Below are 56,931 nucleotides of genomic sequence, written 5' to 3'. Positions count from 1 at the left end.
GGAAGCCGCCGAAGACGAGGGCGACGAGGACGGGTATGAGCAGGATGGCGTTGAGCCGGGTGGCCACCCGCCAGTTGCGCAGGGCGAACTTGCTGGTGCTCTGCTCCGGGGAGTCCGCGGACGCGTCAGCGGTCCGCACACGACCGGCCGCTGCGCGCGACGGGGTGAAGTTGCCGCGCTCCTCGGGCGATGGGGGGTCCGGCTTGCTGCGCCTCACTCGACTTAACCTCTCGGCGTCGGCACCTCGGCTCGATGTGCCGCAACTACTGCTGAGTTCAGCGAATTGCAGCACGTCGGGAGGGTGCTTTCCAAACAGTTGACGTCGCGACCGAAAGGCGCGCCGGCAGCCCCACCACGCCCGACAAACCGGTCAGCGGCACCCATTGGCACCAAAAGGCGATGTGCACGTACGCGCAGGGGAGCGGGCCGCTCGCCGCCCGTGGCCGGAGAGCGCCAATTCTCTGTCGAAACGTTATGAACCCCTGTGCGGCGGCTGGCAAGGGTGTGTGGCCAAGCCCACAGCCGTCGCGGCACGCGGACGCGCGCCCGGACCGCGCGGGGTCCGGGCGCGCGGCGTCAGCGCAGCCGGGCCAGCAGGGCGTGCTCGACGAGGGTGATCAGCGCGCTCTTGGCGTCGCCCCGGTGCCGGGCGTCCGTGGTGATGATCGGCGCGTCCGGGCCGATCTGGAGGGCCTCGCGGACCTCGTCGGGGCTGTAGGGCTGGTGGCCGTCGAAGCCGTTGAGCGCGATGACGAACGGCAGGCCGCTGTTCTCGAAGTAGTCCACCGCCGGGAAGCAGTCCGCCAGCCGGCGGGTGTCGACCAGCACCACCGCACCGATCGCACCGCGCACCAGGTCGTCCCACATGAACCAGAACCGGTCCTGCCCCGGCGTCCCGAACAGGTACAGGATCAGGTCGTCGTCGAGGGTGATGCGGCCGAAGTCCATCGCCACCGTCGTGGTGGTCTTGCCGCCCGTGTGGGTGAGGTCGTCGATCCCGGCCGACGCGGACGTCATCACCGCCTCGGTGCGCAGCGGGTTGATCTCCGACACGGCGCCCACGAAGGTCGTCTTGCCCACCCCGAACCCACCGGCCACCACGATCTTCGCGGAGGTGGTGGAGCGGGCGGCACCGCTAGAGCTTGCGAAGTCCACTGAGCACCCTTTCGAGCAGTGTCACGTCTGGCGCACCGCCGGGCTCGCTGTCGCCGCCGGGCTGGTGGATCGCCACCATGCCGGCTTCGGCGAGGTCGGCGACGAGAATCCGGGCCACCCCCAGCGGGATGGCCAGCAGCGCCGAGATCTCGGCCACCGACTTGACCTCGCGGCACAGGTGGCAGATGCGCTGGTGCTCGGGGAGGAGGCCGTGGAGCTGGCCGGGGTCGGCGCTGTTGCTCACCAGCGCCTCGATGGCCAGTTGGTAGCGGGGCCGCGTCCGGCCCCCCGTCATGGCGTACGGGCGTACCAGCGGCTGGTCGCCGTCATCGTCGTCGTACGGCCCGTGGTGATGGCCGTAGGGATCGGACGAGGCGGGCGGCGGGGTCATGGCTCCTCCGAGCGAGGCATGAGGTCATCGAGAAGGACGGTGGTGCTCATGTGGGGGGAGCGATGCGATCAGTTCAGGATGCTGCCTTGCAGCTCGGAGCGGAGCTCCGGGGTCAGTACGGTACCGGCCCGGTCCACGAGCAGGGCCATCTCGTAGCCGACCAGGCCGATGTCGGCGTCGGGGTGGGCGAGCACCGCCAGCGACGAGCCGTCGGAGATCGCCATGATGAACAGGAAGCCCCGCTCCATCTCCACCACGGTCTGGTTCACCGGCCCGCCCTCGAAGATCCGGGACGCGCCCTGGGTCAGCGAGGACAGCCCCGAGGCCACCGCCGCCAACTGGTCGGCACGGTCGCGTGGGAACCCCTCGGACATCGCCAGAAGGAGACCGTCGGCGGAGACCACCACCGTGTGCGACACCCCGGGGGTGTTCTCCACGAAGTTGGTGATCAACCAGTTCAGATTCTGCGCCGCCTGGCTCATCGGACTCAACTAACGCTCCTGCCGGTACGTGGGGCCGGGGCCCCGGTTGGTGCTGCCCGAGGCTCCGCCGGCCTCACGGCCCTGCTGGATGCCCCGGCGGAGGTTGGTCAGCCGGCCCCGCACCGCGTCGGGTGCGCGCGAGACCTGCGGACCGGGACGCGCGGCCTCCTGCTGCTGGGCGGTGCCCGCCACCAGGTTGGCACGCGGGACGCGCCGGGGCAGCCCCGAGGTGGTGATCCCGCCTGCCGCGGGTTCCCTGAGCTGCTCCGCGCGCCGCCAGCGCTCGTCGTTGGGCGACTGGGTCCAGGTGCCCTGAGCGGGCGGGGGCGTCCCGCCGTGCCCGTTGGCGGGACGCTGCGGGGCGGGCCGGGGCCCGCTCCCGGCGTCGGGTTCGCGCGCCGTACCGGCCTGGGCCTGGGGGCCGGGTGCCGGCTGCGCGCCGCGGGAGGAGAACCAGTGGGACTCCATCTCCTCGAAGATCGGCGTCCGGGTGTGGGCCGAGGCCGTCGGCGCGATGGGCAGGTCCAGCTCGGTGGTGTCGTCCCGCCGGGGCGGGGACGGCTGCCGGTAAGCCTGCTGCCGCGCCGGGACGGGCATCGGGTGGCCGCCGGTGGCCTCCGGGTTCTCGTGGCCGCGTGCGGCGTCCGGGCCCTGGTCGCGCTGGCCGGGTATGCCGACGTCTTCCCGCGCCCAGCTCGGCCGCTGGCCGGCGGGCTGCCCGGTGGGGTGCGGCGGACCGGCCGGCGCCTGCGGCTCGGGGCGGGCCTGCGGCTCCGGTTCCTGGTGAGCCTGGGGCTGCTGCGGCTGGGGCTGCTGGGGTTGGGGCTGCTGCTGCGGCTCGGGGTGCGGCGGCTGCGGCGCGGTGTGCCGCTGGCCGCGCTGGGGCAGCTCCGCCGGGCGGCCGTCCCGCGGCGCGGGCGGCTCGGGTGAGCGCTCCTGCCGGGGGGCCGGGGCGGGGCGCGGCGGCCGGGGAGCCGGTGGGACGGGCGCGGACGCGCCGGTGCCGAAGTCCACGCCCTGCTGCGGGCGGCCCTCGAAGGCCGGCGTGCCGGACGCGGGCGTGGCGGGTCCGGGGTGGGCGTGGGGGGCCGGGGCGCCGGGAGCGGGGTTTTCGCCGCGGGGCCCGCCCGGGCCGCCCTGTCCACCCGGGCCGCCCTGCCCGCCCGGGCCGCCGAAGCCGCCCTGGCCGCGGGGGCCCTGCGAGGCGCCGGGCAGCGCCGCGCGCGAGGCGCCGCCGGAGACCTGGCCCCGGGTGTGCAGCGCGCCGAGCTTGCTGGTGCCGGGCGTCGGCGGCCCCGAGGGCTGCGGCTCGCGCTTCAGCGACGCGCTGGCCGGGGCGCCGCCGCCGTTCGGGCCGCCGTTCGGCTTGCCGGGGCCGCCCCGGCCGCCCTGGCTGACCTCCACCGGCAGCATGACCAGCGCCGTCGTACCGCCGGTGTCCGACGGGCGGAGCTGGATGCGGATGCCGTGGCGCAACGACAGGCGGCCGACCACGAACAGGCCCATGCGGCGGGAGACGGAGACGTCCACCGTCGGCGGGTTGGCGAGCCGGTCGTTGATCGCGGCCAGGTCCTCGGGCGACAGGCCGATGCCGGTGTCGTGGATCTCGACCAGGACCCGCCCGTCCGGCAGCGCGTGGCCGGTGACCTTCACCTTGGTCTGCGGCGAGGAGAACGACGTGGCGTTCTCCAGCAGCTCGGCCAGCAGGTGCACCAGGTCGTTGACGACGCGTCCGGCGACCTGCGTGGTGGGCACCGCGCTCAGCTCGATGCGCTCGTACTGCTCCACCTCGGAGGCGGCGGCGCGCAGCACGTCCACCAGCGGCACCGGGCGCGTCCAGCGGCGGCCCGGCTCCTCGCCGGCGAGGACCAGCAGGTTCTCGCCGTTGCGGCGCATGCGGGTCGCGAGGTGGTCGAGCTTGAACAGGGAGGAGAGCTGGTCCGGGTCGGCCTCGCGGGACTCCAGCTCGGAGATCAGCGAGAGCTGGCGCTGGATCAGGCCCTGGCTGCGCCGCGAGAGGTTGGTGAACATCGCGTTCACGTTGCCCCGCAGCATCGCCTGGTCACCGGCGAGCCGGACGGCCTCGCGGTGCACGTCGTCGAACGCGGCCGCCACCTGGCCGATCTCGTCCCGACTGTGCACACCGACGGACTCGACGGTGGTGTCGACCTCCTGCGGGTCGGACTCCGAGAGCTGCTTGACCAGCTCGGGCAGGCGGGTGCGGGCGACCTCGGTCGCGGTGTCCTGGAGGCGGCGCAGCGAACGCACCATGGACCGGGCGACGACGAACGCGCCCACGAGCGAGATGCCGAGCACGAGGAAGATGACGGCACCGTTGATGATGGCGTCCTGCTGGGCCTCGGCCCGCAGCTCGCGCGCCTTGTCGTCCATCTCGTCGAGCAGCGTCTGCTCGATGCGGGCCATGGCGTCGATCTTGGTGCGGTCCTGGTCGTACCAGTCCATGTACGAGCGGGCCTCGGCCTTGATGCCGTCCTCGCTCTTGAAGACCCGGGAGGCGTACTCGTTGGCGGAGGTGATGTTGACGTCGCCGCCGTCCAGCGGCCCGGTCAGCTCGGCGGACTCCTCCGAGCCGTAGATGACGCTGAACCGGCTGAGCGCGGCGCGCTCGTTCTCGTTGGCCTTCTTGCCGAAGCGCCGGTCGTTCTCGGAGAGCTGGGGGCCGTCCCCGTGGGCCAGGCCGGCGCTGATGAGCGCGCGCTGCATGGACGCGTACTCCTTGGCCGTGGAGAACGTGGCCAGCGCGCGGGTGCTCTGGATCATCTCCGGGTTGCTGGTGGCCTGCGCCATGTCCTGCGACAAGGCCAGCAGCGACTCGATCAGCGTGTTGTACTCGCCGACCGTGTCGGCGATCGCGTCCGGGTCGTCGTAGGCGCGCTCCCGGATGTTCTTGATGGTGTTGAGCTGGCGGCCGATGTCGATGATCGTCGCCTGGACGCCGGTGAGCTGGTGGTCGCCGTCGACGGTCAGCTGCTCGGTGGCCTCGTTGAACGCCTTCTTGGCCCGGTCGGTCTCCTCGCGGGGCCCGACGACGGTGTCGTCCTTGGCGTTGCCGTGCGAGGTGAGCGGGCCGGCCGAGCGGTCGCGCTCCTCCTGGAGAGCGGCGGCCAGCACGGTGGCCTGCTCGGTCATCTCCGTCAGCAGCCGCATGTTCTCGAGCTGCTCGACCTCGCTCGTCGCCTCGGCGATGCGCAGCCCGCCGAGCACGGTGGCGACGGCCACCGGCAGCGTGAGCAGGGACACCAGGCGGGTGCTGATGCGCCAGTTCTTCAGCGCCAGCCGGGACGCGGGGCCGCTGGGCTCCCGGGGAGCCGCCGACGCGGTACCGCTCGCGGCGTCCGGCTGGACCGCGGACACCGAGGAGCCCCGCTCCTTGCGGCCGCCCTCCACAGCGGCCGGGTTCGCCCCGCTGCCCTGCGCGCGCCGGGGGGAGGAGTCGCGGTCGGTCGCCCCGCGCGGCTCCGGGTCCCCCGCAGCGCTGCCATCCCTCTTGAAACGTCCCTGCACTAGCGTCGCAACCTCTGGACCAGGCGTCCCCCGCTGGGGAGACGGTATTGAGTCGAAGAGGCCCGGGCGGGCCTCGCCGACGGTCGTGAGCGACCGTTGCAGGCCATCAGACCCGCCGCGCGGCGCTGCTGTGCGCCCCGTGCGCGCCGGCTGGAAGTCCTGCGGCGGTCCGTGGAATTCCAGCACAGTGCCCGATCTCCCAACAAGGGCCGGGGTGGAGGCCGTGACGGGTGTGACGCTGCGCGTAGCCCGGCTCACTTCCGGTGAGGCGGGGCGTCCCAGATAACGGACTTTTACCCATGAGGCGGTCACGCGGGCAGCCTGTCCCGCAAGTAACACCCCGCAGGGAAACGCCCTGGTAAGCGAGGTATGCCGGATTGGCACCCCCGGAACGCGTGGGCGTTATGTCTCTTTGGTCCGCAACCGGGTGAGCAAACTCACAAGGTCGGAAGTGACTGTACCGACCATCCGGCGGGCAGATCGTCTTACTCTCATGATTTACATGCGTCCGGAACAGACAAGAGGCATAGTCCCGTGAAGACGACCTTGATCATCCGTACCGTCGCGAACCCCAGGCGGACGACGCTGGCACACCTGGCGAACGCGGAGGAGCTGTCGCCGGAGAGTCGGGAACACGGCGTGGCCCTCCCGGCGGCCACCGCCAACCCGCGGCGCACCACGCTGATCGACGCGCCGCGGGGCTGACCCGCCGGCCGCGCGTCCCGCACGACACGAGCACCGCGCGAGGGCCGGCCCGGCCGACGATCGTCGGCCGGGCCGGCCCTCGCGTGGTGCCGTGGTGCGGACGGCCGCCCGCGCACGGGCGCGGCGCACCACGCGTCAGCTCACATCTGCCAACTGTGGGGCGCGCGGAAGCCGGGGGTGCGCTCCAGGCGCCGCCAGCGGGCCGGGGTGCGGCGCGGCGCGGTCGCCTCCGGGGCCGCGCCCGGGCCGGAGGCCGCCCGGGCGAGCAGCAGGGCGGTGACGGCGGCCAGCTCCTCGTCGCTCGCCCGCCCCCTCTCCACGCGGACCAGGTTGACGGCTTCGGTCGTGCTCACGACGCTCTCCTTCCGGGGGTGGCGCGGATGACGGGGTTGACGCGGCGGACGGGGGCGGTGGCGGGGCGGCGGGTCACTGCGGCGGGTTGCCGTGCTTGCGGGAGGGCAGGTCGGCGTGCTTGGTCCGCAGCATCGCCAGCGAGCGGATCAGCACCTCGCGGGTCTCGGCCGGGTCGATCACGTCGTCCACCAGGCCCCGCTCGGCCGCGTAGTAGGGGTGCATCAGCTCCGCCTTGTACTCCTTGACCATGCGCGCCCGCATCGCCTCCGGGTCGTCGGCCGCGGCGATCTGGCGGCGGAAGATGACGCCCGCGGCGCCCTCCGCGCCCATCACCGCGATCTCGTTGGTGGGCCAGGCGTAGGTCAGGTCGGCGCCGATGGACTGGGAGTCCATGACGATGTAGGCGCCGCCGTAGGCCTTGCGCAGCACCACCGAGACCCGGGGCACCGTGGCGTTGCAGTAGGCGTACAGCAGCTTCGCCCCGTGCCGGATGATCCCGCCGTGCTCCTGGTCCACCCCGGGCAGGAAGCCCGGCACGTCCAGCAGGGTCACGATCGGGATGTTGAACGCGTCGCACATCTGCACGAAGCGGGCGGCCTTCTCCGACGAGTGGATGTCCAGCACCCCCGCCAGCGTCTGGGGCTGGTTGGCGACGATGCCCACCACCTGGCCGTCCATCCGGGTGAGGGCGCAGATGATGTTCTCGGCCCAGCGCTCGTGGACCTCCAGGTACTCGCCGTCGTCGACGAGCTCCTCGATCACCTTGCGCATGTCGTAGGGCCGGTTGCCGTCGGCCGGGACGAGGTCCAGCAGCGCCTCGGCCCGCCGGTCGGCCGGGTCCTCGGTCGCCGCCGGCGGGGGGTTCTCGCGGTTGTTCTGCGGCAGCAGGGAGAGCAGGTAGCGCACTTCCTCCAGGCAGGTCTCCTCGTCGTCGTACGCGAAGTGGGAGACCCCGGAGGTGCCCGCGTGGACGTCGGCGCCGCCCAGGCCGTTCTGGGTGATGTCCTCGCCGGTGACGGCCTTGACCACGTCCGGCCCGGTGATGAACATCTGCGAGGTGTCGCGGACCATGAACACGAAGTCGGTCAGCGCCGGCGAGTACGCCGCGCCGCCCGCGCACGGCCCCAGCATCACCGAGATCTGCGGGATCACCCCCGACGCCCGGGTGTTGCGCTGGAAGATCCCGCCGTACCCCGCGAGCGCCGAGACGCCCTCCTGGATGCGCGCGCCCGCCCCGTCGTTCAGCGACACCAGCGGGGCGCCCGCCGCGATGGCCATGTCCATGATCTTGTGGATCTTCGTCGCGTGGGCCTCGCCCAAGGCGCCCCCGAAGATCCGGAAGTCGTGCGCGTAGACGAAGACGGTGCGGCCGTGCACCGTGCCCCACCCGGTGACCACGCCGTCGGTGTACGGGCGCTTGGCCTCCAGACCGAACCCGGTGGCCCGGTGCCGCCGCAACGGCTCCACCTCGCGGAAGCTGCCCTCGTCCAGCAGCAGCTCGATCCGCTCCCGGGCCGTCAGCTTCCCCTTCGCGTGCTGCGCCTCGGTCGCCCGCTCGCTGGGGCCGGCGCTCACCCGCGCGCGGATGGCGTGCAGTTCCGCCGTCCGGCCACGGGCGTCCGTCACGTTCGGGGCTGCGGTCTCGGTGGGCTGGGACAGATCGGTCATGTATAGACCCTACGAAACTCCCCCGCCGATCACCGTCGTTGGATTCGTACAGTCTCCGCCGGAATTTCCTGGACACGCCAGACAGAACCAGTGGTCGGACCTCCGTTTCCAGCTCCGACACCACAGAGGCCGACGGCCGCACACTGTGGGGGTCCTACAGAGCGGCGCCGCGCACCGGTTACCACGCGTTCACCGGAGACGGGGCGCGCCGTCGCCGGAGCGGCACGCGCCGCCTCCCACGGCCGCCACCCCCGCGCCCCGTCCCCGCCCGCCCCCGTGGGCGCCGGGGCGTGCGGGGTCCGGCCCACCGCCAGCCGGGCCCGCCCGCGCGTCACTCCGTCGGCTCGACGCCCGCCCGGAGCAGGCCGTAGGTGTAGGCGTCGTACAGCGCCTGCCAGGACGCGGCGATGACGTTGTCCGCCACCCCGACCGTCGACCACTCGGTGCCGCCGTCGCTGGTGGAGATCAGCACCCGGGTCGTGGACTCGGTGCCGTGCGTCCCGGCGAGGATGCGCACCTTGTAGTCCACCAGCTCCAGGCGGGCCAGCTCCGGGTAGACGCGCTCCAGCGCCACCCGCAGCGCCCGGTCCAGCGCGTTCACCGGGCCGTTGCCCTCCGCGGCGGCCACCGCCCGCTCCCCCTTGGCCCACAGCTTCACCGTCGCCTCGTTGGCGTGCGTGCCGTCGGGCCGGTCCTCCGCGATGGCCCGCCAGGACTCGGTGCGGAAGAAGCGCGGGGCGCCTCCGCCGGTGCCGTCGCCGTGGGCCGCGCGGTGGACCTCGTCGCGCAGCAGCAGCTCGAAGGAGGCGTCGGCCGCCTCGTAGGTGTAGCCGCGCAGCTCCTGCTCCTTGACCCGGGCGACGATCCGGCCCACCAGGTCGCGGTCGCCGGTGAGGTCGTAGCCCAGCTCCTTGCCCTTCAGCTCCACCGAGGCCCGTCCGGCCATGTCGGAGACGAGCATGCGCATGCGGTTGCCGACGCGGTCGGGGTCGATGTGCTGGTAGAGGTCGGGGTCGACCTTGATCGCCGACGCGTGCAGCCCCGCCTTGTGCGCGAACGCCGAGACCCCGACGTAGGGCTCGTGCGTGGACGGGGTCAGGTTGACGACCTCGGCGATCGCGTGCGAGATGCGCGTCATCTCCGGCAGCGCGTCCGGGGGCACCACGGTGCGGCCGTACTTGAGCTGAAGCGCGGCGACGACGGGGAAGAGGTTGGCGTTGCCCACGCGTTCGCCGTAGCCGTTGGCCGTGCACTGGACGTGGGACGCGCCGCCGTCGACGGCCGCGAGCGTGTTGGCCACCGCGCAGCCGGTGTCGTCCTGGGCGTGGATGCCCAGCCGCGCCCCGGTCTCGTCCAGCACCGTGCGCACCACGGCCTGCACCTGCGCGGGGAGCATGCCGCCGTTGGTGTCGCACAGCACCACGACGTCGGCCCCGGCCCGGTGGGCGGTGCGCACCACCTGCGTGGCGTAGGCCGGGTTGGCCTGGTAGCCGTCGAAGAAGTGCTCGCAGTCCACGAACACCCGGCGGCCCAGACCGCGCAGGTGGGCCACGGTGTCGGCGACCATCGCCAGGTTCTCCTCCAGGGTGGTGCGCAGCGCCAGCTCCACGTGCCGGTCGTGCGACTTGGCCACCAGCGTGACGACGGGGGCCCCGCTGTCCGCCAGCGCCCGCACCTGCGGATCGTCGGCCGCCGCCACCCCGGCCCTGCGCGTCGCGCCGAACGCCACCAGCCGCGCGTGCGTCAGTTCCAGCTCGTCGCGGGCGCGGGCGAAGAACTCGGTGTCGCGCGGGTTCGCTCCCGGCCAGCCCCCCTCGATGAAGCCCACCCCGAAGTCGTCGAGATGGCGGGCGATGGTCAGCTTGTCCGCGACCGTCAGGTTGATGCCCTCCCGCTGGGCACCGTCCCGCAGGGTGGTGTCGAAGACGTGGAACGAGTCGTCGGGGGCTGCCGTGGTCATGCTGGATCGAACTCCTGTGAGGTGAAGAGTGGGACCGGTCGTCGCGGTACTACACAGCTCCACTTGTCCCCATCATCCCGTGCGCCCCGGTTCCCGGCTGTCGGTGGGCCGTGAAAACCAAAAAAACCCCTCGCGGGTGCGAGAGGTCGGCGCGCGGGTCTGGGACACGGTGTCCACTGCCGCCATCGGTCGGGCGGTCAGCGGTCACTGCGGACCGGCGCGCTGCCACCAATAATCATGGCGAACAGAAGCACGCCAGCAGTGAACCACACCACTCCCCCACCCCCCGCCCCCGTCTCACCATGCGGAACTCCTCCGCTCCCCTGAGTACCCGTACTCATGCCCCGTCCACGCTCCGTGCCCACAATGACCCTTTCGGTGACGAACGAAGGGGACGAACCGTGGGGGAAGCACAGCGCTCAGCCCTGTGGGCACTCGTGGACGACGGCGGACGAAGCGGCCACCCGGAAGCAGCCACCTCGCTGGCCTCCGCCGACGCCGGCTGGAAGGAAACCGGCGCCCCCGGCGGGTTGAAGTCCGACACCAGACTGTGGTCCGGGGCCGCGGAAGGCGTGAGTGCCTTGCGCGGCACCGTGAAGAAGGCCATCGACCAGCTCTCGGACGGCCAGAAGGGGCTGGGCGCGGGCGACGAGGCGGTCACCGGGTTGATCACGGGATCCGCTCAAGTGGGCGTCTACCGGTCCTGGGAGCGCTATCTCGACTTGCTGGGCCGCGAGTGCGGGGAGCTGTCCGACAAGCTGCGGAAGGCCGGAAACGACCACTACGGGAACGAGGAGGCAACCCGGGCGGCCTTCCAGCGGCAACTGACGAAGCCGGAGGGAGCCGCAGGTTCCGGCGAGCACCCCACCACGGACGGACGGTGAACCGGTGGTCTCCTTCGCCACCCTGCGCACCGTCAGGCCAGCCGAGTTCGAGGAGGCGGCCGACGGCTACCACGCGGTCAGCAACGCCGCAGGCGACGCCAAGGACCGCCTCACGGACGAGATCCTGGCCAGAGCCCTGCCGGACCCCGGCAGTACGACGACCGACTCCGAAGGGCTGGTCGGCGCGGCCGCCGCAGCCGCACGCCGTCGACTGGAGCGCCTGGCGGAGAGCTGCCACTACACCCAGGTGGAGTGCGGCCTGGTCCGTGCCGCGCTGAACGGCTTCGCCACCGACCTCGACGCCGCGAAGAAGAAGCTCGACGGCGCCCTCGACGACGCCCGCGTCGCGGGCTTCACCGTGGAGTCCGACGGCTCCGTGACCTACCCGGCGGCAGGCGCGAAGGTGGACGGCGACATCCCGGACGGAGGCACGGCGGTCGCCTACGACGATCCCACGGCCGGCGCCGTGGCCGACCAGGCGGCCCGGTTCGACCCGAACCCCCACCGCGCCGCCGCCCAGGACTGCGCCAACCGCATCGCGTCGGCCGTCAAGGAGGCCACGGACGCCGACAGCAGATGGGCGCCGAGGCTGAAGGCCCTCCGGGCCCAGAACGACCTCACCGTCAGCCACGCCGACTGGGCCGATGTCCACCGCGACCAGCGAGCCGTCCAGAAGGTCGCGGGCGAGTATCTCGACAAGGCCGACATCCCCCAGGGCCGGCCCCCCGCCGAGGCCGCCAGGTGGTGGACCACGCTCACCCGCGAGCAGCAGGCCGACTACGCCACCCTCTACCCCGCGTCCATCGGCGCCCTGGACGGCCTGCCGGCCGATGTACGGGACGAAGCGAACCGAGCCGTCCTGGCCCAGACGAAAGGCACTTACGAAACCGAACTGGCAGCCCTGCCCACCCGCCCCGGCCGCCCCGGGTACAACCAACCCGGCCTCTCCGGAGTCGACACCTGGCGCGACCGCCAGGAGCGTGACAACGAGTGGGAAGAAGAACACGGAGCCGAGTACGAACGGCTGAACGACGCCCTCACCGGAATAAGGGCGATCGAGAAGCAGCTCGGCTCCGCCGGGCAGGATGGGCTGCCCGAATCCTACCTCCTCGGCTTCAGCGGGAAAGACGACGGCCGCGCCGTCATCGCCGTCGGAAATCCCGACCACGCGGATCACACGGCGGTCTACGTACCGGGTACCACGGCAAGTCTCGGGAACATCGAAGGCGATATCGACCGCGTCAACAACCTGTGGCGGGATTCCGCCCCCATAGTTCCCGACCAGCAGGTGTCGACCGTGGCGTGGCTCGGCTACGACGCCCCCGACTCTGTCGTGAGAGACGCTCCGTTCAGCCACTACGCCCACGACGGAGCATCTGCCTTCGCGTCATTCGTCGACGGCCTCAAAGAGACGAACTCCGCAGACACAGGTGGGCACCACACCGCTGTCGCGCATTCGTACGGCACCACACTTGTGGGCGCCACGGCTCGACAGCACGACCTGAACGTTGACGACGTCATCCTGGCCGGGAGCCCGGGAGTCGAGGTGGGCAGCGCCGGCGAACTGGACGTGCCCGAAGGCCATGTGTGGAACCAGGAGGCGGAGGGGGACCCGACCCCCGATGTCGGCCGGTGGAGTCACGGGGGAGAGAACTGGGAAGTCGGCGGCGGCGTTCGTCTCGTACCCAGCGACGAAGTCTTCGGCGCCCAGCAGATGACGACTGACACACAAGGGCACAGCGATTACTGGAAGGAGGGCACACAGAGCCTCCGCAACCAATCATTCGTTATCACAGGAAACTACGAAAGAGTGCAGCATGAGGCACCGTAAAAAGTACACGCTGACCTTGTTCGCGCTCTTCTTCGTCATCACCACAGGATGTAGTCTCGAAACATCGGGTGAGTCAATGACTGAACAACGCGCACAGAGTGCGGTGAACAGTGAGATCAAGGGCGTCTCTAGCGGTATTCTCGACATCATCGCGGTCGACGGCGAGGTGTCAGAACCCGGCCCCGGTGTAGGGCGATGCGAAGAAGGGGAGCTGAGGACTCACTTTCTGATGCGGCATACGTGGAGCCTCACCGCCAGGAACTCGGAAGTGCTCGCAGAGTCCATGGAGAGACTCAAGGCAGAACTGCCGAAGCAGGGCTGGGAAATCCTGTCGTACGGCCCCAACAACAGCCCAGCTCGCACCCTGACCCTCATGGCCGACCACCCGGAGAAGAAGTACGGCATCAGTATCGAATACTGGCGTACGAGGGCGAGCGATGATGCACCGATGTTGCTGGTCGGCGTCGTGTCCGCGTGCTACAGGGTTCCGCCGGGGGAGACTGTGGAGCGCTACTGACCGCTGCGTCCTCAGCTCGCGCTCAGGGCGACCGCCCGCGCCACCGCGGCGGAAGGCGAGGCCACGCGTGCGGGCCACGGGCACGCACCCCGGGTGGCCAGCCCCAGGGGTGCGGGGCCGGGCGCCCGTGCGCCCGGCCCCACGCGCACGCCGGGCGTTCAGGAGATGCGGTGCAGCCAGCCGTGGGGGTCGGGGGCGTGGCCGGTCTGGAGGGCGAGGAGGGCTTCGCGCAGGCGCATGGTGACGGGGCCGGGTTCGCCGTCGCCCACGGTCCACTCGGCGGCGGCGGACTTCACGGAGCCGACCGGGGTGATGACGGCGGCCGTGCCGCAGGCGAAGACCTCGGTGATGGAGCCGTCGGCGTTGCCCTCGCGCCAGTCGTCGGTGGAGACGCGGCCCTCCTCGGTGCGGTAGCCGAGGTCCTCCGCGATGGACAGCAGCGAGTCGCGGGTGATGCCGGGCAGCAGCGTGCCGGTGAGCTTGGGCGTGACGATGGTCGCGTCCGCGCCGCTGCCGTGCACGAAGTAGAGGTTCATGCCGCCCATCTCCTCCACCCAGCGGCGCTCGGCGGCGTCCAGCCAGACGACCTGGTCGCAGCCCTGCTCGGCGGCCTGGGCCTGGGCGACGAGGGAGCCGGCGTAGTTGCCGCCGGTCTTGGCCTCGCCCATGCCGCCGGGGGCGGCCCGGACGTACTCGGTGGACAGCCACACGGAGACGGGCTTGACGCCCCGCGGGAAGTACGGGCCCGCCGGGGAGGCGATGACGACGAACAGGTACTCGTTGGCCGGCCGGACGCCGAGGCCGACCTCGGCGGCGAACATGAACGGGCGCAGGTACAGCGACTCCTCGCCGGCCCCCGGGACCCAGGCGGCGTCCTGCCGGATGAGCAGCTCGCACGCCTCGACGAACGCCTCGACGGGCAGCTCGGGCATGGCCAGGCGGCGGGCGGAGCGCTGGAAGCGCTCGGCGTTGGCCTCGGGACGGAACATGGCGATCGAGCCGTCGGCCTGGCGGTACGCCTTGAGGCCCTCGAAGATGGTCTGCGCGTAGTGCAGCGTCATGTTCGCCGGGTCCATCGGGAACGTGGCGTACGGTTCGAGCTGGGCGTCGTGCCAGCCCCGGCCCTCGGTCCACCGGATGGTGACCATGTGGTCGGTGAAGTGGCGGCCGAACCCGGGGTTCGCCAGCACCGCCTCGCGCTCCGCGTCCGGCAGCGGCTGGGCGGAGGGCTTGAGGCCGAATTCGATTCGGGGCGTCGTCATGAGCGCGTCCTTCACTGATCGGTGTGGCGGACCGCGCTGTCGCATGGACGTCCTGGCATCGTCTCGCGTGGCGGCCCCACGTCCGATTATCGCGCGTGGGGGCGCGCGTCAAGGACAGGGGTGAGCGCGGCCCGGGGAAAGAGGGACGCGCCCGGTCACCGCTGCGCACAGCGACCGGGCGCGGAGCCCGGCGCTGTGGCGTCGGGCTCAGCCGGCTACTCGGGCGGCGAGGGCGTCGCCGATCTCGTCGGTGGAGCGGGCGGCGGCGCCGTCGCGGGCGGAGAGGTCCGCGGTGACGGCCTCCTCGATCCGCCGCGCCTCGGCCTCCAGGCCCAGGTGGCGCAGCAGCAGCGCGACCGACAGGATGGTGGCCGTCGGGTCGGCCTTGCCGGTGCCCGCGATGTCCGGCGCCGAGCCGTGCACGGGCTCGAACATCGAGGGGAAGGCGCCGGTCGGGTTGACGTTGCCCGACGCGGCCAGGCCGATCCCGCCGGTGACGGCGGCGGCCAGGTCGGTGATGATGTCGCCGAAGAGGTTGTCGGTGACGATGACGTCGAAGCGCCCGGGGTCGTTCACCAGGAAGATCGTGGCGGCGTCGACGTGCAGGTAGTCCGTGGAGACCTCGGGGTACTTCCGGCCGACGCGCTCGAAGATCCGCGTCCACAGGTGCCCGGCGTGCACGAGCACGTTGTTCTTGTGCACCAGCGTCAGCTTCCGGCGCGGCCGGGCCTTGGCCCGCTCGTAGGCGTCCCGCACGACGCGCTCGACGCCGTAGGCGGTGTTGACGCTGACCTCGGTGGCCACCTCCGCGGGCGTCCCCGTGCGCAGGGTGCCGCCGTTCCCCGTGTAGGGGCCCTCGGTGCCCTCGCGGACGACGACGAAGTCGATGTCCGGCCGGCCGGCCAGCGGCGTGGCGGTGTTCGGCAGGAGCCGCGAGGGACGCAGGTTGACGAAGTGGTCGAAGGCGAACCGCAGTTTCAGCAACAGCCCGCGCTCCAGCACCCCGGACGGGACGCCCGGGTCCCCGACCGCGCCGAGCAGGATCGCGTCGTGCGCGGCGAGCTGCTCCAGCTCCGCGTCGGGCAGCGTCTCCCCGGTGGCGTGCCAGCGGCGCGCGCCCAGGTCGTAGTGCCTGGTCTCCAGCTTGACGTCCTGCGGCAGAACGGCGGTGAGGACCTTCAGGCCCTGCGCCACGACCTCGGGGCCGATGCCGTCGCCGGGGATCACTGCGAGATTGATGTTGCGCGCCATGCCGCGGACCCTACTCCCCGTTCCACCGCTCGACACACCTCCGTCCACGATGCGGGACGCCGGCCGGGCCGTGCCCGGGACGCGGGCGCACGCCCCGGCACACCGCACGCGCGAGGCGACCGGCGTGAGGCGGCCGGCCCCCGCGCGTGCCGATCGCCCGACGCGGCACGGACCGAAGGCCGGACGCGGGTCAGCGCCCTCGAACGCCGGAGGGGACGCGGGCCGGACGCCGCACCCGAGCCGGGACACCGAGCACGCGCCGGGACACCGAGCCCGGGCCCGCCGGGGCGCTCGGGCGCGCCCCGGCGGGTGGTGGTGCGGGCGGACGCGGCTGTCGGCTCAGTGCCCGGTGGCGCCGCCGTTGTCGCGGCGGTCGAGGGCGCGCTGGAGGGCGGCGGCGGCGTTCTTGCGGGAGGCGTCGGCCGTACGGACGGCGCGGCGGGTGCGGCGGCGGGTGGTGTCGTCCATGGTTCAAGGCTCCTTACGCAAGGCAGACCCCGAGGAAATGGGAGTGGAGCGCCGCAAGGGGCGGGGGCGTGCGGTGCCGCAGGGGTCACCTGCCGCGAGGCACCGCGCCTCATCCGCCGTTCGCTGATGGAGCGATACGTTCGGCTCCTTCCACGGTACGAGCGAACGGCCGCGATGTCCCCCCGAATAGTTGGTCTTCCTACTATCTGAGACGGAGACCACGCCGCGCGCCTACACGCGGCGCACCTCGCGCGACGGGTGCGACGGGTGCGGCAGGTGCTCCGGGTGGGACGGACGCGGGACGAGCGAGGCCAGCGCCTCCCGCAGCTCCGCGAGCCCGGTGACGCGCGGGACGCCGTCCGGCCCGGGCCCCCCGAGGCGGTCCAGCCAGATGCCGGTCAGCCCCGCCGCCTGGGCCCCCTGGGCGTCGGTGGCGAGTTGGTCCCCCACGTAGGCCACCTCGGCCGGTTCCAGCCGCAGCGCCTCGCAGGCGGCCCGGAACGCCTCCGGGGCGGGCTTGGCGCACCCGATGCCGTCCGCGCACAGCAGCACCTCGAAGCGGTCGCGGATGCCGAGCCGGCGCAGCTTGCGGTCCTGGTCGGCGGTGGCGGCGTTGGAGAGCACGCCGTGCCGGTAGTCCGCGCGCAGCGCGTCCAGGGCGGGGACCGCGTCGGGGAACAGGCACCAGGCCGCCTCGTAGCGCGCCACGTAGCGGTCGAACCACGCGTCGGCCTCGGCGTCGGTCAGCTCCGTGCCGAGGAAACCGCGGGCCCGTCCGCGCCGGTGCTCGTGGTAGTTGAGCTCCCCCGCCGCGAAGAGCGCGAACTGCTCCTCCATCACCTCCCGCCACCGGGCGAGCGCCGCCGCGGGCGAGGTGTAGCGGTTCAGCACCCCCTCTTCGGCGAGGTGGTGCAGCACACCGGCCTCGTCCGCCCCCGTGTAGTCGAACAGCGTGTCGTCCACGTCCCACAGCACCGCGCGAATGGCCATGGCGCCACCCTACGGAGCCCCGGGCGGCGGGCCCGGGGCCACCCGGGGCGGGCGGGCACGGTGACATGGGCGACATCGGGGGTGCGAAGCGGGCGGAAACATGGTCGGATGCCCGGTTGTGGACTGCGTTGACTACGGCATCACCGACCGGCGTGACCGGCCGGTCACCCTGCATCCGGTGACCGACGACAACTGGCGGGCGGTGGCCGACGTCGCGCCCCGCGACGACCAGCGGGCCTTCGTCGCCGCACTGGGCGCGCGCTACCTGCTGCTGTCGCTGCGCGAGGACGTGTGGCAGTCGCTGGCCGTGTGCGCCGGCGGCCGCGTCGTCGGGCACGTCATGTGGGCCTTCGACCCGGAGGGCGGCGCCCACTGGGTCGGCGGCATGATCGTCGACGCCGACCACCAGGGGCACGGCATCGGCCGCGCCGCCGTCCGCACGCTGGTGCGCTGGCTGGCGACGCACGAGGAGTGCCGCGAGATCCGGCTGTCGTACCACCCGGCGAACACCTCGGCGGCGCGCCTGTACGAGACCTGCGGCTTCCTGCCGACGGGCCAGCAGGAGGACGAGGAGCTGATCGCCGCCCTGCCCGTGGCCCGGTGACGGCGCCCCCGCACGCCGGGTGCGCGACGCCGCGCCGCCCCTCTCCCACCGTCCTCCACCCGAAGCACGCCCGGCGGCCCCGCCGCCTCCGGCCCCCCCCGCCTCCGGTCCCCCTCGCCTCCTGGCCGCTGACGGTGGCGGCGCGGCGTACCGCTCCCGTGGGGCCCGGCTTCCGGTGACGTTGCCGCCGCGGTACGGCGGTGTGCTTCCGGACGCCGTGCGGCGCCGAGCCGGTCCGAATGGCCACGGCTACCGTGCGGGGACGGGCACCCGGCAGCGCACCTGCTTGCCGATCGCGGAGTTGCGCACGTGCCAGCCGGGGGCGAGCACGTCCAGCAGCCCCAGGCCCCGCCCGCGCTCGGCGACCGCGCTGTCCAGTGGCGTCGTCCCCCGCACCGGCAGCACCCCGGGGTCGGGATCGTGCACGTTCACCGCGAGGCCGAAGGAGCTGACGTACACCTCCACGACGAGCGGCACTCGGTCGCCGCAGGCCCGGACCGCGTTCCCGGTCAGCTCGGAGACGACGAGCTGCACGGTGTCCACGGCCTCGGTGTCGAAGCCGTGCCCGTGCAACTCGGTCCGGGTCAGCCGCCGCAGGGCGCGCAACGCGTCGGCGGACGCGCAGAAGTGCGCGACGAACCCGTTGGGCCGCCGCCGCACGTAACACCCGGGGGCGGTCGGGTCGAAAGGGTCGGCCTCCAGTGCGGCCGAACAAGATCGTGAGCGCATGCAGCCTCCTCATGGTGCGGTGCGCCGCCCCAGCGATGTGCGGGCGGTCGAGCCCTCCCGGAACCAGAGTGGCAAGGCGTCATAGAAAACCGCAAGTTTGTCACCTGTATTCGCATTATCAGACTTTGATCCGCACGATGACCAAGACACATCTCGTGGCATGCTGGCCGCATGCCAAACATGCGCCCAGTTCCCACAGTCCGACGCCGACGACTGGGCGAGGCCCTCCGCCGGTACCGGACTGCGGCAGGGCTGAGCCTCGATGCGGCCGCACAGACCATGGGCTGGACGGGTTCGAAGCTCAGTCGAATCGAGACGGCCAACGCGCACGTTCGCCCGGCCGAGGCTTCCGCGTTGCTGAAGACGTACGGCATCGACGACCCGGAAGTGTTCGCAGCCGTGGAAGGTCTCGCCAAAGACGCACGCAAGCAGGGGTGGTGGCAGACCTACAGAGGCGTGGTCGCACCTTCCTACGCGGACTACATCTCGCTGGAATCCGACGCCGAGGGAATCCGGGCGTACGCGCCGCTGGTCGTACCCGGTCTCTTCCAGACCGCCGCGTACGCGCGGGAGACGATCGCCGCCAACGCGACGACACGAACGCCCCAGGAGGTCGCCGCTCTCGCGGAGGTCAGGATGGCTCGCCAAGCCGTTCTGACGAGGCCGAGCGGCCCTCTCAAAATCTGGGCGGTAATCCACGAAGCCGTACTGCACCAGCGGTTCGCGATCCGCCCGCAGACCATGCGGGACCAACTTCGCCGCCTGCTCGATCTCGCGGAGCTGCCCAACGTCACCCTCCAGGTCATGCCGCTGACGGCGACTCCGCATCCGGGCGGCGCCGGAGGCTTCACTCTGACCATGTTCCCCGGGCCCATGCCGGACGTCGTCACGTTGGAGAACCTGATCGGCGCGACCTACGTGGAAGGTGTGGAGGAGGTGCGCGTCTTCGCGGACGCGTTCGATCGCATTGTCGCAGCGGCTCTTTCGATGGACGATACGTTGGCTCTGATCAGTCAACTGGAAGAAAGAAGCCGAGAGTGAGCGATCGAAAGACCAAGCTGTACGAACTTGATCTGCGAGAGCTCGTCTGGCGCAAGTCGAGTGCGAGTGCCGGCGAGCACGAGTGCGTCGAGGTGGCCGAGCTGCCCGGGGGCGGGCGGGCGGTGCGGGACTCCAAGAACCCGGAGCGGGAGCCGCTGCGGTTCACCGCCTCGGAGTGGGCCGCGTTCCGGCAGGGAGTCGTCGCCGGCGAACTGTGACCGGCGACGACCGGGCCGGACGGACGGGCGGCCGCGGCACCGGGCCGCCCGTCCGCTACCGCCCCGGCGCCCCCGGACGACGCACCCGAAGCCCTTGGACGCCGAGCGAACGACGCGCGCGTACGCCGCGCGGAGGCGCCGGTGAAGACCCTTCCCCCGGCCGCTGCCCGCGCCCGGGAGCGCGCCCGGCCCCGGGGTCCGGTCCGCACGGCGGAACCGGGCCCCGGGGCCGGGCCTTCGCGGGTGGGGCGGACGTCAGCCCATGTGCGGGTAGCGGTAGTCGGTCGCGGCCACCGCGGTCTCCTTGATGGCGCGGGGCGACATCCAGCGCAGCAGGTTGAACTTCGAGCCGGCCTTGTCGTTCGTGCCGGAGGCGCGGGCGCCGCCGAAGGGCTGCTGGCCGACGATGGAGCCGGTCGGGCGGTCGTTGAGGTAGAAGTTGCCCGCCGCGAAGCGCAGCTTGTCCGACGCCTTGGCCAGCACGGCGCGGTCCTTGGCGATGACGGCGCCGGTCAGGGCGTAGCCGGAGGCGGACTCCATCTGGTCGAGCATGGCCTCCCAGTCGGCGTCCTCGTAGACGTGGACGGCGATGATCGGGGCGAAGTACTCGGTCTTGAAGAGCTCGTCCTCCGGGTCGGTGCACGTGATGACCGTCGGCCGCACGAAGTAGCCGACCGAGTCGTCGTAGCCGCCGCCCGCGACGATCTCGCAGTTCGGGTCCGCCTTGGCCCGGTCGATGGCGGCCTTGGCCTTGGCGAAGGCGCGCTCGTCGATGACGGCGCCGATGAAGTTGGTGAGGTCGCTGACGTCGCCCATGGCGATGCCCTCGGTCTCGGCGGCCAGGTCCTCGCGGAAGCCGCTGTCCCACAGGGAGCGCGGGATGTAGGCGCGCGAGGCGGCCGAGCACTTCTGGCCCTGGTACTCGAAGGCGCCGCGGGTGACGGCGGTCTTCAGGACGGCGGGGTCGGCGGTCGGGTGGGCGACGATGAAGTCCTTGCCGCCGGTCTCGCCGACGATGCGCGGGTAGGCGCGGTACTTCTCGATGTTGTTGCCCACCTCGCGCCACAGGTACTGGAAGGTGCGGGTGGAGCCGGTGAAGTGGATGCCGGCCAGGTCGGGGTGGGGCAGGGCGACCTCGGAGACGTCCTTGCCGTCACCGGTGACCAGGTTGATGACGCCCGGCGGCATGCCCGCCTCCTCCAGCAGCTCCATGAGCAGCACGGCGGCGTGGGTCTGCGTCGGCGAGGGCTTCCAGACGACGACGTTGCCCATGAGCGCCGGGGCGGTGGGCAGGTTGCCGGCGATGGCGGTGAAGTTGAACGGCGTGATCGCGTAGACGAAGCCCTCCAGCGGGCGGTGGTCCATCCGGTTCCACACGCCGTTGGGCTGCACCAGCGGCTGCTCGGTCAGCAGCTCGCGGGCGAAGTGCACGTTGAAGCGCCAGAAGTCGACCAGCTCGCAGGGCGCGTCGATCTCGGCCTGCTGGGCGGTCTTGGACTGCCCGAGCATCGTGGAGGCGGCGATCGTCTCGCGCCACGGGCCCGCCAGCAGCTCGGCGGCCTTGAGGATGATCGCCGCGCGGTCGTCGAAGGACAGCGCGCGCCAGGCGGGGGCCGCGGCGAGGGCGGCGTCGATGGCGTCCTGCGCGTCCTGCCGGGTGGCGTTGGCGTAGGTGCCCAGACGCTTGGCGTGCGCGTGCGGCTGGACGACGTCGAAGCGCTCGCCGCCGCCCATGCGCTTCTCCCCGTTGATGGTCATGGGGAGGTCGATGGGGTTCTCGGCCAGCTCCTTCAGCTTGCGCTCCAGGCGGGCCCGCTCGGGGCTCCCGGGGGCGTAGCCGTGCACCGGCTCGTTGTAGGGGGCGGGGACCTGGGTCACGGCGTCCATGGCTGGCATGTCTCCTTCGAATGGGTGGTTCGGTCGGCGGGGCGCTCAGCCGCGGGTGGCGAGTGAGCGCAGGAAGAAGGCGAGGTTGGCCGGGCGCTCGGCGAGGCGGCGCATGAAGTACCCGTACCAGTCGGTGCCGTAGGGCACGTAGACGCGCATGCGGTGGCCGGCGCCCACCAGGCGCTCCTGCTCGGCGGTGCGGATGCCGTAGAGCATCTGGAACTCGTACTCGTCCGGCTTGCGGCCGAGGCGGGCGGCGAGCTCCTGGGTGATCGCGACCAGCCGGGGGTCGTGCGAGCCGATCATCGGGTAGCCGCGGCCCGCCAGCAGCACCTTCAAACAGCGTACATAGGCCCGGTCGACCTCGCGCTTGTCCTGGTAGGCGACCGACGCGGGCTCCTTGTACGCGCCTTTCACCAGGCGCACCCGGGAGCCTTCCCCGGCGAGCGCGTGGCAGTCCTCCTCGGTGCGGAACAGGTAGGACTGCACGACGGCACCGGTCTGCGGGAAGCGCCGGCGCAGCTCGGCGAGGACGGCGAGGGTGGAGTCGACCGTGGTGTGGTCCTCCATGTCGAGCGTCACGGTGGTGCCCGCGGCGGCGGCCGCCTCCACCACGGGGGTGACGTTGGCCAGCGCGAGGTCGTGCCCGCCGGGCAGGGCCTGTCCGAACGCGGAGAGCTTCACCGACATCTCCACGCGCTCGCCCAGTCCCTCCTCGGCCAGCACGTCGGCCAGGGCCAGGTAGGCGTCGCGGCTGCGCAGCGCCTCGGCCCGGTCGGTGACGTCCTCGCCGAGATGGTCGAGGGTGGCGTCCAGGCCGCGGGCGGTGAGGTCGCGCACGGCCCCGCGGACCTCGGGCAGCCCCTCGCCGGGGACGAAGCGGTCGACCACGGGCCGGGTCAGCGGGGCGGCCGACACGACGCGGCGGATGCCGTCACTGCGGGCGGCGGCGAGAAGCACGGGACCCAGCACGGGCACCTCCAACAAGAATCTTTCCAACGGCAGGGTGAGCCACCGAAGAACTTAAGGATGACTCCGCCGTGCGGCCATCGACACCTGTCACGCTTCCGTGGCCCGGATCTCAGACATCTGTACGAGATGTGTACGAGAATGAGCGACGGCGGCACACCCCACCGGAGAGGACGGACGGCAGCGGATGCGGGAGGACTACCAGCAGCTCATCGACGAGGTGTCCGCGCTCCTGGGCACCCCGGCGACGCTGGAGGACCGGGATTTCTCACTCATCGCCTTCGGCGCCCACGCCAGCGGCGCGGACGACGAGGAGCTGGTGCTCGACCCGGTGCGGACCCGGTCGATCATGCAGCGCAAGTCCTCGGCGGCGGTGCGCGCGTGGTTCGAGCGCTTCGGCATCACCCGGGCCACGGGGCCGGTGCGCATCCCGCCCGACCCGGCGGCGGGCGTCGTCAAGGGCCGCATCTGCCTGCCGGTGCGGCACGCGGGCGTCGTGCACGGCTACGTGTGGCTGCTGGACGAGGGCGGCCTGTCGCCCGAGGACCCGCGGATGGCCGAGGCGCTGGCCACGGCCGCGCGGATCGGCGCGCTGCTGGCCGCCGAGGCCCGGGCCGGTGCGCGGCTGGGCGAGCTGCTGCGGGCGGCGCTGGCCGGTCCGGCCCCGGGCCGGCAGGCGGCCACCGACGAGCTGCGCGACGCGCTCGGGTCCACGGCGGCCGGGCCGCTCGCGGTGGTGGCGGTGACGCCGTGGGGCGCGGGCGAGGCCGGCCCGCCGCGGCTCCCCCGGGTGCCGGTGACCGCCGCCGTGCCGGAGGGCGAGGCGGGCGTCCCCGTCAGCGGCCTCCCCCCGGGCGGCGCGCCGGGCGGACCGGGCGGCGGCGGACCGGGCACGGGCGGCGCGCTGGCCGCGCTGGTGCGGCTGCGGACGGCCGACGGGCTGGAGCCCGCGCGCGGCGCGGCCGAACGCCTGCTGGGCTCGCCGCGCGCCGGGGGCACCGCGGGGGTGAGCGCCGCGCTGCCGGGGCTCGCCGAACCCGCGTCCGCCTGGCGGCAGGCGCTCGCCGCGGCCCGCGCGGCGCGGGCGGCACCGCGCCTGGGTCCGGTCGCCGAGTGGGCCGGGCTGGGCCCGTACCGGCTGCTCACCACGCTGCCGCCGGGCGGGGCGCCCGACCCGGCGGTGCGCCGCCTGCTGGAGCCGGCGCACCGGGAGATGGCGCACACCGCGGAGGTGTACCTGGACTGCGCGGGGCAGGCCGGGCGGGCGGCGGCGGCCCTGGGCGTCCACCGGCAGACGCTGTACTACCGCCTGTCGCGCGTCGAGCAGCTCACCGGTCTGGACCTGGCGGACGGCGAGTCCCGGCTCCTGCTCCACATGGCCCTGAAGGCCGTCCGGCTCTGACCGTGCCCCGGCCCCGCCCCGCACGCGGTGCGGGACGGGGCGCCAGGGCGGGGTGGCTCAGGTGTGGGTGAGGTTGACCGCCCGGGCGGAGGTGGCGCCGATCTCGTCGGCGATCTCGCCCATGACCTCCAGCGGGATCGTGTCGTCGACGGTGAGGGCGACGAGGGCCTCGCCGCCCTCCTCCGCGCGGGAGACCTGCATGCCGGCGATGTTGATGCCGGCCGCGCCGAGGATGCGGCCCACGGTGCCGACGACGCCGGGGCGGTCGGCGTAGCGCAGGAAGGCCATGTGCTCGGCCAGGGACAGCTCGATGTCGTGCGTGCCGATGCCCACGATCTTCTGCACGTGCTTGGGGCCGGTCAGCGTGCCGGAGACGGCGATCTCCTCGCCGCTGCCGAGGGTGCCGCGGACGGTGACGAGGTTGCGGTGGTCCGGGGAGTCGCTGGAGGTGGTCAGCCGCACCTCGACGCCGCGCTCCTGGGCGAACAGCGGGGCGTTGACGTAGGAGACGGTCTCGTCGACCACGTCCTCGAAGACGCCCTTGAGCGCGGAGAGTTCCAGCACCTTCACGTCGTGCTGGGTGATCTCGCCGTAGACCTCGACGTCGAGCCGGACGGCGACCTCGCCCGCCAGCGCGGTGAAGATGCGGCCCAGGCGCTCGGCCAGCGGCAGGCCCGGGCGCACGTCCTCGGCGATGACGCCGCCCTGGACGTTGACCGCGTCGGGCACCAGCTCACCGGCGAGCGCGAGCCGCACCGAGCGGGCCACGGAGACGCCGGCCTTCTCCTGCGCCTCTCCCGTGGAGGCGCCCAGGTGCGGGGTGCACACGACCTGGTCGAAGGCGAACAGCGGGGAGTCGGTGCACGGCTCGGCGGCGTAGACGTCCAGCCCCGCGCCCGCGACGCGGCCCTCCTTGAGCGCCGCGTACAGCGCGTCCTCGTCCACGATGCCGCCGCGCGCGGCGTTGACGACGCGCACGCCCGGCTTGACCTTGTGCAGCGCCTCGTCGCCGATCAGCCCGAGCGTCTCGGGCGTCTTCGGCAGGTGGACGGTGATGAAGTCGGACGTCTCCAGCAGCTCGTCCAGCGACAGCAGCTTGACGCCCATCTGGGCGGCGCGCGCGGGCTGCACGTAGGGGTCGTAGGCGACGACCTTCATGCCGAACGCGGCCATGCGCTGCGCGACGAGCACGCCGATGCGGCCCAGGCCCACGACGCCGAGGGTCTTCTCGGACAGCTCGACGCCGGTGTACCTGCTGCGCTGCCACTCGCCCTGCTTGAGCGCCGCGTTGGCCTGCGGGATGTTCCGCGCGGTGGCGATGATCAGACCACAGGCGAGCTCGGCGGCGGTGACGATGTTGGACGTCGGCGCGTTGACCACCATGACGCCAGCCTTGGTGGCGGCGGAGACGTCCACGTTGTCCAGGCCCACCCCGGCGCGCGCGACGACCTTCAGCTTGCGGGCCGCGGCGACGGCCTCGGCGTCGACCTTGGTGGCGCTGCGGACGAGGATGGCGTCCACGTCGGCGATGGCCGCGAGCAGTTCCGCGCGGTCGGCGCCGTTGCAGTGGCGGATGTCGAAGTCGGGGCCGAGTGCGTCGATGGTGGCCGGGGAGAGCTCCTCGGCGATGAGTACTACGGGCTTGCTCACTTAGGTCTCAGTCCTCACTAGTCCCTGAGCCGACGGCCGCGTCCCGACGGCCGAAGGCGGTGGAGGTAGGCAGCCGCGTGGAAGCGCACGACGCTGTGAGCCTGTGACGCGTGTCTGCCGCGCAGTCTATCCGGGACGCGGGCTCCCGGTCCGGCGAATGGCCGGAGCTGCCACACGGCCGTGGTGCGCCGCCGGAGGTCCCGGTCGGGCCGGGGGCGCCACGCCCCCGGCCCGGGTCCGCGCGGGGGCGGGCCGTACCGCGTGCGGCACGGCCCGCGGCGGCTCACGCCTCGTCGTCGACCCAGCTCATGAGCTTGCGCAGCTCCTTGCCCGTGGTCTCCAGCTTGTGGTCGGTGTCGGCCTTCTTGTACTCGTGGTACTTCGGCAGGCCCGCCTGGTACTCGGCCATCCAGTTCCGGGCGAAGGAGCCGTCCTGGATCTCGGCGAGGACCTTCTTCATCTCCGCCTTGGTCTGGTCGGTGATGATGCGCGGACCGGTGACGTAGTCGCCCCACTCGGCGGTCTCGGAGACCGACCAGCGCATCTTGCCCAGGCCGCCCTCGTACATCAGGTCGACGATGAGCTTCAGCTCGTGCAGGCACTCGAAGTAGGCGATCTCCGGCTGGTACCCGGCCTCGACCAGCGTCTCGAACCCGGCCTTGACCAGTGCCGAGGCGCCGCCGCACAGCACCGCCTGCTCGCCGAAGAGGTCGGTCTCCGTCTCCTCGGTGAACGTGGTCTTGATGACGCCGGCGCGGGTGCCGCCGATGCCCTTGGCGTAGGAGAGCGCCAGGTCGAACGCCTTGCCGGTGGCGTCCTGCTCGACGGCGGCGATGCACGGAACGCCGCGGCCCTCCTCGAACTGGCGGCGCACCAGGTGGCCGGGGCCCTTCGGGGCCACCATGCACACGTCCACGCCGGCCGGGGGCTGGATGAAGCCGAAGCGGATGTTGAAGCCGTGGCCGAAGAACAGCGCGTCGCCGTCCTTGAGGTTGCCCTTGACGGACTCCTCGTAGACCTGCGCCTGGATCGGGTCCGGCACCAGGACCATGATGACGTCGGCCTCGGCCGCGGCCTCGGCGGGGGTGACCACGCGCAGCCCCTGCTCCTCGGCCTTCGCCCGGGACTTCGAGCTCTCGTGCAGGCCGACGCGCACGTCGACGCCCGAGTCGCGCAGGGACAGCGCGTGGGCGTGGCCCTGGCTGCCGTAGCCGAGCACGGCCACCTTGCGGCCCTGGATGATGGACAGGTCGGCGTCGTCGTCGTAGAACAGCTCGGCCACTTCGGACATCTCCTCGTCGTGTTGCTGTGCGGGGGCGGTGCGGGACCTGCCGGTCGCCTCGCCACCGCGGTGGGGCCCACCGTATGCCGGTCGGGCGGGTTGAGGTGCCGGGTCTCGCCATGCGGGCGGCGCCCCGGCGGGGCTCATCGTCGCCTACGCGCTGCGCTCCAGCGCGCGCAGGGAGCGGTCGGTGATGGAGCGCGAGCCCCGGCCGACCGCGATGGTGCCGGACTGCACGAGCTCCTTGATGCCGTACTGCTCCAGCATCCGCAGCATGGCCTCCAGCTTCTCGCTGCTGCCGGTGGCCTCGATGGTGACGGCCTCCGGGGAGACGTCGACCGTCTTGGCCCGGAAGAGCTGGACGATCTCCACGACCTGCGAGCGCGTCTCGTGGTCGGCGCGCACCTTCACCAGAACGAGTTCGCGCTGCACCGCCGCCGAGGGCTCCAGCTCCACGATCTTCAGCACGTTGACGAGCTTGTTGAGCTGCTTGGTGACCTGCTCCAGCGGCAGGTCCTCGACGTTGACCACGATGGTGATGCGGGAGATCTCCGGGTGCTCGGTGGTGCCGACGGCCAGGGAGTCGATGTTGAAGCCGCGCCGCGAGAACAGCGCGGTGATCCGGGCCAGGACGCCGGGCTTGTTCTCCACCAGGACGGAGAGGGTGTGCTTGGACATGTGGGTGTCTTCCTCTGTGCTCGCGCCGGTGGGCTCAGTCGTCGCCGTCGCCGAAGTCGGGGCGCACCCCGCGCGCCGCCATGACCTCGTCGTTGGAGGTGCCGGCCGCCACCATGGGCCAGACCATCGCGTCCTCGTGGACGATGAAGTCGACGACGACGGGCCGGTCGTTGATGGCGTTGGCCTTCTCGATCACCGTGTCGAGGTCCTCGGGGCGCTCGCAGCGCAGGCCCACGCAGCCCATCGCCTCGGCCAGCTTGACGAAGTCCGGGCAGCGGGTGCCGAGGTTCTGCGGGGTCTGCCCGGGCTCGCCGGGACCGGCGTGCAGCACGGTGTTGGAGTAGCGCTGGTTGTAGAACAGGGTCTGCCACTGGCGGACCATGCCCAGGGCGCCGTTGTTGATGATGGCGACCTTGATCGGGATGTTGTTCAGCGCGGCCGTCACCAGCTCCTGGTTGGTCATCTGGAAGCAGCCGTCGCCGTCGACGGCCCACACCGTGCGGTCCGGCAGGCCGGCCTTGGCGCCCAGGGCGGCCGGGACCGCGTAGCCCATGGTGCCCAGGCCGCCGGAGTTCAGCCAGGTGGCGGGCCGGTCGTAGTCGATGAAGTGGGCCGCCCACATCTGGTGCTGGCCGACGCCGGCCGCGTAGACGGTGCCCTCGGGGGCGAGCCGGCCGAGGCGCTCGATGACCTGCTGCGGGGAGAGCGAGCCGTCTTCGGGCAGGTCGTAGCCCAGCGGATAGGTGTCGCGCCAGCGCCTGAGCAGCTCCCACCAGGCCGCGTGGTCGCCCCGGCGGCCGGCGTCGTGCTCGGCCTGGACGGCGACGACCAGGTCCGCGATGACCTCGCGGGCGTCCCCGACGATGGGCACGTCCGCCATGCGGTTCTTGCCGATCTCGGCGGGGTCGACGTCCGCGTGGACGATCTTGGCGTGCGGCGCGAAGGAGTCCAGCTTCCCGGTGACGCGGTCGTCGAAGCGGGCGCCCAGCGCGACGATCAGGTCGGCCTTCTGCAACGCGGTGACGGCGGCGACGGTGCCGTGCATCCCGGGCATGCCCAGGTGCTGCGGGTGGGTGTCGGGGAACGCGCCGAGCGCCATCAGGGTGGTGGTGACGGGGGCGCCGGTCAGCTCGGCCAGCACCTTCAGCTCGCCGGTGGCCCCGGCCTTGAGCACCCCGCCGCCGACGTAGAGCACCGGGCGCCTGGCCTCGACGACGAGCTTGGCGGCCTCGCGGATCTGCTTGGCGTGCGGCTTGGTGACGGGCCGGTAGCCGGGCAGGTCGGGGACGGGCGGCCAGGCGAACGTCGTCCGCGCCTGGAGCGCGTCCTTGGCGATGTCGACCAGGACGGGGCCCGGACGCCCTGTGCTCGCGATGTGGAACGCCTCGGCGATGGTGCGCGGGATGTCGGCCGGGTCGGTGACCAGGAAGTTGTGCTTGGTGATCGGCATGGTGATGCCGCAGATGTCCGCTTCCTGGAACGCGTCGGTACCGATCGCCTTGGAGGCCACCTGCCCCGTGATGGCCACCAGCGGGACGGAGTCCATGTGGGCGTCGGCGATGGGCGTGACCAGGTTCGTCGCACCCGGGCCGGACGTCGCCATGCAGACGCCGACCCTGCCGGTGGCCTGGGCGTAGCCGGTGGCCGCGTGACCGGCGCCCTGCTCGTGCCGGACGAGGATGTGGCGCACCCGGCCGGAGTCCATCATCGGGTCGTAGGCGGGCAGGATGGCCCCGCCCGGAATGCCGAACACGGTGTCGGCACCGACCTCCTCCAGCGCGCGGATGAGGGACTGCGCGCCCGTGACGTGCTCGACGGGGGCGGGCTGCTGTGCTCCGCCGTGGCGGGGCCTCGGCTGTGGTCGCGGGGCCCCGGTGGCCTGCTCGGTCATCGGCTTTACCTTCTCGGCGAGGTGAGGGTGGTGCCGCCCGGTGGTGCGTGACGCGGGAGGGGTCTGGGCGGTTCGGGCGGGTCTGTACAAGGTGTACGGGTCGCTTCGGGGGCGCTGGTGCAACAAAAAACCCCCCGTGCCGTGGTGGCAAGCGAGGGGAGCGCGTCGCTGGTGGGTCGCGGGGTGCTGGGCCCCGGGTCAGCCGACGCGCTGTCCAAGTACGAGAATTCGGGTGCGCATGGCACTGACCTTCCTCCGGCGACGCGCACAGTGTCAAGTGGGTGGGACGGACGTCTCACTATGTGACCCCACCGGGGGATGCGTGACCGGGTCCGGGCCGGCCGTGCCGCTCCGGCGCACCGGCAGCGCCGCCGCCACCACGACGGGCCGCCCGGCTGACCGGGCGGCGGGCACCGTGGCGGCGCGCTCGGGCACGGGGTAGCCGCCGCGGGCCAGCACGCGGCGCAGCCGGTGCTCGTCCAGCGGCCCGGCGAACAGCGGCCCCTGACCGTGCGTGCACCCCAGCCGGCGCAACACGGTGACCTGCTCCGGCGCGCTCACCCCGGTGGCCAGCGAGTCCAGGCCCAGCTCACCGGCGATGCGCAGCAGCCCGGCGGTGACGGTGTGCAGGCGCGGCGACCCCACGAGGCCCTCGACGAGCCCCGCGTCCAGCCGCAGCACGTCCACCGGGAGCCCGTCCAGCGCGCACAGGGCGCCGGGCCCGCCGCCGAAGGCGTCCAGCGTGACGAGCGCGCCGAGGTCGCGCAGGGCGGCCAGACGGGCCGTCAGCTCCTCGCGGCGGTCCAGCCCACGGCGGTGCCCGGGGCCCCACGCCGGGCGGCGGCCCAGCGGGCCCAGCTCCAGCACGAGACCGCCGGCCGGGAGCCCGTACCGCTCCAGCAGGGCCTCGACGCTGCCCTCCGCCCCGGGGTGGAGGGCCAGCAGGCGGGCGCCCACCCGGACGGCGACCGGGGTCGTGAGCCCCGCGCGGTGTCGCTCGGCCGCCTGGGCGACGGCCTCGCGCAGCAGGTGGCGGCCGGTCGACGCGCCGCGCCCGGCGTCCGCCAGCCCCTGGGGCGAGCGCACCCGGGGCAGGGCCTCGACGGCGGTGATGTCCCCGGTGGCCAGTTCCACCACCGGCTGGTGCAGCAGCACCAGCTCGCCGTCGGCGCGGCGGCCACCGCGCCGGCGGGCGGGGCGGGGCGGCGCGACCGGGCGCGCCTCGTGCCGCGGTACGGGGTGCGCGGGCGGCTGGGCCTGGGCGAGCAGCTCCGGGCCGTACAGCTCGACGCGGCCCTTGCCCGTCCGCTTGGCCCGGTACATGGCCAGGTCGGCGTTGCGCATGAGCTGGGCCGGGGTGACGCCGGGCTCGGCGAAGGCGACGCCGATGGAGGCGGCCACCCGCACCCGGTCCTCGGGGCCGCCGGCGAGGGCGTAGGGCTCGGAGAGCCGGGCGCGCAGGCGGTCGGCGATCTCCAGCACCCGCACCTCGCGCTCGGCCCCGCCGCCGGGGCCGTCGCCGACGATGAGGGCGGCGAACTCGTCGCCGCCGAGCCGGGCCGCGGTGTCCCCGGCGCGGACCGACTCCAGCAGCCGCCGCCCGGCCTGGACGAGCAGTTCGTCGCCGGCCTGGTGGCCGAGGCGGTCGTTGACGGCCTTGAACCCGTCGAGGTCGATGAAGAGCACGGCGGCGTCGCGGCCCGGCCCGTCGCCCTCCCGGCGGCCGGTGAGCGCCTGGTGCACGCGGTCGGTGAACAGCGCGCGGTTGGGCAGGTCGGTGAGCGCGTCGTGCGAGGCGCTGTGCTGCAACTGCGCCTGGAGGCGGACGCGTTCGGTGACGTCGCGGCTGTTGAAGATCAGCCCGCCCTGGTACCGGTTCACGGTGGACTCGACGTTGAGCCACTCCCCCGCGGCGTGCCGGAAGCGGCACTCGATGCGGGTGGCGGGCTCCTGTTCGGGCGGGGCGGCCAGGAAGCGCCGCACCTCGTGGTGGAGCCGCCCGACGTCCTCGGGGTGGACCAGGCGGTCCAGCTCCGAGCCCACCAGCGCCTCGGCCTCCCGCCCGAACACCCGGGCGGCGGCGGGGCTGACGTAGCGCAGCAGCCCGGTCGGCGAGGTGATCATGATGACGTCGCTCGACCCCTGCACCAGTGAGCGGAAGTGGCTCTCCTTGTGCGCCAGCTCGCGGGCGAGGCGGATGTTGTCCATCAGCATGATGCCCTGCCGCACGACGAGCGCCAGCACGACCGCGCAGGCCGTCAGCAGCACCACCAGGTCGATCGGGCCGCCGTCGCGCAGGTCGTAGAGCACGCCGAGCAGGCACACGGCGCCGGCGAGGTAGGGGGTGAGCGCCGCCAGCGAACCGGAGACGGGGCGGCCCGCGGCCCGGGCCGGCGGCGTGCGCGGTACCTGGCCGTGCGGCGGACGGCCGCCCGCCCAGGGCGCGTAGGCCAGCAGCAGCGAGCCGGCGAACCAGCCCGCGTCCAGCAACTGGCCGGAGCGGTAGTGCTCCTGGAGCAGCGGCGAGGTGAACAGCGCGTCGCACAGCACGGTCAGCGCGAGGGCGCCGACGGCGGTGTTGACGGCCGAGCGCTGGGCCGTCGTGCGCCGCAGGTGGAGCACGAGCACCATGCTCACCAGCGCGATGTCCAGTAACGGGTAGGCCAGTTGCAGCGCGGCGTGGGCGACGGTGAGCTGGCCCCAGGCGCCGGTGTGCGCGAGCGCCAGGCTCCAGGACAGGGTGAGCAGGGAGCCGCCGATGAGCCAGGCGTCCAGCCCCAGGCACACCCAGCCGGCCCGGCTGACCGGCCGTTTGGCGAGCACCAGCAGCCCCACGATCGCGGGCGGCGCGAAGAGCAGGAAGCAGTAGTCCGCCAGTGACGTGGCCGGGACGGGACGGCCGAGCACCACCTCGTACCAGCCCCACACGGCGTTGCCCAGCCCGGCCATCGCCGAGGAGAGCGCGAACAGGTACCACGCGGGACGGGACTCGCCCCGGTGGGTGCGGGCGTACCAGTAGCAGGAGACGGCGGCCAGCAGGGCGGCGGCGCTGAGCCCGAAGTCCCCCATGAAGAGGGCGACCTCGCGGGAGCCCCAGCCGAAGGCCCCGCCGGTGGCGTACGCCAGGCAGACGGCCGCGAGCGCGAGCTGGGGCAGCGCGGCGGCCCGGGCCGGGGTGCGCTGGGGCACCGCGTCGGCCGCCAGGGGATCGATCCGCTCAGTGGTCATCGCACCACCCCCCGGCGCCACCGGCCGTCCATGATCAGGCAGTTCGTCCATTGGCCATGCATTCGCCCGTCGCCCCCCTGGGTGTCCCGGTATCTCCCCCGTCCGGACGATACACCAGGTCCGTCACTCAGCGGTATAGGTACCCTACGGAACGTAGCGACGTAAGGGTTTGTCGACACGCTGTGCAGTCGAACGCCTCCGATCCGTGTCTCCAGTGATGCCAGGGGCGGCGGGGACACCACCCATGACCGCACCTTTCGCGCCACGCCGACGCGTTCCCGCCGAACCCGGTGATACTCCCCCCTCCGGCCCGGCACCGAAACCGGAAGCCACCCGCGCGCCGGGCACGGGTGCGAAGCGCGGAGAGGGGGCGCGGAGACGGGGTGCGGGGGCCGAGCGCGGTGACGGGGCACGGTGGCGGCGCGCGGTGACGGCGCGCGGGGGCGCGGCACGGGCTGAGGCGGAGGCGGGCGCGGAGGCGGCCTCAGCCGGCGGTGTGGACGACGTGCGCCGGCCGGTCACCGGAGGCCAGCCGCGTGAGCTGGGCGCGCAGCAGCCGGGCGGCGCGCGGGAGGAACGCCGTCGTCGGGCCGCCCACGTGCGGGGTGATCAGCGCGCCGGGGGCCCGCCACAGCGGGTGCTCCGCGGGCAGCGGCTCCGGCTCGGTGACGTCGAGCGCGGCCCGCAGCCGCCCGGACTCCAGCTCCGCGAGCAGCGCGCCGGTGTCCACCACGCCACCGCGGGCGACGTTCACCAGCAGGGCCCCATCGGGCATGCGGGCCAGGAAGGCGGCGTCGACCAGGTGCCGGGTCTGCTCGGTGAGCGGCACGGCGAGCAGGACGACCTCGGCGTCGGGCAGCAGCCGCGGCAGCTCGGTGAAGGCGTGCACCGGGCCGCGCGGGGTCTGCCGCGTGGTGCGGGCGACCCGCGTCACGCTCGCCACCTCGAACGGCCACAGCCGCTCCTCGATGGCCCGCCCGATGCCGCCGTACCCGACGATCAGCACCCGGCGGTCCGCGAGCGCGGGCCGGAACGCGGTGTGCCACCGGCCGGCGTCCTGGTGGCGCACGAAGTCCGGGAGTCCGCGCAGCGCGGCCAGGGCCAGGGTCAGCGCCAGCTCCGCCGTGCTGGCGTCGTGCACGCCGACGGCGTTGCACAGCACCGCCCCCGCCGGCAGGTCGGGCAGGCCCGGCACCATGTGCTCGGTGCCGGCGGTCAGCGTCTGCACCAGGCGGACGTGGCGCATGTGCGGCAGCGGACGCAGCACGGCGGAAGCGGGCTTCATGTAGGGCACCACGTAGGCCGCGCACCGCGCCGGGTCGGCCGGGTAGTCGCCCTCGGTGTCCCAGTGCCGGTAGGTGAACGCCTCCGGGAGCGCTCCCGGTTCGGCCGGCGCGGCCAGTTCGGCGGGCGGGAACGGGAGCCAGACGTCAACAGGATCCATGGCGGTCCAGGCTAGCGTCGGTGACCGGTTAGTTTGGGGGCCGGTCACGGGGAGGAGAACGAAGTCCGGTGGAGCGCAGGACGATCGGCGCGACGGCGCTGCGCGCTCAGGCCGTCGGCCTGGGCTGCATGCCGATGAGCTGGGCCTACACGACGTCGCAGCAGGTGGGCGAGGAGTCGCTGCGGGCGCTGCACACCGCGCTGGACCACGGGACGACGCTCCTGGACACCGCCGACATGTACGGGCCCTTCACCAACGAGCTGCTCCTGGGCCGGGTGCTGAAGGAGCGGCGGGCGGACGTGGTGCTCTCCACCAAGGTCGGCCTCCTCACGGGCGAGCAGCACATCGTCGCCAACGGCCGCCCCGGCTACGTCCGCCGGGCCTGCGACGCCTCCCTGCGCCGCCTGCAGACCGACGTCATCGACCTCTACCAGCTCCACCGCGCCGACCCCGAGGTGCCCGTCGAGGAGACCTGGGGCGCGATGGCGGAGCTGGTGACGGCCGGGAAGGTGCGGGCACTGGGCGTGTGCGCCATGGACCCGTGGGCCCGGCGCCCGCCCGGCCGGCAGACCCGCCCGCACGCGGCGGTGCTGGAGCAGTTGCGCCGCGTGCAGCAGGTGTTCCCGGTCAGCGCCGTGCAGGCGGAGCTGTCGGTGTGGGCCCCGGAGGCGCTGGAGGACCTGGCGCCGTGGTGCGCGGCGCGCGGGATCGGCCTGCTGGCGGCGATGCCGCTCGGGCAGGGCTTCCTGACCGGGACGCTCACCACCGGCGGCGGCTTCGAGCCCGACGACGTCCGGGCCCGCCACCCGCGGTTCACCGCCGAGATGATGGCCGCCAACCAGCCGGTGGTGGCCGGGCTGCGGCGGGTCGCCGCCCGGCACGGGGACGCGACCCCCGCCCAGGTGGCGCTGGCCTGGCTGCTGGCGCAGGGGCCGCAGGTGATACCGGTCCCGGGGACGAAGAAGGCCCGGTGGGCGCGGGAGAACGCCCGGGCGGCCGCGCTGCGCCTGACGGACGCCGACCTCGCGGAGATCGCCGGGCTGCCCCGGGCCCGGGGCTCCTGGGACTGAGCCGCGCCCACCGGGGCACCGCGCGGATCGTCCGGCGTCCGGGCCCGCGGTGTGGTGTGCTGGACGCACAGGCCGACGAGAGGAACCCACCCGTGCGACGCCCCGCAGTGACCGCCGCCCTGGCCGCCGCCACGCTCGCCCTCACCGCCGCCTGCGCGGGCGGCCCCGCCTCCGAGGGGAACGACACCGGCGGCCGGGCCGAGCCCCGGCCGAGCGAGCCCACGGCCCAGGAGCCGGCCTCCCCCGCCGCCTCCGACCGGCCGCGGACCGAGGCCAGCCCGCCGCCCGCCGAGGGCTCGGTGGAGGTGGACGGCACCGTCGCCACCGGCCTGGGCTCGCCGTGGGGGCTGGCCCCGCTGCCCGAGGGCGACCTGCTGGTCTCCTCCCGCGACCAGGGCACGATCTCCCGGATCGACGCGGACAGCGGGGAGGTGAGCGAGGTCGGCGAGGTGCCCGGCGTGGAGCCGGGCGGCGAGGGCGGCCTGCTCGGCATCACCATGGGCACCGGCGACGCGCAGGGCTACCTGTACGCGTACTTCACCAGCGCCTCGGACAACCGGGTGGTGCGCATGGCCTACGACGCCGAGAGCGACGAGCCCGGCGGCCGGCTCGGCGCGCCGGACGTCGTCGTCCGCGGCATCCCCAAGTCGCGGGTCCACAACGGCGGCCGCATCGTCTTCGGCCCCGACGGCATGCTCTACGTCGGCACCGGCGACGCCGACGTGCGGGGCGCGGCCCAGGACCCGGAGTCGCTGGCGGGCAAGATCCTGCGCGTGCGGCCCGACGGCTCGGCCCCGCCGGAGGGCAACCTGGCCGAGGGCTCGCGGGTGTTCTCCCTGGGCCACCGCAACGTACAGGGGCTCGCCTTCGACGGCGCCGGGCGGCTGTGGGCCTCGGAGTTCGGCCAGGACACCTGGGACGAGGTCAACCTGATCGAGTCGGGCGGCAACTACGGCTGGCCCGAGGTGGAGGGCCGGGCCGGGGAGGAGGGCTTCGTCGACCCGCTCGTGCAGTTCCGGCCCGCCGAGGCCTCGCCGAGCGGCCTGGCCTGGGCGGAGGGCTCCCTGTGGCTGGCGAGCCTGCGCGGGGAGCGGCTGTGGCGCATCCCGCTGGACGGCACCGAGCCGGTCGCCGACCCGCAGGCGTTCCTGGAGGACGAGTACGGGCGCCTGCGCACCGTCGTGGCCGACAGCGGCGACGAGCTGTGGCTGATGACCAGCAACACCGACGGCCGCGGTGACCCCGAGGGCGACGACGACCGCGTGCTGCGCCTGACGGTCCGGTGACCTCTCTCCTCGGGAGGGGAGGACGACGACGGCAGGGCCCCGCGCGCCGGGGCAGGCGCGGACCGGAGCGCCCACGGCCCGGGCCGGTGCGCACGCACGCCGACGCCAACGCGCACCGGCGGGTGAAGCGCGCCCGGGGCCGGGGCGCGGGGGGCGCGCCCCGGCCCCGGCACCGCGGTGGTGTCAGCCCTGCACGCCCAGGCGCTCCAGGATCAGCTCGCGGACGCGGGCGGCGTCGGCCTGGCCACGGGTGGCCTTCATGACCGCGCCGACCAGGGCCCCGGCCGCCGCGACCTTGCCGCCGCGGATCTTGTCGGCGATGGCCTGGTTGCCCGCGATCGCCTCGTCCACGGCCGTGCCGAGCGCGCCCTCGTCCGAGACGACCTTCAGGCCGCGCGCCTCGACCACCCGGTCCGGGTCGCCCTCGCCGGCGAGCACGCCCTCGATGGTCTGGCGGGCGAGCTTGTCGTTGAGCGAGCCCTCGGCCACCAGGGCGCACACCCGGGCGACCTGCTCGGGGGTGATGGGCAGCGCGGACAGCTCGACGCCGTCCTCGTTGGCCCGGCGGGCCAGCTCGCCCATCCACCACTTGCGCGCCTGGTCGGCGGGGGCGCCGGCGGCGATGGAGGCCAGGATCGGGTCGAGGGCGCCCGCGTTGAGCACGGACTGCATCTCGTGCTCGGAGATGCCCCACTCCTCGCGCAGCCGGTTGCGGCGCACCCGGGGCGGCTCCGGCAGCGTGCCGCGCAGCTCCTCGACCCACGCGCGGTCCGGGGCGACCGGCACCAGGTCGGGCTCGGGGAAGTAGCGGTAGTCCTCCGCCTCCTCCTTGACCCGGCCCGCGGTGGTGCTGCCGTCGTCCTCGTGGAAGTGGCGGGTCTCCTGCACGATGACGCCGCCGCCGTCGAGCACGGCGGCGTGCCGCTGGATCTCGTAGCGCGCGGCGCGCTCGACGCTGCGCAGCGAGTTGACGTTCTTCGTCTCGCTGCGGGTGCCGAACGCCTGCGCGCCCTTGGGCATCAGCGAGAGGTTGACGTCGCAGCGCATCTGGCCCATCTCCATGCGGGCCTCGGAGACGCCCAGCGCCCGGATCAGCTCGCGCAGCTCGGCGACGTAGGCCCGGGCGACCTCGGGGGCGCGCTCGCCCGCCCCGGTGATCGGCCTGGTGACGATCTCGATCAGCGGGATGCCGGCCCGGTTGTAGTCGAGCAGGGAGTGCGAGGCGCCGTGGATGCGGCCCGTCGCCCCGCCGATGTGGGTGGACTTGCCGGTGTCCTCCTCCATGTGCGCGCGCTCGATGCCGACGCGGAAGACCTCGCCGTCCTCCAACTGCACGTCCAGGTAGCCGTCGAAGGCGATCGGCTCGTCGTACTGGGAGGTCTGGAAGTTCTTCGGCATGTCCGGATAGAAGTAGTTCTTCCGGGCGAAGCGGCACCACTCGGCGATGGAGCAGTTCAGCGCCAGGCCGATGCGGACGGCCGACTCGACGGCCGTGGCGTTGACCACGGGCAGCGAGCCGGGCAGGCCGAGGCAGGTGGGACAGGTCTGCGAGTTGGCCGGCGCCCCGGGGGCGGTGGCGCAGCCGCAGAACATCTTGGTACGGGTGCCGAGTTCGACATGGACCTCCAGGCCCATGACGGGGTCGTAGGAGGCGAGGGCGTCCTCGTACGACACCAGGTCGGTGACGGTCACGGTGTGGTGCCTTTCCGAATCAGTCGCCGGTGAGGACGTCGTCGCCGCTCCAGTTGCGCAGCTCGCGCAGCAGGATCAGCACACCGGTGGTGATCGCCGCGGCGGACACCACCGCGTCGGCGAGCACGAGCGTGTCCTTGTCGGAGCGCGCCTGCCGGAGCTGCTTGACGACGCTGACGGCGCCGAACAGCGAGGTGCCGATGGAGATGTACGTGCTGGCCTTGGACTTCTTGTAGCGCCGGGCCTTCTTGATCGCGTTCACAGGACGGGTGCCTCCTCGAGCAGCGGGTGCCCCCACCGGGTGTGGAAGGCCGCTTCGACGGCGGCGCCTACCCGGTAGAGGCGGTCGTCAGCCATGGCGGGCGCGATGATCTGCAGGCCCACCGGCAGCCCGTCCTCCGGGGCCAGGCCGCAGGGCAGCGACATGGCGGCGTTGCCGGCCAGGTTGGACGGGATGGTGCACAGGTCGGCGAGGTACATCGCCATGGGGTCGTCGGCGCGCTCGCCGATGGGGAACGCGGTCGTCGGCGTCGTCGGGGAGACCAGGACGTCCACCGACTCGAACGCCCGCTGGAAGTCGCGCGCGATGAGCGTGCGCACCTTCTGCGCGGAGCCGTAGTAGGCGTCGTAGTAGCCGGAGCTGAGCGCGTAGGTGCCGAGCATGACGCGGCGCTTGACCTCGGCCCCGAAGCCGGCCTCGCGGGTGAGCGCGGTGACGTCCTCCGCGGAGCGGGTGCCGTCGTCGCCCACGCGCAGGCCGTAGCGCATGGCGTCGAAGCGGGCGAGGTTGGAGGAGCACTCGCTCGGCGCGATCAGGTAGTAGGCGGCCAGCGCCTTGGTGAACGACGGGCAGGAGATCTCGACGATCTCCGCGCCCAGCTCGCGCAGCAGCTCCACCGACTCGGTGAACCGCCGCATCACGCCGTCCTGGTAGCCCTCGCCGGAGAACTCGGTGACCACGCCCACGCGCAGCCCGCGCACGTCACCGTGGCGGGCCGCCTCGACGACGGCGGGGACGGGGGCGTCGATGGAGGTGGAGTCCAGCGGGTCGTGCCCGGCGATGGCCTCGTGCAGCAGCGCCGCGTCCAGCACGGTGCGCGCGCACGGGCCGCCCTGGTCGAGCGAGGAGGAGAAGGCGACCATGCCGTAGCGCGACACCCCGCCGTAGGTCGGCTTCACGCCCACGGTGCCGGTGACGGCGGCGGGCTGGCGGATCGAGCCGCCGGTGTCGGTGCCGATGGCCAGCGGGGCCTGGAAGGAGGCCAGCGCGGCCGCGGAGCCGCCGCCGGAGCCGCCGGGGATGCGGGTGAGGTCCCACGGGTTGCCGGTGGGGCCGTAGGCGCTGTTCTCGGTGGAGGAGCCCATGGCGAACTCGTCCATGTTCGTCTTGCCCAGGATGACGACGCCGGCGTCCTTGAGCCGCTTGGTGAGCGTCGCGTCGTAGGGCGGGAGCCAGCCCTCGAGGATCCTGGAGCCGACGGTGGTGGGCACGCCCTCGGTGGTGAAGATGTCCTTCAGCGCGAGCGGCACGCCGGCCAGCGGGCCGAGCGGTTCGCCCGCGGCGCGCCGGGCGTCCACCGCGCGGGCGGCGGCGAGCGCCCCCTCGCGGTCCACGTGCAGGTAGGCGTGGACCTTCTCGTCCACGGCCGCGATGCGGGCCAGGTGCGCCTCGGCCACCTCGACGGCGGTGACCTCGCCGCCGGCGACGCGTTCGGCGGTCTGCGCGGCGGTCAGCCTCGTCAGGTCGGTCATGTCGCTCACTCCTCCCCCAGAATCTGCGGCACCTTGAAGCGCTGCTGCTCCTGGGCGGGCGCCCCGGAGAGCGCCTGCTCGGGCGTCAGGCTCGGACGGACCTCGTCCGGGCGCATGACGTTGGTCAGCGGCAGCGGGTGGGAGGTCGGCGGCACGTCCTCGCCTGCGACCTCGGAGACGGCGGCGACCGCTCCGATGATGTCGTCGAGCTGACCGGCGAAGTGTTCGAGCTCTTCGGCGCTCAGCTCAAGGCGCGCCAGCTTCGCGAGGTGCGCGACCTCCTCGCGGGTGATGCCAGGCATGCGGCGGTTCCTTAAGGGGTTACGGGCATGAGCTTGCGCCCCAATCCTATGGCTACCCCCGGGCGGCTCACGCCCGCGGGCGCGGGAGGCGCGGCGCCGGCCGGTGGCCGCCCGGCCGGGGTGCTCACGCCGTCGGGCCCTTGGCGGCCGTGGGGCGGGGGACGCGGAAGGCGCGGGCGCCGGTGCCGCCGGGGGCGACCTCGCGGGCGCGCAGCCAGGCCGTCGTCTCCGCCGGCGGCATGGCGGCGGCGACCAGCCAGCCCTGCACGGCGTCGCAGCCCAGGTCGCGCAGGTGCTCCCACGTCTCGTCGTCCTCCACGCCCTCGGCGACCACGAGCAGGCCGAGCGAGTGGGCGAGGTCGACCGTGCACCGGACGATCGCGGCGTCCTGGCTGTCGACGGCCAGGCGGGCCACGAACGAGCGGTCGATCTTCAGCTCGCTGACGGGCAGTCTGCGCAGGTGGACGAGGGAGGAGTAGCCGGTGCCGAAGTCGTCGAGCGACATCTTCACCCCGTGTCCGACGAGACCGGCCAGCGTGTCGGCCGCCTGCTGCGGCTCCTCCAGCAGCACGTGCTCGGTGATCTCCAGTTGGAGCGCGGAGGCCGGTACGCCGTGCCGGGCCAGGCGGGCGGCCACCGCGCCGGCGAACCCGGGGGTGTGGACGTCGCGCGGGGAGACGTTGACGGCGACGGGCACGGTGAGCCCGGCCGCCCGCCAGGCGGCGACCTGCCCGAGCGCGCTCTCCAGCACGTACTCGGTGAGCCGGGGCATCAGGCCGGAGGTCTCGGCGATGGCGATGAAGACGTCCGGGGCGACCCGCCCGCGCTCGGGGTGCTGCCAGCGCACCAGCGCCTCCAGCCCGGACACCTGCCCGTCGAAGCGGACCTTGGGCTGGTAGTGCAGCTCCACCTCGCCGGCGTCCAGGGCACGGCGCAGGTCGCCGAGCAGGCCGAGGCGGTCGACGGTGTTGCCGTCGCGCATGACGTCGTAGACCTCGACGCCGCTGCGGTCGCGCTTGGCCTCGTACATCGCCACGTCGGCCCGGCGCAGCAGGCCCTCGGCCTCGTCCGCGTGGTCGGGGAAGACCGCCACGCCCGCGCTGGCCTCCAGCACCAGGCTGTGCCCGTCGAGGTGGAGCGGGGAGCTGAGCGCGCTGACCACCGTGCGCGCGGCCCGCTGGGCGCTGGTGGTGGAGACGGCCAGCGGGAGCAGCACGGCGAACTCGTCCCCGCCGAGCCGGGCGGCCTCCGCGCCCCGGGGCAGGGCCGTGCGCAGCCGGTCGGCGATCTGGAGCAGCAGGCGGTCGCCGGCGAGGTGGCCGAGGGTGTCGTTGACGGAGCGGAAGCGGTCGAGGTCGATCAGGACGAGCGCGGCACGGGCGCCGGCCCGGTCGGCGTCGTCCAGGGCGGACCAGGTGCGCTCCATCAGCCACAGCCGGTTGGGCAGGCCGGTGAGCGGGTCCCGGAGCTGCTCCTCGGCCCGGACGCGGGCGATCCACAGCGTGGAGTCCAGCGCGATTAAGGGCACGGCGAACAGCGGCAGCGCCAGCGGCTGGGCGGTGGCGACGACCACGATCAGCGGGGAGATGCCCATCAGGGCCACGCAGGTCAGGCCGTGCCTGACCAGCGCGGTGCGGGCGGCGCTCGGCAGGGCGGGGCAGGGGATCTCGCAATACCACTGGAGCACCCGGGTGACCACCAGGTAGGTGCAGGCGGTCGCCGTCATCTCGGGCACGGCCGACCAGGACCACAGGTCCGGCGTCCACGGCTGGGCGACCGAGGGCCGCAGGCCGAAGGCGGCCATGACGCAGGCGGAGGCGACGATGCCCAGGATGTCCACGGCGCCGTGCACCGCCGCCTGCCGCCACCGGCGGTGCCGGGCGACGCCGGTGACGAAGACGACGGCGATGCTCACCAGGGCGGCGGGCATCCACCCGTACAGCAGCAGGACGGCCAGGGTCAGTGCGGCCCCGGAGCCGGTGCCGCCCCACCAGCGGTCCCGGCCGAGGAGCACCAGGTGGGCGACGACGACGGCGGTGAGCGCCACCAGCGCCCAGCCCGCCGTGGAGGCGGGGAAGAGGGCCTCGCCCCGCCCGGCGGCGCGGTAGCCGCAGAAGGCCAGGGCCGTGGCGGCGGCGGCCAGGACGGCGGTGGACAGCCCGGGCACCCTGGTCAGCAGGGCGCGGCGCAGCCGCGAGCAGCAGGCCCCCGCCCGGGCGGCCCCGGGCGGGCGGTCGACCGTCCGCTCGTCGGCGGGGCGGCCCGGGCGGGGGCTCGCGGCCCCGCGGGGGCGCGGTGCCGCCGGCGGCGGGCCGGCGCCGGGGCCCGGCCGGGTGGGCAGCCGCGCGGGGCGGCGGTCGCCGCCGCCACCACGTTCTTCGGGTGTCTGCTGCATGCGCGTCCCTCTCACGGCCGTCGGTGCACCGCGCCACGGCAGGCGCCCGTGGATCCACAGTAGGCGCGAAACGGTGCCATGGGCACCGACCGGCTGCCGCTACCCGCGTGGTTGGCTAATTGTCCGTCATCTTCCTTACGGGGCCGCGCCGTTACGGAAGAAACGGGAGTGCCGCACGGGAGTTCGGGCCACGTCTCAGCCGGGTGCCCCCGACGGTTCTGACGCCCCGTCCGCGCCCGCTTCGGCGCCCGCCTCCGGCTCGGCCTGCGCCTCCGGCACGGCGTCCGGGACGGCGTCCGGCGCGGCGTCCGGGACGGGGTTCACCGCGCGTTCCCGGGCGGCGTCGGGCCCCTGCTCCAACAGGACGGCGAACCCGGCGTCGTCCAGGATCGGCACCTTCAACTGGACCGCCTTGTCGTACTTGGAGCCGGGGTTGTCGCCCACGACGACGAAGCCGGTCTTCTTCGAGACGGAGCCGGTCACCTTCGCGCCGAGCTCCTGGAGCGCCTCCTTGGCGCCGTCGCGCGTGTGGTGCTCCAGCGTGCCGGTGACCACGACCGTGACGCCGTCCAGCGGGCGGGGGCCGCGCGCGGTGCCGCCCTCCTCCTCCATGCGCACGCCCGCCGCCCGCCAGCGTTCGACGATCTCGCGGTGCCAGTCCTCGGCGAACCAGTCCTTGAGCGAGGCGGCGATGGTGGGGCCGACGCCGTCGGTGGCGGCGAGCTCCTTCTCGCTCGCCTGGGCGATGCGGTCGATCGAGCCGAACTCCCGGGCCAGCGCCTCGGCGGCGACGGGACCGACGTGCCGGATGGACAGCCCGGCGATGATCCGCGCCAGCGGACGCTCCCGGGCGGCCCGGATGTTCTCCAGCATCGCCACCGTGTTCTTGCGCGGTTCGCCCTTCTGGTTGGCGAAGAGCGTGACGACCTTCGGCTCGCCCGTCTTCGGGTCCCGCTTGGGCAGGCCGCTGTCCGGGTCGAGCACGTGGGACCTGATGGGCAGCAACTGCTCGACGGTGAGGTCGAACAGGCCGCCCTCGTCCCGCAGCGGCGGCTCGGCGGGCTCCAGCGGCTGGGTGAGCGCGGTCGCGGCCACGTAACCGAAGTGCTCGATGTCCAGACAGGTGCGGCTGGCCAGGTAGAACAGCCGCTCGCGCAACTGGGCGGGGCACGAGCGGGCGTTGGGGCAGCGCATGTCGACGTCCGCCTCCTTGGACGGCGCCAGTGGCGTGTCGCACTCCGGGCAGCGCTCGGGCATGACGAAGGCGTGCTCGGAGCCGTCCCGCAGGTCCGCGACGGGGCCGAGGATCTCCGGGATGACGTCGCCGGCCTTGCGCAGCACCACGGTGTCGCCGACGAGGACGCCCTTGGCGCGCACGACGTCCTGGTTGTGCAGCGTGGCGAACTCCACCTCGCTGCCGGCCACCGTCACCGGTTCGACCACGGCGTACGGCGTCACCCGCCCGGTGCGGCCCACCCCCACCCGGATGTCGACCAGCTTGGTGTTGACCTCCTCCGGGGGGAACTTCCAGGCGATCGCCCAGCGCGGCGCCCGGGAGGTGGCGCCGAGCCGGCCCTGGAGCGGGATCTCGTCCAGTTTGATCACGGCGCCGTCGATCTCGTGCCCGAGGGAGTGCCGACTGCCGCCGGAGTCCGCGATGAACGCCCGCACCCCGTCCAGGGTGTCGACCAGGCGGTTGTGCCGGGGCGTGGGCAGGCCCCAGCCGCGCAGCAGCTCGTACGCCTGGGACAGCCGGGACAGCGTCCTGCCCTCCAGCGCGCCGACGCCGTGCACCAGCATGTGCAGCGGGCGCCCGGCCGTCACCCTGGGGTCCTTCTGGCGCAGCGAACCGGCCGCGGCGTTGCGCGGGTTGGCGAACGGGGGCTTGCCCTCCTCGACCAGCCGGGCGTTCAGCTCCTGGAACCGCTCCATCGGGAAGAACACCTCGCCCCGGATCTCCACCAGCTCCGGGACGTCCGCGCCGCGCAGCCGCTCGGGGACGTCGGCGATGGTGCGCACGTTGGGCGTGATGTCCTCACCGGTGCGGCCGTCGCCCCGCGTCGCCGCGCGGGTGAGCCGGCCGTGCTCGTAGGTGAGGTTGACCGCCAGGCCGTCGATCTTCAGCTCGCACAGGAAGTGGTACGGCGCGTCCCCCAGCTCCCGGGCGACGCGCTCCGCCCAGGCCGCCAGCTCCTCGTCGTCGAAGGCGTTGTCCAGCGAGAGCATGCGCTCCCGGTGGGCGACCTCGGTGAACTCCGTCTCGTAGCGCCCGGCGACCTGCTGGGTGGGCGAGTCGGGGGTGCGCAGCTCCGCGTACCGCTCCTCCAGCTCCTGAAGGGCGCGCAGCAGGCGGTCGAACTCGGCGTCGGAGACGACCGGCGCGTCCTTCACGTAGTACCGGAAGCGGTGCTCGTCGACCTCCTCCGCCAGCCGCTTGTGCTCCTCCCGCGCCTCGGCGGGCACGGCTGAGTGCTGTTCGGCAGCCACCGTCTCGTCCTCCCGTCCCTGGGGCCGAAGCGGCCCCGCCCGTCACTCAGGGTCGTCCGCGAGTGAGCGTGCCGCGCGGACGCAGTGCGCCAGCGCCGCACGCGCGTACGCCGGCGAGGCGCCCGCGAGACCGCACGCCGGAGTGACCACCACCGACTCCGCGAGGAGCGCCGGAGACAGCCCCAACCTGCGCCACAGCGACCTGACCCCCATGACGCTACCCGCCGGGTCCGACAATGCCGCGCCGTCGGGCTCGGTGCCGGGCACGACACCCGCGAAGAGCGCGGTGCCGCCCTCGACCGCCTCCCCGATCGCCTCGTCCTCACCCTCGGTGAGCAGCGCGGCGTCGAAGGAGACGCCGGCGACGCCCGCCCGGCGCAGCAGCGCGAAGGGCACGCCCGGCGCGCAGCAGTGCACGACGACGGGCGCGTCGCCGGCCGCGCGCACCAGCTCCGCGAGCGCGTCGCGCACCACCGCGCGGTCCACCGCCGCGTGGGTGCGGTAGCCGCTGGCGGTGGGCACGCGGCCGGTGAGCACGGCGGTCAGCGAGGGCTCGTCGAGCTGGAGCACCGGCCGGGCGCCGGGCACCCGGCGGCGCACGTCGGCCAGGTGGGCGCGCACGCCCTCGGCGAGGGAGGCGGTCAGGTCGCGGCGGGCGCCGGCGTCGCCGAGCATCGCCTCGCCGTTGCGGCGCTCCAGCGCGGCGGCCAGCGTCCACGGGCCGGTGACCGACAGCTTGAGCGCGCCCGCGTACCCTTGCGTGTACTCCTCCAGCGCGTCCAGGTCCTCGCCCAGCCAGGCGCGGGCGCGGCGGGTGTCGCGCCCGGGCCGGTCGCCGACCCGCCAGCCGCTGGGTTCCAGGTGCGCGTACAGCTCCGCGAGGAGTCCGGTGGTGCGGCCGACCATGTCGGCGCCCGGGCCGCGCGCGGGCAGCTCCGGCAGGTAGGGCAGGTGGACGGGCGGCTCCAGGCTGCCCGTGACGGTACGGGCCGCCTCGCGGGCGTCCTCCCCCGGCATGGACCCGACGCCGCTGGCCGCGCCCGGCCCCCAGTTGAACCTCGACTCGTTAGCGCTCACCCCCGCAGCCTACGAGCGCCCGCCGCCGCCCGGCGCACGCCCCGCTCCGCGAGGCGGCGCCCGGCGGGCTCGGCCCGGCGCCGAGCGGCCGACCGGGGGCGGCGGGTGGGAGCCGGGGGCGGCCGTGGCCGCTCGGCCCCGCCGCCGAGCGGCCGGAGCCGCCCCGCCCGGCCGCGCCCGCCCCGACGGCCGGCCGGTGCCGGCCGGCCGGTGCCGGTCAGCCGGTGCCGGTCAGCCGGTGCCGGTCAGCCGGTGGGGCGCACGCTGAGGTCGGTGAGCTCGGTGCCGCGGGGCAGGTCGAGCGCGGTCAGCACCGTCCGGGCGACGGACTCCGGGCTCATCCACTCCTCGGCGCGGTACGCCTTGCCCTCCTGGCGGTGCACCTTCTCCTGCATCGGCGTCGCCGTCCGGCCCGGGTAGACGCTGCTGACGCGCACCCCGTTGCCCGACTCCTCGCCGCGCAGGGCGTCGGCCAGCGCCTTCAAGCCGTGCTTGCTCGCGGCGTAGGCGCTCCATTGCGGGTGGGCGCGCAGCCCGGCGCCGGAGTTGACGAACACCACGTGGCCGCGGGCCAGGCGGAGCTGGGGCAGCAGCAGCCGGGTCAGCTCGGCGGGCGCCACGAGGTTGGCGGCCAGCGTCGCCTGCCAGACCTTGGGCGTCAGTTCCCCCACGTCACCCAGGTCGCACACGCCCGCGCTGTGCACCAGGGAGTCCAGCTCGCCGGGCGGCTCCTGGTGGCCGAACGCCCAGGACAGCCGCTCGGGTTCGGCGAGGTCGCCGACGAGGGTGCGGACGCCGCCGCCCGCCGCCTCGGCGGCCGGGGCGAACTCCCGGGCGAGCTGCCGGGCCCGGCCCGCGTCGCGCGCGAGCAGCCACAGCTCGTCACCGCGCTCCAGCAGCGCGCGGGTGAGCGCGGCGCCGATGCCGGAGCCCGCGCCGGTGATCAGATGCGTTGCCATGCCGCCAGCCTAGAGCCGCGCCCGCCCGGCGGGCCGGGTGCCCCGATTGCCGCACCGGTGCGGCCGTCCGGTGGCAGCGCGCCGGGAGAGGACGACAATCGGCTACAAGGCGTCACACACCCTCACGGAACATGTGGAGTCACGTCCATGGCGAACATGACCTTCAGCACCCGGGACCTGGGCATAGACCTGGGCACCGCCAACACCCTCGTGTACGCCCGCGGGCGCGGCATCGTCCTGGACGAGCCGTCCGTCGTGGCCGTCGACTCCCGCACCGGCACCGTGCTCGCGGTCGGGCACGAGGCGCGGGAGGCGGTCGGCCGCACGCCGGGCACGATCGTCGCCATCCGGCCGCTCAGGGGCGGCGTCGTCTCCGACTACGAGGCGGCCGAGGGCATGCTGCGGCAGTTCATCGCCAAGGCGCGCCGCAGCCGCAGCCGCGCTCCCCGGGTGGTCGTGAGCACCCCCAGCGGGGTGACCGGCGTGGAGCGCCGGGCCGTCCTGGAGGCCACCTCCCGGGCCGGGGCGCGGTCCGTGCATCTGATCGAGGAGCCCATGGCCGCCGCGATCGGCGCCGGGCTGCCGGTGTACGAGCCGTGCGGGTCGATGGTGGTCGACGTCGGCGGCGGGTCCACCGAGGTGGCCGTCATCTCGCTGGGCGGCCTGGTCGTCGCGCGCCACTCCCGGGTCGCCGGTGACGCGCTGGACGCGGCGATCTCCGCGTACGTCGAGAAGCAGCACACCATCACCGTCGGCGAGCGCACCGCCGAGCAGATCAAGACGACGCTCGGCACGGACGCGCGGATGGTCATCCGCGGCCGGGACAAGGTCACCGGCATGCCCAAGACGGTGCAGCTCGACAGCGAGGCGATCCGCGAGGCCGTCGAGCCGCCGGTGCAGGCGATCGTCGACGTCGTGTGCAGCGCGTTCGACGCCTGCCCGGCCGAGCTGTACGGCGACATCATGGAGCGCGGCATCGTGCTGACCGGCGGCGGCGCGCTGCTGCACGGCCTGGACGAGCGGCTCTCCCGCGAGACGGGCATGCCGGTGACGGTCGCGGACGAGCCGGCGACCTGCGTGGCCGTGGGCACCGGGCGCTGCCTGGAGGACTTCGCCCGGCTGGAGACCGCGTTCGCGGCCCCGGCCACCGCCGCGGTGGCGTGACCCCGCGCCCGCCTGGGTACCCGCGATGCCGGAAAGGCACAAAGCCGCTCACAGCAAGCAAGGAGCGAGGTCAACGGATGTACGCCGTGAAGAGCACACTGCCGGAGCAGGATCTCAAGGTGGTCGGTGAGGCGCTGCAGGGCGCGCTGGTCGATCTCGTCGACCTCTCGCTCGTGGCCAAGCAGATCCACTGGACCGTGGTCGGCTCCCGCTTCCGCACCGTCCACCTCCAGCTCGACGACGTCGTGGACACCGCGCGCCAGTACTCCGACACGGTCGCCGAGCGCGCTTCGGCCGTCGGGCTGGCGCCGGACGGGCGCGTGGGCACGGTGGCCGAGGGCAGCGGCATCCGGCACGTGGTGGACGGCTGGCAGCAGGACGCCGACGCGGTCGCCACGATGACGGACGCGCTGGGCACGGTCGTCGGGCGCATGCGCGAGCGCATGGCGGCGGTCGGCAAGGCGGACCCGGTGACGGAGGACATCTTCATCTCCCTCACCGGCGAGCTGGAGAAGCACCACTGGATGTTCCAGGCCGAGCACAAGCAGTGAGGCTGCCGGTCGCACCCGGAAGGCCCCGAGGCCCGGGAGGCGACCCGCGACCACGCGGCCTCCCGGCACCCCGCGGAAGACCCCCGGCACCCTCCCGCGGTGCCCGCAGAAGACCCCGCGCGGCGAGGACCCCCGGACCGGACCCCCGGCCGGGGGTCCTCGCCCCGCCCGCCGGCGGGACCGCGCGCCGGTACGGGCGGGGCGGCGTGCGCGGGGGCGGGGCTAGGATGCCTGGGTGATCACGTTGATGACGTACGCCGGGGCCGTCGCGGCGGACGCGGGCGGGACGCGCACGGGCGGGGCGCCGCTGGTGCCGGAGGACTTCACGTGGCCGGAGTGCGCGCACTGCGGCGGGCCCATGCAGTTCCTGCTGCGCCTGCCGCTGGAGCACGGGAGCGTGCTGACGGCGTTCATGTGCCAGAACGACCCGGGGCTGTGCGAGGAGTGGGACCCGTTCGCCGGGGGCAACCGGGCGATACTGCTGCCGGCGGAGGGCGTGCGTGCGGCGACGCCACCGGCCACGGGCGTCACCGCCCTGGGCGCGGTCTCCGGCGTCGCGTTCGAGGACGTGGAGGCCGAAACGTACTTCGACGCCTCGGCCGAGTGGGTGAAGGCGACCGGACGGCCGGTGCGCGAGGTGCTGGGGCAGCGGGGCGGCGAGCCGTCCTGGCTCCAGGGGGACGAGACGCCCGCCTGCCCCGGGTGCGCCGGGCCGATGCCGTTCGTCGCCCAGTGGGAGGACGGCCAGGACGTGGCCACCTCGGCCAACTTCGGGGGCGGCGGCTGCGCCTACACCTTCGCCTGCGAACCCTGCGGGCACGCCGTGTTCCTCTGGCAGAGCTGAGCCCGCGCGCCCCGGCCCGGGGCGCGCGAGCCGGGGCGCGCGAGCCGGGGCGCGCGAGCCGGGGCGCGTGCGGGACGCGCTGGTCAGGACGCGCGTTTGCGGCTCGCGGTCTTCTTGGCGGCGGTCTTCTTCGCCGTGCGCTTCTCCGCCGCCGTGCCCTTCTTCGCCGCCGTGGTCTTCCTGCCCGCCGCCTTCTTCTCCCGCGCCGTGCCGGACGAGGTGCCGGAGGAGGTGCCGGATGCCTTGTCCGGCGACTTCCCGGCCGCCTTGCGCGCCGGCGCCTTCTTCGCGGCGGCCTTCTTCCTCGCCGTGCTCTTCCGCGCGGGCCGCTCCTCCGTCGCCTGCCCGGCGTCCTCGGCGTCCTCGGCGTCCTCGCGCGTGAGGTGGTGCACGGTCGCGGCCTCGGTGGCCTCCTGCTCGCCCCCGGTCCCCCCGTCGCCGCGGGCCTCGCGGGCCGCCGCGACGCTGCTCTCCAGCGCGGCCATCAGGTCGATGACCTTGCCCCCGCGCGGCTCGGCCGGTGCCTCCGCGGGCTCGCGGCCCTCCTGCTTGGCCTCGACGAGTTCCTCCACGGCCTCGCGGTACTCGTCGTGCAGGTCGTCCCAGTCGAGGTCGCCGAGTGAGTTCATCAGCGTCTCGGCGAGGTCGAGTTCGGCGTCCCGCACCGAGACGTCGCCGGAGGGGGCGAGCCCGCTGGAGGAGCGCACCTCGTCGGGCCAGAGCATCGAGTGCAGGACGAGGGTGTCCTCCAGCGCCCGCAGCAGGCCCAGCGACTCCCGGCCGCGCAGCGCGAACTTGGCGACGGCGGCCTTGCCGCTGCGCTGGAGCGCCTCGCGCAGCAGGACGTACGGCTTGGCCGCGGCGGCCGTCTCCGCGCTCATGTAGTAGGCGCGGTCGAGCTGGATCGGGTCGATCTCCTCCAGCGGCAGGAAGGAGAGGATCTCGATCGTGCGGGCGGTGGGCAGGGGAAGGGACGCGAAGTCCTCGTCGGTCAGCAGCACGGTGGTGCCGTCGGCGGCCTTGAAGCCCTTGCCGATCTCCTCCGGCGGGACCTCGACCTCCTCGATCTCGCACACCTTGCGGTAGCGGATGCGCCCGCCGCAGTCGTGCGCGGTGTGCACCTGGTGGAAGCTGACCGAGTGGTTCTGGGTGGCGCCGTAGAGCTGGATCGGGATGCTGACGAGCCCGAAGGAGATCGAGCCCTTCCAGATGGACCGCACGTCATCACTCCTCGCCGGGTACGGGCCGCCGTCCGCCGGTCCGCTTCGTCACCTTTCGTGAGCATTTCATGGGACTATCAGGGTATGCCGCCTGTGACGAACGTGGCGGGCCGACGGCTGGCCCTCAGCAACTTGGAGAAGGCGCTCTACCCGGACGGCACCACCAAGGGCGAGCTGCTGCACTACTACGCCACCTGTGCCCCCGTCCTCCTCCCGCACCTGGCGGGCCGCCCGCTGAGCTTCCTGCGCTACCCCGACGGCGCCCGGGGCGAGACCTTCTTCGCCAAGAACGTGCCGCCGGGCACGCCCGAGTGGGTGACGGTCGCCGAGGTGCCGCGCACCCGGCGCATGACGGGGCGGCAGGTCGTCCTCGACGACCTGCCGTCGCTGATGTGGGCGGCCAACCTGGTGACCGAACTGCACGTGCCCCAGTGGCGCGCCGACGCCCCCGGGCGGGCCGACCGGCTGGTGCTCGACCTGGACCCCGGGGCCCCGGCCGGCGTCGCGCAGTGCTGCGCCGTCGCGCGGTGGCTGCGGGAGCGGCTGGCCGACGACGGCCTGGAGGCGTGGCCCAAGACCTCCGGCGGGAAGGGACTGCACCTGATGGTGGCGCTCGAACCGACCCCCTCGGAGGCGGTGAGCGCCTACGCCAAGCGGCTCGCGGCGCGCGCGGAGCGGGAGCTGCCGGAGCTGGCACTGCACCGCATGGACCGCGGCCTGCGGCCGGGCAAGGTGTTCATCGACCACAGCCAGAACAACGCGGCCAAGACCACCGCCGCCCCCTACACGGCGCGGGCGAGGTCGGCGCCGACCGTCTCGGCGCCGCTGACGTGGGAGGAGGTCGCCGCGGGCGAGCGCGGCGCCCGGCTGGACCTCCGCATCACCGACGTGCTGGAGCGCGTCGAACGCCACGGCGACCTCTGCGCGCCCCTGCTCGCGCCCGAGCACGCGCACCGGCTGCCCACCGCCGCCTGAGCGCGGCCCGGGCCCGCGTGACCGTGGCCGGGCCCGCCGCGGGCGGCTCATTACACTGGCCGCACCATGGTCTACCTCGATCACGCCGCCACCACCCCGATGCTGCCGGAGGCGGTACGGGAGCTGGGCGAGCAGCTCGTCCGCACCGGAAACGCCTCCTCCCTGCACGCCGCGGGGCGCCGGGCCCGCCGCACCGTCGAGGAGGCCAGGGAGCGGCTGGCCGCCGCACTGGGCGCCCGGCCCAGCGAGGTGGTGTTCACCTCCGGCGGCACGGAGGCCGACAACCTGGCGGTCAAGGGCCTGTACTGGGCCCGCCGCGCCGCCGACCCCGCCCGCACCCGGGTGCTGGCCAGCCCCGTCGAGCACCACGCCGTGCTCGACGCCGTGCAGTGGCTGGCCGACCACGAGGGCGCCCGCGTCGAGTGGCTGCCGGTGGACGCCGTGGGACGCGTCGACCCCGACGCCCTGCGCGCGGCGATAGCCCGCGACCCCGCTGACGTGGCGCTGGCGGCCGTGATGTGGGCGAACAACGAGATCGGCACCGTGCAGCCGGTGTCCGCGCTGGCCGAGGCGGCCGCGGAGTTCGCCGTCCCGCTGCACTGCGACGCCGTCCAGGCGCTCGGGCAGACGGAGGTGGACTTCGGCGCCAGCGGCCTGTCGGCGATGGCCGTCAGCGGGCACAAGGCGGGGGGCCCGTACGGCGTCGGCGCGCTGGTGCTCGGCCGGGACCTCGCGCCCGAGGCGCTGCTGCACGGCGGCGGCCAGGAGCGCGACGTGCGCTCGGGGACGCTGGACGTGCCGGCCATCGCCGCCTTCGCGGTGGCCGCCGACCTGGCGGCGGCCGGGCAGGCCCGGTTCGCCCGGGAGGTGGGGGCCCTGCGGGACGCGCTGGTCGAGGCGGTGCGCGCGGCGGTGCCCGACGCCGTCCTGGGCGGCGATCCCGACCCGGCCGGGCGGCTCCCGGCCAACGCGCACTTCGCCTTCCCCGGGTGCGAGGGCGACTCGCTGCTGCTCCTGCTGGACGCCCAGGGCATCGAGTGCTCCACCGGGTCGGCGTGCACGGCGGGCGTCGCCCAGCCCAGCCACGTCGTCCTCGCCACGGGGGCCGACCCGGAGCTGGCGCGGGGCACCCTGCGCTTCTCCCTGGGGCACACCTCGACGCGGGCGGACGTCGCGGCGCTGGCCGAGGCCATCGGACCGGCCGTGGCCCGCGCCCGCTCCGCCGGACTGAGCTGACGGCCCCGCCGGGGCGGGCCGGCCGGGGGCGTGCCGCGCGCACACCGGCCGGGCGGCGGCGCGCGGCCGGGACGGCGGCGGTACCGGGCGCCTGCGCTGACCGGCCCAGGCCGGGCACCCGTACGGGCGCCCGGCCTGTTATCGACGCCGTCACCTGGGTAGACGGAACGCGGCCCATATGATCGTCGTGACGTCGTCGAAGGGAAGCGTTATGAGCTCCTACCCCCCTCCCCCGCAGGACCCCGGCCCCGACGGTCCGCACGGCCGCAACCAGGGCTACGGGGGGCCGAACGACCCCTACGGGGGCGCTCAGGGGCCGGGCGGAGGCACCGGCCCGCAGGACCCGGGCCCCGGCGGGCGGCCCGGCGAGGGCGACTACGGCCACCCGGGCGGCTCGGGTGAGCCCCCGCGCTACAGCGGCGGCCCGAACGACCCCTACGGCGGCGGCCACGGGGGCGCCGGTGAGCCCGGCGGCTACGGAGGCCCGCCGCGCTCGCCGCGCAACGGCTTCGGCATCGCCGCGCTCATCCTCGGCATCGTCGGCGTCCTGCTGTTCTGGACGGCCGTCGGCGGTGTGCTGCTCGGCCTGCTCGCGGTGGTCTTCGGCATCCTGGGCTGGCGGCGCAGCAAGCGGGGCGAGGCGACGAACGGCGGCATGTCCATCGCCGGCCTGGTCCTGGGCGCGCTCGCCCTGATCGGTTCGATCATCGTGATCGTCGCGGGCGTCGCGCTGTTCAACAGCGAGGAGTTCAGCAACTTCACCGACTGCGTGGAGCAGGCCGAGACCCAGTCCGAGATCGAGGACTGCGAGCAGGAGTTCAACGAGCAGTTCAACGGCTGACCGGACTGCCGGAGGGACGTGGCACCGGCCGGGCGTCCCGCACCATGCGCAGGTAGCGCTCCCAGTCCCAGTGCGGACCGGGGTCGGTGTGGGTGGCGCCCGGCACCTCGTTGTGCCCGACGATGTGCTCGCGGTCCTTGGGGATGCCGTAGCGGTCGCAGATGTCGGCGGTCAGCACGGCCGAGGCGCGGTACATGCCGTCGGTGAAGTCCTCCGGGCGGTCGACGTGGCCCTCGTGCTCGATGCCGATGCTGCGCTCGTTGTAGGAGCGGTTGCCCGCGTGGTACGCGACGTCCAGCTCCCGCACCGTCTGCGCCACCTGCCCGTCGGAGGTGCGCACCACGTAGTGGGCGGCGGCGCCGTGGCCGGGGTCGGCGAAGACCTTGAGCGCGACCGCGTAGCTGCCCTGGATGACGTGGACGACCACGCGGTCGACGGTGTAGTCGTGGGGGCGGCTGGCCAGCCGCCAGTTCGCGCCGGAGGCGGCCGCCCAGTGGGCGCCGGGGAAGTCCACCTCGCCCACGGTGCGGGGTATCTCGTTGCCCGGCACGGAGTACCACAGGCCGCGCAGCTCCTCGCGGTGGGCGTAGCCGGCCCCGCCGAGCGCGGCCGCCGTGCCGGTGAGGAGCAGGGTCCGGCGGCTGACGCCGCGCCGGGCCTCGGGCGCTGACGACATGCGTCCCCCTGGTGAGCCGTGGATCGTGGGTTCCCTCCCCATAACGCCGCGCGGGCCCGCCCGGTTCCAGCGGCGGAGCCGTCCGCGCGCGGGTGCCCGGCCTCCCGCGGTCCGGCCGCCCGGGCGGCCGCCGTTCCCGCGGTGGGGGCGCCGGGCCCGGGCCCCGTACCCTGGAACGGCTATGACTGACGACACCGCACCCCACCCCCGCCGCCTGCGCGTGCTGGCCGCCATGTCCGGCGGCGTGGACTCGGCCGTCGCCGCCGCCCGCGCGGCGGAGGCCGGGCACGACGTGACCGGCGTGCACCTGGCCCTGTCGGCGAACCCGCAGTCCTTCCGTACCGGCGCGCGCGGCTGCTGCACGCTGGAGGACTCCCGCGACGCGCGACGCGCGGCCGACGTCATCGGCATCCCGTTCTACGTGTGGGACCTGGCCGAGCGCTTCCGGGCCGACGTCGTGGAGGACTTCGTCGCCGAGTACGAGGCGGGCCGCACGCCCAACCCGTGCCTGCGCTGCAACGAGAAGATCAAGTTCGCGGCGCTGCTGGACAAGGCGCTGGCGCTCGGCTTCGACGCGGTGTGCACCGGCCACTACGCCACCGTCGTGCGGCGCGCGGACGGCTCGCGCGAGCTGCACCGCGCGAGCGATCTGGCCAAGGACCAGTCGTACGTGCTCGGCGTCCTGGACGAACGGCAGCTCGCGCACGCGATGTTCCCCCTGGGCGACAGCCGGGCGACGAAGGAGGAGGTCCGCGCGGAGGCCCAGCGCCGCGGCCTGGCGGTGGCCAGGAAGCCGGACAGCCACGACATCTGCTTCATCGCCGACGGCGACACCCAGGGCTTCCTGGCCGGCCGGCTGGGCCGGGCCGAGGGCGACATCGTCGACGAGGACGGGCGCAAGCTGGGCACCCACGAGGGCGCGTACGGGTTCACCGTGGGGCAGCGCAAGGGCCTGCGGCTGGGGCGCCCCGCTCCGGACGGCAAGCCCCGCTACGTGCTGGACATCTCGCCGGTGGACAACCGGGTGACGGTGGGTCCGGCCGACGCGCTGGACGTCAGCGCGCTCACCGCCGTGCGCCCCCGGTGGTGCGGCACCCCCCCGGCCGGCGCCGGCTCCTACACCGCGCAGTTGCGGGCGCACGGCGCCGAGACGCCGGTCACGGCGGAGCTGGTGGACGGGGAGCTGCGCGTCGCCTTCCACCGGCCGGTGCGCGGCGTGGCGCCGGGCCAGGCGGTCGTCCTCTACGACGGCTCCCGGGTGGTCGGCTCGGCGACGATCGCGACGACGCGCCGCGCGGAGCGCGTGGAGAGCTGAGCCGGGGCACCGCCGTCCGGACCCGCCCGCGCGGGGGCACCCGCGCGGGCGTCAGCGCGCGAGCACCCGCGCGAGCTGGCGGGCCTGGCACACCAGGCGGTCGGCGCCGTCCCAGACCTCGACGTCCTCCTCCAGGAAGCCGCCCGCGAGGTTGCGGGTGGTGACGGCGACGCGCACCGGCCCGGGGGCCGGGCGGCAGCGCACGTGGGCGGTGAGCTCCACGGTGGGCACCCAGCCCCGCAGGCCCAGCTCGAAGGCGGTCGGCGGGAGGGCGTCCACGGCCAGGAGCAGCGCGAGGGGGTCCAGGTCGCGGCCGTCGGCCAGGGCGAACCAGGCGCGCATCTCGCCGCGTCCGCTGGGCGCTCCCACGGCCCAGCCCGCGGTGGCCGGGTCCAGCCGCAGGTCCAGCCGTCCGGCGATGGGCGGTCGCCCGGCGGCGCCGCCCGGGTCGTCGCGCGTGCCCGGGCAGGCGTCCGGCGGCGGCAGGGCGGGGGGCGGCGCCGTGGTGCGGACCTCGTCGGGGAGCGCGCCGAGGTCCCCGTAGGTGGCCAGCACGCGGACCCGCTCGACCTCGCCGCCGTCCTCGTCTGTCTGGAACAGCGCGGCGGAGCCGGCCGCCAGGG

At 73.9% G+C, this 56,931-nt stretch carries 49 protein-coding genes (2 of these 49 only partly in view); 17 read left to right on the top strand and 32 right to left on the bottom strand.

Going from position 1 to position 56,931, the window contains the following annotated elements; genetic code table 11:
• The 5 genes from OSB71_RS00985 to OSB71_RS00965 form a co-directional block, all read right to left on the bottom strand.
• Window positions 1-217, bottom strand: partial view of a sensor histidine kinase gene (locus tag OSB71_RS00985; RefSeq protein WP_416237168.1) — the 5' end (the start) only. Its footprint begins 3,284 nt before the window's first position; the window shows 217 of its 3,501 coding nt (coding positions 1-217); its start codon is at window positions 215-217; the stop codon falls past the left edge of the window.
• A 359-nt stretch (window positions 218-576) separates the two neighbouring features.
• The gene (locus OSB71_RS00980) at window positions 577-1,155 is read right to left on the bottom strand and encodes a GTP-binding protein (RefSeq protein ID WP_265943067.1); all 579 of its coding nucleotides are present in this window, start codon (window positions 1,153-1,155) and stop codon (window positions 577-579) included.
• Window positions 1,136-1,546, bottom strand: coding sequence for a DUF742 domain-containing protein (locus tag OSB71_RS00975; protein WP_265943065.1), 411 nt, complete (start codon window positions 1,544-1,546; stop codon window positions 1,136-1,138). Before OSB71_RS00975 ends, OSB71_RS00980 begins: the two co-directional genes overlap by 20 nt.
• 68 nt (window positions 1,547-1,614) lie before the next feature.
• Window positions 1,615-2,037 (bottom strand): roadblock/LC7 domain-containing protein, encoded by a 423-nt coding sequence (locus OSB71_RS00970; RefSeq protein WP_265943063.1) that lies wholly within the window; start codon window positions 2,035-2,037, stop codon window positions 1,615-1,617.
• Complete coding sequence (locus OSB71_RS00965) at window positions 2,038-5,553, bottom strand: nitrate- and nitrite sensing domain-containing protein (RefSeq protein WP_265943062.1); 3,516 nt, start codon at window positions 5,551-5,553, stop codon at window positions 2,038-2,040.
• Window positions 5,554-6,087: 534 nt separating this feature from the next.
• Between OSB71_RS00965 and OSB71_RS00960 the strand changes: the two genes are divergently transcribed.
• Complete coding sequence (locus OSB71_RS00960; RefSeq protein WP_265943059.1) at window positions 6,088-6,258, top strand: hypothetical protein; 171 nt, start codon at window positions 6,088-6,090, stop codon at window positions 6,256-6,258.
• A 140-nt stretch (window positions 6,259-6,398) separates the two neighbouring features.
• On the opposite strand, the gene OSB71_RS00955 is transcribed toward OSB71_RS00960, so the two are convergent.
• From OSB71_RS00955 to cimA, 3 genes are all read right to left on the bottom strand, one after another.
• Window positions 6,399-6,611 (bottom strand): acyl-CoA carboxylase epsilon subunit, encoded by a 213-nt coding sequence (locus OSB71_RS00955; RefSeq protein WP_265943057.1) that lies wholly within the window; start codon window positions 6,609-6,611, stop codon window positions 6,399-6,401.
• Window positions 6,612-6,684: 73 nt separating this feature from the next.
• The gene (locus OSB71_RS00950; protein WP_265943055.1) at window positions 6,685-8,280 is read right to left on the bottom strand and encodes an acyl-CoA carboxylase subunit beta; all 1,596 of its coding nucleotides are present in this window, start codon (window positions 8,278-8,280) and stop codon (window positions 6,685-6,687) included.
• 331 nt (window positions 8,281-8,611) lie between these two features.
• Window positions 8,612-10,240: a citramalate synthase gene (gene cimA, locus OSB71_RS00945; RefSeq protein WP_265943053.1), complete on the bottom strand. Its 1,629-nt coding sequence runs from the start codon at window positions 10,238-10,240 to the stop codon at window positions 8,612-8,614.
• A 401-nt stretch (window positions 10,241-10,641) separates the two neighbouring features.
• On the opposite strand from cimA, the gene OSB71_RS00940 reads away from it, so the two are divergent.
• The 3 genes from OSB71_RS00940 to OSB71_RS00930 are packed head-to-tail and all read left to right on the top strand — an operon-like array spanning window position 10,642 to window position 13,472.
• Window positions 10,642-11,124, top strand: a complete 483-nt coding sequence (locus tag OSB71_RS00940) for a hypothetical protein (RefSeq protein WP_265943051.1) — start codon at window positions 10,642-10,644, stop codon at window positions 11,122-11,124.
• A gap of 4 nt (window positions 11,125-11,128) precedes the next feature.
• The gene (locus OSB71_RS00935; RefSeq protein ID WP_265943049.1) at window positions 11,129-12,955 is read left to right on the top strand and encodes an alpha/beta hydrolase; all 1,827 of its coding nucleotides are present in this window, start codon (window positions 11,129-11,131) and stop codon (window positions 12,953-12,955) included.
• On the top strand, window positions 12,942-13,472 hold the full coding sequence (locus tag OSB71_RS00930) for a hypothetical protein (protein ID WP_265943047.1): 531 nt from the start codon (window positions 12,942-12,944) through the stop codon (window positions 13,470-13,472). Before OSB71_RS00935 ends, OSB71_RS00930 begins: the two co-directional genes overlap by 14 nt.
• 158 nt (window positions 13,473-13,630) lie before the next feature.
• On the opposite strand, the gene OSB71_RS00925 is transcribed toward OSB71_RS00930, so the two are convergent.
• The 4 genes from OSB71_RS00925 to OSB71_RS00910 form a co-directional block, all read right to left on the bottom strand.
• Window positions 13,631-14,734, bottom strand: a complete 1,104-nt coding sequence (locus tag OSB71_RS00925; RefSeq protein ID WP_265943045.1) for a branched-chain amino acid aminotransferase — start codon at window positions 14,732-14,734, stop codon at window positions 13,631-13,633.
• Window positions 14,735-14,941: 207 nt separating this feature from the next.
• Window positions 14,942-15,985 (bottom strand): 3-isopropylmalate dehydrogenase, encoded by a 1,044-nt coding sequence (locus OSB71_RS00920; RefSeq protein ID WP_265943043.1) that lies wholly within the window; start codon window positions 15,983-15,985, stop codon window positions 14,942-14,944.
• A gap of 339 nt (window positions 15,986-16,324) precedes the next feature.
• Window positions 16,325-16,453: a hypothetical protein gene (locus OSB71_RS00915; protein WP_265943041.1), complete on the bottom strand. Its 129-nt coding sequence runs from the start codon at window positions 16,451-16,453 to the stop codon at window positions 16,325-16,327.
• A gap of 231 nt (window positions 16,454-16,684) precedes the next feature.
• A complete protein-coding gene (locus OSB71_RS00910; protein ID WP_265943039.1) occupies window positions 16,685-17,443 on the bottom strand; it encodes an HAD family hydrolase in 759 nt (252 codons plus the stop codon).
• 118 nt (window positions 17,444-17,561) lie between these two features.
• Between OSB71_RS00910 and OSB71_RS00905 the strand changes: the two genes are divergently transcribed.
• Window positions 17,562-18,047, top strand: a complete 486-nt coding sequence (locus OSB71_RS00905) for a GNAT family N-acetyltransferase (RefSeq protein ID WP_265943037.1) — start codon at window positions 17,562-17,564, stop codon at window positions 18,045-18,047.
• Window positions 18,048-18,296: 249 nt separating this feature from the next.
• On the opposite strand, the gene OSB71_RS00900 is transcribed toward OSB71_RS00905, so the two are convergent.
• Window positions 18,297-18,776 (bottom strand): ATP-binding protein, encoded by a 480-nt coding sequence (locus tag OSB71_RS00900; protein ID WP_265943035.1) that lies wholly within the window; start codon window positions 18,774-18,776, stop codon window positions 18,297-18,299.
• Window positions 18,777-18,947: 171 nt separating this feature from the next.
• Between OSB71_RS00900 and OSB71_RS00895 the strand changes: the two genes are divergently transcribed.
• The gene (locus OSB71_RS00895) at window positions 18,948-19,817 is read left to right on the top strand and encodes a helix-turn-helix domain-containing protein (protein WP_265943033.1); all 870 of its coding nucleotides are present in this window, start codon (window positions 18,948-18,950) and stop codon (window positions 19,815-19,817) included.
• Window positions 19,814-20,035, top strand: a complete 222-nt coding sequence (locus OSB71_RS00890; RefSeq protein ID WP_265943031.1) for a DUF397 domain-containing protein — start codon at window positions 19,814-19,816, stop codon at window positions 20,033-20,035. Before OSB71_RS00895 ends, OSB71_RS00890 begins: the two co-directional genes overlap by 4 nt.
• Window positions 20,036-20,290: 255 nt before the next feature.
• Here OSB71_RS00890 and pruA read toward each other — a convergent pair whose 3' ends face one another.
• Window positions 20,291-21,922: an L-glutamate gamma-semialdehyde dehydrogenase gene (gene pruA / locus OSB71_RS00885; protein ID WP_265943029.1), complete on the bottom strand. Its 1,632-nt coding sequence runs from the start codon at window positions 21,920-21,922 to the stop codon at window positions 20,291-20,293.
• 45 nt (window positions 21,923-21,967) lie between these two features.
• Window positions 21,968-22,894 (bottom strand): proline dehydrogenase family protein, encoded by a 927-nt coding sequence (locus tag OSB71_RS00880; RefSeq protein ID WP_265943027.1) that lies wholly within the window; start codon window positions 22,892-22,894, stop codon window positions 21,968-21,970.
• Window positions 22,895-23,078: 184 nt separating this feature from the next.
• Here OSB71_RS00880 and OSB71_RS00875 point away from each other — a divergent pair, with 184 nt between their 5' ends.
• Complete coding sequence (locus OSB71_RS00875) at window positions 23,079-24,293, top strand: PucR family transcriptional regulator (protein WP_265943025.1); 1,215 nt, start codon at window positions 23,079-23,081, stop codon at window positions 24,291-24,293.
• A gap of 57 nt (window positions 24,294-24,350) precedes the next feature.
• On the opposite strand, the gene serA is transcribed toward OSB71_RS00875, so the two are convergent.
• The 6 genes from serA to OSB71_RS00845 form a co-directional block, all read right to left on the bottom strand.
• On the bottom strand, window positions 24,351-25,943 hold the full coding sequence (gene serA / locus OSB71_RS00870; RefSeq protein WP_265943023.1) for a phosphoglycerate dehydrogenase: 1,593 nt from the start codon (window positions 25,941-25,943) through the stop codon (window positions 24,351-24,353).
• A 283-nt stretch (window positions 25,944-26,226) separates the two neighbouring features.
• Complete coding sequence (gene ilvC / locus OSB71_RS00865) at window positions 26,227-27,225, bottom strand: ketol-acid reductoisomerase (protein ID WP_265943346.1); 999 nt, start codon at window positions 27,223-27,225, stop codon at window positions 26,227-26,229.
• A gap of 153 nt (window positions 27,226-27,378) precedes the next feature.
• Window positions 27,379-27,903: an acetolactate synthase small subunit gene (ilvN, locus tag OSB71_RS00860; protein ID WP_265943021.1), complete on the bottom strand. Its 525-nt coding sequence runs from the start codon at window positions 27,901-27,903 to the stop codon at window positions 27,379-27,381.
• Window positions 27,904-27,937: 34 nt separating this feature from the next.
• Window positions 27,938-29,794 (bottom strand): acetolactate synthase large subunit, encoded by a 1,857-nt coding sequence (locus OSB71_RS00855; protein ID WP_265943019.1) that lies wholly within the window; start codon window positions 29,792-29,794, stop codon window positions 27,938-27,940.
• Between the two features lie 273 nt (window positions 29,795-30,067).
• The gene (locus OSB71_RS00850) at window positions 30,068-33,022 is read right to left on the bottom strand and encodes a putative bifunctional diguanylate cyclase/phosphodiesterase (RefSeq protein ID WP_265943017.1); all 2,955 of its coding nucleotides are present in this window, start codon (window positions 33,020-33,022) and stop codon (window positions 30,068-30,070) included.
• A gap of 484 nt (window positions 33,023-33,506) precedes the next feature.
• Complete coding sequence (locus tag OSB71_RS00845) at window positions 33,507-34,466, bottom strand: 2-hydroxyacid dehydrogenase (protein ID WP_265943015.1); 960 nt, start codon at window positions 34,464-34,466, stop codon at window positions 33,507-33,509.
• Between the two features lie 68 nt (window positions 34,467-34,534).
• Here OSB71_RS00845 and OSB71_RS00840 point away from each other — a divergent pair, with 68 nt between their 5' ends.
• Complete coding sequence (locus tag OSB71_RS00840; protein ID WP_265943013.1) at window positions 34,535-35,536, top strand: aldo/keto reductase; 1,002 nt, start codon at window positions 34,535-34,537, stop codon at window positions 35,534-35,536.
• Between the two features lie 92 nt (window positions 35,537-35,628).
• Window positions 35,629-36,822, top strand: a complete 1,194-nt coding sequence (locus tag OSB71_RS00835) for a PQQ-dependent sugar dehydrogenase (protein ID WP_265943011.1) — start codon at window positions 35,629-35,631, stop codon at window positions 36,820-36,822.
• 183 nt (window positions 36,823-37,005) lie between these two features.
• On the opposite strand, the gene gatB is transcribed toward OSB71_RS00835, so the two are convergent.
• The 8 genes from gatB to OSB71_RS00795 all read right to left on the bottom strand — a co-directional run bounded on the left by gatB (window position 37,006) and on the right by OSB71_RS00795 (window position 47,486).
• On the bottom strand, window positions 37,006-38,514 hold the full coding sequence (gene gatB / locus OSB71_RS00830) for an Asp-tRNA(Asn)/Glu-tRNA(Gln) amidotransferase subunit GatB (protein WP_265943009.1): 1,509 nt from the start codon (window positions 38,512-38,514) through the stop codon (window positions 37,006-37,008).
• Window positions 38,515-38,533: 19 nt separating this feature from the next.
• Window positions 38,534-38,776: a hypothetical protein gene (locus tag OSB71_RS00825; protein WP_265943007.1), complete on the bottom strand. Its 243-nt coding sequence runs from the start codon at window positions 38,774-38,776 to the stop codon at window positions 38,534-38,536.
• On the bottom strand, window positions 38,773-40,266 hold the full coding sequence (gene gatA, locus OSB71_RS00820) for an Asp-tRNA(Asn)/Glu-tRNA(Gln) amidotransferase subunit GatA (protein ID WP_265943005.1): 1,494 nt from the start codon (window positions 40,264-40,266) through the stop codon (window positions 38,773-38,775). Before gatA ends, OSB71_RS00825 begins: the two co-directional genes overlap by 4 nt.
• 5 nt (window positions 40,267-40,271) lie before the next feature.
• Window positions 40,272-40,568, bottom strand: a complete 297-nt coding sequence (gene gatC / locus OSB71_RS00815) for an Asp-tRNA(Asn)/Glu-tRNA(Gln) amidotransferase subunit GatC (RefSeq protein WP_265943003.1) — start codon at window positions 40,566-40,568, stop codon at window positions 40,272-40,274.
• A 124-nt stretch (window positions 40,569-40,692) separates the two neighbouring features.
• Window positions 40,693-42,963, bottom strand: coding sequence for a putative bifunctional diguanylate cyclase/phosphodiesterase (locus tag OSB71_RS00810; RefSeq protein ID WP_265943001.1), 2,271 nt, complete (start codon window positions 42,961-42,963; stop codon window positions 40,693-40,695).
• A gap of 195 nt (window positions 42,964-43,158) precedes the next feature.
• Complete coding sequence (ligA, locus tag OSB71_RS00805) at window positions 43,159-45,450, bottom strand: NAD-dependent DNA ligase LigA (RefSeq protein WP_265942999.1); 2,292 nt, start codon at window positions 45,448-45,450, stop codon at window positions 43,159-43,161.
• A 42-nt stretch (window positions 45,451-45,492) separates the two neighbouring features.
• Window positions 45,493-46,467, bottom strand: coding sequence for a methionine synthase (locus OSB71_RS00800; RefSeq protein WP_323055241.1), 975 nt, complete (start codon window positions 46,465-46,467; stop codon window positions 45,493-45,495).
• A 305-nt stretch (window positions 46,468-46,772) separates the two neighbouring features.
• Window positions 46,773-47,486: an SDR family oxidoreductase gene (locus OSB71_RS00795; RefSeq protein ID WP_265942994.1), complete on the bottom strand. Its 714-nt coding sequence runs from the start codon at window positions 47,484-47,486 to the stop codon at window positions 46,773-46,775.
• 156 nt (window positions 47,487-47,642) lie between these two features.
• Here OSB71_RS00795 and OSB71_RS00790 point away from each other — a divergent pair, with 156 nt between their 5' ends.
• The 3 genes from OSB71_RS00790 to OSB71_RS00780 all read left to right on the top strand — a co-directional run bounded on the left by OSB71_RS00790 (window position 47,643) and on the right by OSB71_RS00780 (window position 50,045).
• On the top strand, window positions 47,643-48,650 hold the full coding sequence (locus tag OSB71_RS00790; protein WP_265943345.1) for a rod shape-determining protein: 1,008 nt from the start codon (window positions 47,643-47,645) through the stop codon (window positions 48,648-48,650).
• A gap of 77 nt (window positions 48,651-48,727) precedes the next feature.
• A complete protein-coding gene (locus tag OSB71_RS00785; RefSeq protein ID WP_265942992.1) occupies window positions 48,728-49,201 on the top strand; it encodes a Dps family protein in 474 nt (157 codons plus the stop codon).
• 235 nt (window positions 49,202-49,436) lie between these two features.
• Window positions 49,437-50,045 (top strand): hypothetical protein, encoded by a 609-nt coding sequence (locus tag OSB71_RS00780; RefSeq protein ID WP_265942990.1) that lies wholly within the window; start codon window positions 49,437-49,439, stop codon window positions 50,043-50,045.
• A gap of 83 nt (window positions 50,046-50,128) precedes the next feature.
• Here the strand turns inward: OSB71_RS00780 and ku are convergent, their stop codons facing one another.
• Entirely contained in the window at window positions 50,129-51,265 is a 1,137-nt protein-coding gene (gene ku / locus OSB71_RS00775; RefSeq protein WP_265942988.1) for a non-homologous end joining protein Ku, read from the bottom strand.
• Window positions 51,266-51,349: 84 nt separating this feature from the next.
• Here ku and ligD point away from each other — a divergent pair, with 84 nt between their 5' ends.
• From ligD to OSB71_RS00760, 3 genes are all read left to right on the top strand, one after another.
• Complete coding sequence (gene ligD, locus OSB71_RS00770) at window positions 51,350-52,240, top strand: non-homologous end-joining DNA ligase (protein WP_265942985.1); 891 nt, start codon at window positions 51,350-51,352, stop codon at window positions 52,238-52,240.
• A 66-nt stretch (window positions 52,241-52,306) separates the two neighbouring features.
• Window positions 52,307-53,476, top strand: a complete 1,170-nt coding sequence (locus OSB71_RS00765; RefSeq protein WP_265942983.1) for a cysteine desulfurase family protein — start codon at window positions 52,307-52,309, stop codon at window positions 53,474-53,476.
• Between the two features lie 211 nt (window positions 53,477-53,687).
• The gene (locus OSB71_RS00760) at window positions 53,688-54,317 is read left to right on the top strand and encodes a DUF4190 domain-containing protein (RefSeq protein WP_265942982.1); all 630 of its coding nucleotides are present in this window, start codon (window positions 53,688-53,690) and stop codon (window positions 54,315-54,317) included.
• On the opposite strand, the gene OSB71_RS00755 is transcribed toward OSB71_RS00760, so the two are convergent.
• Entirely contained in the window at window positions 54,307-54,993 is a 687-nt protein-coding gene (locus OSB71_RS00755; RefSeq protein WP_265942980.1) for an N-acetylmuramoyl-L-alanine amidase, read from the bottom strand. The two genes, OSB71_RS00760 and OSB71_RS00755, sit on opposite strands and share 11 nt — an antisense overlap.
• A 181-nt stretch (window positions 54,994-55,174) precedes the next feature.
• On the opposite strand from OSB71_RS00755, the gene mnmA reads away from it, so the two are divergent.
• On the top strand, window positions 55,175-56,308 hold the full coding sequence (gene mnmA, locus OSB71_RS00750) for a tRNA 2-thiouridine(34) synthase MnmA (protein WP_265942978.1): 1,134 nt from the start codon (window positions 55,175-55,177) through the stop codon (window positions 56,306-56,308).
• Between the two features lie 51 nt (window positions 56,309-56,359).
• Here the strand turns inward: mnmA and OSB71_RS00745 are convergent, their stop codons facing one another.
• Window positions 56,360-56,931, bottom strand: partial view of a thioesterase family protein gene (locus OSB71_RS00745; RefSeq protein WP_265942976.1) — the 3' portion only. The gene runs 292 nt beyond the window's last position; the window shows 572 of its 864 coding nt (coding positions 293-864); the start codon falls outside the window, past its right edge; it ends in the stop codon at window positions 56,360-56,362.

It is taken from the genome of Streptomyces marinisediminis (assembly GCF_026262575.1).
Classification (GTDB): domain Bacteria; phylum Actinomycetota; class Actinomycetes; order Streptomycetales; family Streptomycetaceae; genus Streptomyces; species Streptomyces marinisediminis.
The sequence above is the reverse complement of the archived record's forward strand: the minus strand, read 5'-3'. Positions and strand labels throughout refer to the sequence as shown.

Bases quoted from the DNA above. Each gene is read 5' to 3' on its own strand.
- OSB71_RS00975 (WP_265943065.1), bottom strand. From the start codon at position 1,546: ATGACCCCGCCGCCCGCCTCGTCCGATCCCTACGGCCATCACCACGGG.
- OSB71_RS00950 (WP_265943055.1), bottom strand. From the start codon at position 8,280: ATGACCGATCTGTCCCAGCCCACCGAGACCGCAGCCCCGAACGTGACG.
- cimA (WP_265943053.1), bottom strand. From the start codon at position 10,240: ATGACCACGGCAGCCCCCGACGACTCGTTCCACGTCTTCGACACCACC.
- OSB71_RS00930 (WP_265943047.1), top strand. From the start codon at position 12,942: ATGAGGCACCGTAAAAAGTACACGCTGACCTTGTTCGCGCTCTTCTTC.
- OSB71_RS00925 (WP_265943045.1), bottom strand. From the start codon at position 14,734: ATGACGACGCCCCGAATCGAATTCGGCCTCAAGCCCTCCGCCCAGCCG.
- OSB71_RS00920 (WP_265943043.1), bottom strand. From the start codon at position 15,985: ATGGCGCGCAACATCAATCTCGCAGTGATCCCCGGCGACGGCATCGGC.
- OSB71_RS00915 (WP_265943041.1), bottom strand. From the start codon at position 16,453: ATGGACGACACCACCCGCCGCCGCACCCGCCGCGCCGTCCGTACGGCC.
- OSB71_RS00910 (WP_265943039.1), bottom strand. From the start codon at position 17,443: ATGGCCATTCGCGCGGTGCTGTGGGACGTGGACGACACGCTGTTCGAC.
- OSB71_RS00900 (WP_265943035.1), bottom strand. From the start codon at position 18,776: ATGCGCTCACGATCTTGTTCGGCCGCACTGGAGGCCGACCCTTTCGAC.
- OSB71_RS00895 (WP_265943033.1), top strand. From the start codon at position 18,948: ATGCCAAACATGCGCCCAGTTCCCACAGTCCGACGCCGACGACTGGGC.
- pruA (WP_265943029.1), bottom strand. From the start codon at position 21,922: ATGGACGCCGTGACCCAGGTCCCCGCCCCCTACAACGAGCCGGTGCAC.
- OSB71_RS00875 (WP_265943025.1), top strand. From the start codon at position 23,079: ATGCGGGAGGACTACCAGCAGCTCATCGACGAGGTGTCCGCGCTCCTG.
- ilvN (WP_265943021.1), bottom strand. From the start codon at position 27,903: ATGTCCAAGCACACCCTCTCCGTCCTGGTGGAGAACAAGCCCGGCGTC.
- OSB71_RS00855 (WP_265943019.1), bottom strand. From the start codon at position 29,794: ATGACCGAGCAGGCCACCGGGGCCCCGCGACCACAGCCGAGGCCCCGC.
- OSB71_RS00850 (WP_265943017.1), bottom strand. From the start codon at position 33,022: ATGACCACTGAGCGGATCGATCCCCTGGCGGCCGACGCGGTGCCCCAG.
- OSB71_RS00845 (WP_265943015.1), bottom strand. From the start codon at position 34,466: ATGGATCCTGTTGACGTCTGGCTCCCGTTCCCGCCCGCCGAACTGGCC.
- gatA (WP_265943005.1), bottom strand. From the start codon at position 40,266: ATGACCGACCTGACGAGGCTGACCGCCGCGCAGACCGCCGAACGCGTC.
- gatC (WP_265943003.1), bottom strand. From the start codon at position 40,568: ATGCCTGGCATCACCCGCGAGGAGGTCGCGCACCTCGCGAAGCTGGCG.
- OSB71_RS00810 (WP_265943001.1), bottom strand. From the start codon at position 42,963: ATGCAGCAGACACCCGAAGAACGTGGTGGCGGCGGCGACCGCCGCCCC.
- OSB71_RS00800 (WP_323055241.1), bottom strand. From the start codon at position 46,467: ATGCCGGGGGAGGACGCCCGCGAGGCGGCCCGTACCGTCACGGGCAGC.
- OSB71_RS00795 (WP_265942994.1), bottom strand. From the start codon at position 47,486: ATGGCAACGCATCTGATCACCGGCGCGGGCTCCGGCATCGGCGCCGCG.
- OSB71_RS00790 (WP_265943345.1), top strand. From the start codon at position 47,643: ATGACCTTCAGCACCCGGGACCTGGGCATAGACCTGGGCACCGCCAAC.
- OSB71_RS00785 (WP_265942992.1), top strand. From the start codon at position 48,728: ATGTACGCCGTGAAGAGCACACTGCCGGAGCAGGATCTCAAGGTGGTC.
- ligD (WP_265942985.1), top strand. From the start codon at position 51,350: ATGCCGCCTGTGACGAACGTGGCGGGCCGACGGCTGGCCCTCAGCAAC.
- OSB71_RS00765 (WP_265942983.1), top strand. From the start codon at position 52,307: ATGGTCTACCTCGATCACGCCGCCACCACCCCGATGCTGCCGGAGGCG.
- OSB71_RS00760 (WP_265942982.1), top strand. From the start codon at position 53,688: ATGAGCTCCTACCCCCCTCCCCCGCAGGACCCCGGCCCCGACGGTCCG.
- OSB71_RS00755 (WP_265942980.1), bottom strand. From the start codon at position 54,993: ATGTCGTCAGCGCCCGAGGCCCGGCGCGGCGTCAGCCGCCGGACCCTG.
- mnmA (WP_265942978.1), top strand. From the start codon at position 55,175: ATGACTGACGACACCGCACCCCACCCCCGCCGCCTGCGCGTGCTGGCC.